This window comes from Arthrobacter sp. NPDC057013 (assembly GCF_042674585.1).
GTDB lineage: Bacteria > Actinomycetota > Actinomycetes > Actinomycetales > Micrococcaceae > Arthrobacter.
Window position 1 is genome coordinate 1 of record NZ_JBHUSE010000028.1, and the last position, 57,671, is coordinate 57,671.

Below are 57,671 nucleotides of genomic sequence, written 5' to 3' on the forward strand. Positions count from 1 at the left end.
CTTGGCCTTGATCCAGTCCGGTTTGCGTTCCACCGGGGTGGCCGCATTGCGCTGCTCGATCCGCAGCATTTTCCGGCCTTCTGGTGCCAGTGTCACAGGAGAGCTCCTTCGGGGGTTGCAACTAGGGCGTCTTCATTGTTGCGCAGTTCCTCGGTGATCCGCGAAACGAGATCGGCGGGGGACACGTCGCGGCCCGTTTCCTGGGCGATGGTGGTCACACCGGCATCGGTGATCCCGCAGGCGATGATCTGGGCGTAGGGCGCGAGGTCGTTGTTGCAGTTGATGGCGAAGCCGTGCATGGTCACGCCCTGGCTGACCCGGATGCCGATGGCGGCGATCTTGCGGGCCGGGCCCTTGGCGTCCTCGTCGATCCAGACACCTGCGCGCCCCTTGATCCGGACCGCGGTGATGCCGTAGTCCGCGAGCACCGCGATGATCACGGACTCCAGTCGCTCCACGTAATCGCGGATGCCGGCCTTGTTCTTCAGCTTGATAATCGGGTATCCAATGAGCTGGCCCGGCCCATGCCAGGTGAGCTTGCCGCCGCGGTCCACGGGAACCACGGGGGTGCCGTCGAAGGGCCGCTCGTGATCCTCGGTCAGCTTTCCGGCCGTATAGACAGCGGCATGTTCGAGGAGGAGTACGGTGCTGGGGGCCTTGCCGGCCAGGACATTTTCATGGATTTCGCGCTGGATGTCCCAGGCTTGGCTGTAATCAACGAAATCCGGGGCAAGACCGAGCTTTGTGAACTCAAGAGTCATGCATTCCAGCTTAGACCTCAGCCGGCGTCCTGCCCGGGAGTGTGCCCAAGCTCTCACCCCGTCCCTGGTCACATTCCGCCCCATTTCCGGTGCGCGGCCGAACGCCCGGTGCCGCCTGTGGATAACTTCTGCAGGAATTGCCGGTTTCCGGTACTCCTTAAGCCATGGACCAGCACAACTTGGAAACCCACAGCTTGGAAAACCACGGTCTGGAAAATCACGCTCTGGAAAATCACAGCGCGGCCATGCACGGTTCCGCAGGGGAGGCGCTTGGCGTGGCGGGTTACTCTGTGTGCCGCTGGCTGGGCCGTGGCGGAAGCGCCGAAGTGTGGCTGGTTTCGCAGGACTCCACCGGGGTGAAGCTTGCCCTGAAGTGCTTCGGCCCGCCTCCAGGCAGGGGTGAATCAGGCGGCGGTGGTCCCGGCAGCGGTGAATTGGGCAGTGATCGATTGAGCACTGGCCTCATCGCCCGGGAGGAGGACATCCGCCGGGAAGTTCTGGTCATGTCTGTCCTGGACCATGAACACCTTGTGAAGGCTTACGGCGTGGTCAGCCTGGATCAACGCGCCCGGACGGATGCGCTTGACCGGACTGATGTGCCTGGCCAGGCGGATGCACCCGGAAGCGGCAGTTTTGGTCTCCTCATGGACTACGCTGCCGGGGGCTCCCTTCAGCAGCTGGTTACGGCGAGGGGCACCCTGAGCGTCGGAGAGACGGTCACGGTCCTGACACCGATCGCACAGGTCCTGGGATATCTGCACGGCAAGGGCTTCACGCACTCTGACGTCGCACCAGGCAATGTACTCTTCACCGCCCATGGGAAGCCGCTGCTGGCCGACCTCGGTGTCGCCCGCATGGTAGGGGACGCATCCGGTGTTCCTGACCGGCACACCGACGGCTTTGCGGACCCGGCTCCGGTGGACGCGGTCCGTGCAGGGCTGCAGCCGGAACGCGATGTCTATGCTGCCGCCGCCCTGGGCTGGTACTGCCTCACCGGGCAGCCCCCACCGCCGTCAGCATCGAGGCCGCCGCTCTCCCTGCTTGTTCCTGATGTGCCGGCCGAGCTGGCGGCGGCGCTAGAGGCCGGGCTCAGCGACGACCGGCGGCAACGTCCGGCTGCCGCCGAGCTTGCCACGGCGATCTACCGCAGCGCGGCTGCATTTCCCGTGGACCTGTCGCGTTCGGTGCACGACACCGTTCTCCCCGAGCTGCTGACGCGCAGGCCCGTCCCGCCGCCAGGCGGGCGGCTGAGGAAGCGCCTGCTCGCGTGGGGAAGGCGGCTGAAGAGCACCGGCTGGGTAGTGGCGTTGGGCAGGTTGGCATCGCGTGAGGTTCCGCGTGCGGCGCTTGCGGCGCCGGCGACGCCGTTCCCGTCCGGGGCTGTCCGGAATGCCGGAGGCAGCCGTCGTGTCAGGCACGCGGCAGTCGGGCATGCCCCTGCCGGGGATACCGCGGCGGGGAGCGCGGTCAGGCGCCCGGCGCTTAGGCACCGGGCAGTCAGGCATGCCGCTGCCAGCGACACCCCGGCCGGGCGCACCGCCAGGCCCCCGGCGGTCAGGCACCGGCCAGTCAGGCATGCCGCTGCCGGGGACACCCCGGCCGGGCGCGCCACCAGGCTGCCCGCGGTCAGCCAGGCGCCCCGCCATTCCGCAGACAGCCGCCATTCCGCAGACAGCCGCCATCCCGCGGATCGCCGGCACTCCACAGACAGCCGAATCCCAAACACGCCGGCCGCGGCCGCGCGAACCCGAAGCAGACAACTCCCGGACGGTGCGGCAGGCGGAGCCTTGCCCACGCGGTCCGGCAGGGACGCTGTAACCGGCTGGGGCAGTAGCCGCCGCCTTGCAGTAACGGGCGGCGTGCTCATTGCAGCGGTACTTGCCGGCGCGGGCCTTTGGGGACTTCCCGGAGCGGTGCAGGAATCGGGCCAGGCGGCACAGGAGCCAGGCCAGACGGCTCAGGGCCAGACGTCGGCGGCGCGGGAGTCAGGCCAAGCGGCGCTCGAGGCAGTCCTTCCGGCGGCCAGCCCCAGGTCCCCGCAAAGGGCTGCAGCACAGGCGGCCACGCTGCCCGTTGATGTCCGGCGGCAGCTCGCGGCGAAGGATCCGGAGGAAGCCGTGCGCGGGCTGGCGCAGCTGCGTTCGCTGGCGCTGCGGGAGGGCAGGCTGGACTTGCTCGACGAGGTCAACGCTCCGAACACTCCTGCCCATGCCGCAGACCAGCGGATCCGGGCCGGGCTGGAGAAATCCGGGACACTGCTGGCGGGCTTCACCACGGGCCTCTCCCGTGTGCGCCGGCTCCCCGAAAGCACAGCGGCGAGGGCCGTGGTGGCCGTGACGTCGTCGACCCCGGCGTATGAGGAGCGCTCCGCGGGAGGCACCGTTGTGGCCACCGGAGCGCCACAGCAGGATGTCAGGCTGCGGCTTGTCCTGGTCCAGGCGGAGGGACGCTGGCGCATCGCCGATATTCTGCCGGCGTCCTGAACCACCCGCGGCACGAACCACCGGCGTCCTGAACCACGCGGCGGCACGAACCCACCGGCGTCCTGAACCACCTGGCGGCCTGAACTGCTCTCCGCACTTGACTATTGGCCGCCCGCCACCCATTTGGCGGCAAGCGCCACCGAGGGATGCCGCCAGGTGAACCCTCTTTCCCGGAGCAGCGTGGGCTCGATCCGCTGGCTCGCGAGGAGCAGTTCGTCGGCCAGCTTGCCCATCACGAGGCGCAGCGCAGGGGCCGGCGCACGCAGCAGGGCCGGGCGGTGAAGAGCCTTCGCCAGGCCGGCCACGAGGGTGTTCACGTCGGCAGTTTCCGGAGCGGCAACATTCACCGGGCCCGAGTCCGCCGAGGTGAGGAGGAACCCGAACGCTGATGTGAGGTCGGGGAGGGTGATCCATGGCCAGTACTGCCGGCCGTTGCCCAGCGGACCGCCAATCCCGGCCCGCAGCAGGGGCAGCAGGCGTCCCATGGCCCCGCCCGATCTGCTCAGCACCACTGCCGTCCGCGGGGTCACCACGCGGACGTCGGCGGGGGCCTCGCGGGCTGCCGCTTCCCACTCGACGCAGATGCGCGCCATGATGCCCTGCCCGGCGGGGGAGTTCTCCGTCAGCATGGTGTGCCCGGCGTCGCCGTAGTAGCCGGCGCCGGACTGGCTGATGAAGGTCCGGGGCGGGGAATCGAGGTGGCGCATCGCCGACGTAAGCGTCCGGGTGGGATCGAGGCGCGACCGGAACAGCTCATCGATCCGGTGCGGTGTCCAGGGCCTGGCCCCGATGTTGGCGCCGCAGAGGTTGATGACGGCGTCGGCGCCCTCAAGGCTGCCGGGGTCCAGGGTTCCGGTGGCAGGATGCCAAAGGATTTCCGACGGCGACGACGGCGGCCGCCTCACCAGCCGGACGACGTCGTGCCCGTCGGAGACGAGACGGGAGGAGAGTGCCGTTCCGATGAGCCCGGAGGCGCCGGCCATGACGATACGCATGATCCATCTCACCATGCCCGGCACGGCAGGGCACCTCCCCGACGGCTCATGACACGTTGACTATGATCGAACGATGACCTCTTCGAGTTACCTCCGGTTCCCTCATGTCCACGGCGATCTGGTCACGTTTGTGGCCGAGGACGACGTCTGGATCGCCCCCCTCAGCGGCGGCCGCGCCTGGCGTGTTTCCTCGCTCCAGCTGCCCGCCCGCAACCCGCGCTTTACGCCGGACGGAAAGAAGCTGGTCTGGACGGTCGTGCAGGGGACGGCTCCCGAGGTGGTCATCGCCGACGTCGACGGCGGGGGATACCGCCAGCTGACCTTCTTCGGCCACAGCACCACCCGGGTTAAGGGCTTCACCCCAGCGGGGGACATCGTGGTCACCAGCGCGTTCCGCCAGGCCGAAAGCCGCCACACCCACGCCTACCGTCTGTCCACCGAAGGCGGCTGGGCCGAGGAGCTCCCGCTGGGGCCGGTCGAGTCGGTGGCCTTCGGACCGGAACTCGGGGATGAAAAGCCGGTGGTGGTGGGCAGCGTGCTGTCCCGGGAACCGGCATGGTGGAAGCGCTACCGTGGCGGCACCGCCGGAAAGCTCTGGATCGACGGCGACGGGAACGGCGAGTTTGAACGGCTCGTGCCCGAACTGGACGGCAACCTCGCCGACCCCATGTGGGTGGACGGGCGCATCGCCTTCCTCTCGGACCACGAAGGGTACGGCAACCTGTACTCGGTCCTGCCCGGCGGCGGGGACCTGCGGCGCCACACCGACCATGAGGACTTCTACGTCCGCCACGCCTCCACGGATGGCAAGCGCGTGATCTTCGAATCGGCCGGTGAGCTCTGGCTCCTGCATGACCTCGGTTCCGAGGCTGTCCGGCTGGACGTCACGCTCGGGTCGGCGTCCCAGGGCCGCCGTCCCTCGCTCCTGAAGGTCTCCAAACACCTCGGTGACGTCCGGCCGGACGCCTCCGGGGAAGCAAGTGCCGTTGAGTCCCACGGAACCATCCACTGGCTGCGGCACAAGGACGGGCCGTCACGCGTTGTGGAAGCGACCGCCGGCGTCCGCGCCCGCCTGCCGCGTCCTCTTCCCGACGGCCGGATCGCCTACGTGGCAGATCACGACGGCGACGAGGCACTGTTCATCAGGGAAATCGCCCCGCAGATCCGGGCACACGGCGGCGCAGACGCAGCAACCAAGGCGGCAGCCACGACCAGGGCCACGCCGGACACGAAGTCTGCGGCAGGCCAGCAGGAAGCCGCGTCTCCGGAAGTTCCCTTGCCCAGTCCCGTTTCTGCGGCCGGCGTGGCGGGGCCCCGCGCCACGCACCCGGTGGCCGACGACGCCGCGGCCGACCTCGCCGCGGCCGAGTCAGCAGACGCGGCTGTGGCCAGCCAGACAACCGCAACGGCAGCGGCTGAATCAGGCCCGCTGAAAGTCCGGTTCCCCAAGCCTTCACGCGCCAGCGCCATCGAAGCCAGCCCGGACGGCCGCTGGATCGCCATTGGAACCGCCTTTGGCGACCTGTACATCGCGGATGCCCAGGACGGCACCCTGACGGCCGTCACCAGCATCGGCGAGGGCAGCATCGAGGACCTTGCCTGGTCGCCGGACTCCGCGTGGCTCGCCTGGTCTGAACCGGTGACATCCTTTGGCTCACGCAGCCGGCTGCGGCTGGTCCGCGCCGGTGTCCCGGAGAAGCGGGCCATCGTGGAGGTGACGGACGGGCGTTTCCGGGACGAATCGCCGTCGTTCTCTCCGGACGGCAAGTACCTTGCCTTCCTCTCCAACCGCAGTTTTGACCCGGTCTACGACGGCCACTCCTTTGACCTGTCCTTCCCCAGCCCCATCAAGCCCTACCTCGTGGCGCTCGCGGCGGACACGGCGTCGCCGTTCGGCCCCAGCGTGGCCCTGGCAGACGGTGCCGAGGCGCAGGGCAGCGCGGCGGAGGGCAAGGCAGCACCGTCTGACGCGGCAGCCGGGGGCAAAGCCGTACCGGCCGCCGTCCGGGTGGACGCCGAAGGCCTTGCCCACCGGGTCATCAGCGTCCCGGTTCCGCAGGGCAACTACTCTGACCTGACCGCCGCCGATGGTGCACTGCTGTGGCTCGACAGCGCCCTGGCCGGCGTCACCGGGGAGGGCCGGGCAAGCCTGGAGGACAAGAACGCCGCCCCGAGCCTGGTCCGCTTCGACCTGGCCAAGCGCAAGAGCACCACCCTCGTGGAGGCCCTGGACAGCTACCGCCTCTCCGGTGACGGCAAGAAGGTGGTCCTGGTCCACGACAAGCAGGTCAGGGTGGTGCCCTCCGACGCCAAGGCCGACGAGGACTCGGGTCAGCTGGTCAAGGTGGACCTCACCCGCATCCGCGTCCTGATGGACCCCCTGAGCGTGTGGGGCCAGGCGTTCGACGAGGCCTGGCGGCTGCAACGCGACTTCTTCTGGACCGAGGACATGGCCGGCCAGGACTGGGACTCCGTCCACGCCCGCTACCGTCCGCTCGTGCAGCGGCTCGGATCGCATGACGACCTCGTGGACCTGCTGTGGGAGCTGCATGGCGAACTGGGCACGTCGCACGCCTACGTGCGCCCGGCGGCGGCCGTTGAGAACGGAAACAACGGCCAGGGCAGGCTGGGTGCCGACCTCGCCTTCACCGGCGAGGGCTGGATGATCGAGCGCATCCTGGCCGGCGAATCGTCGGATCCGCTGGCCACTTCGCCGCTGACGCGGCCGGGCGCCGACGCCAAGGCCGGGGACGTCCTGCTGGCAATCGACGGCGTGCGCCTCACCGAGTCGCTGACCCCCGCCATGCAGCTGGTGGGCGCGGCCGGGCGCACCGTGGAACTGACCATCCGCAACGGCTCCGGCCATGGCGAATCGGCCGGCCTCCAGCGCCGGATCGCCGTCGTCCCGATCAGGGATGAGGAACGGCTCCGGTACCAGGACTGGGTGAACGCCAACCGCCGCACGGTCCGCGAGGCGTCGGACGGCAAGTTCGGCTACCTGCACATCCCGGACATGCTGGCCAACGGCTGGGCACAGCTCCACCGTGACCTGGACACCGAGACCGCCCTTGACGGCCTCATTGTGGACGTGCGCCGCAACCGCGGCGGACACACCTCCCAGCTCGTCGCTGAACTCATCGGGCGGAAGGTGACCGGCTGGAGCATGCCCCGCGGGGAAAAGCCGCGGACGTATCCGCACCACGCGCCGCGCGGGCCGGTCATCATCCTGGCCGACGAATTTGCCGGGTCCGACGGCGACATCATCACCCAGGTGTCCAAGCTGCGTGGTATTGGCCCGGTGATCGGCACCCGCACGTGGGGCGGCGTCGTCGGCATCGACAACCGCTTCACGCTGGCTGACGGAACAGGCGTGACCCAGCCGCGCTACGCCACGTGGTTCGGTGGCGGGGTGGGCTGGAGCGTCGAAAACCACGGCGTGGCTCCGGACATCGAGGTGACGTTCCCGCCGCACGCCTACGCCGCCCGCCGCGACCCGCAGCTGGAGTACGGCATAACGGCGCTGAAGGAGATGGTGCAGGAGCTACCCACGGACCGCCCCCCGGCCCGCGAAGGCTACCGCCGGCTGCGCCCGGAGCCGCTGCCGGCCCGCCGGCACAGCCAGGCGTAGCCCCTCGGGTAGTGGTAGCCCTAAAGCACTGAAGGCCCCGTTCCCCTGGATTTCTCCAGGGGAACAGGGCCTTCGGGCTTTAAGGGATCAGGAGGCCAGCGTGGCGTCCAGGGTGATCTCGATGCCGGTCAGGGCCTGGGATACCGGGCAGCCTTTCTTGGCGGATTCCGCGATGCGCTGGAAATCCTCCTCGGAGATGCCGGGGATGCGGGCGTTCAGGGTCAGGTGGCTGCCGGTGATGCCCGTGCCGGGCTGGAAGCCGACCTCTGCCTTGGTGTTGACCTCGTCCGGGGTGAAGCCGGCCTGGCTGAGCTCGTGGCTGAAGGCCATGGAGAAGCATGCGGAGTGTGCCGCGGCGATGAGCTCCTCGGGGCTGGTCTTGCCGCCTGCCGCTTCGGTGCGGGCCTTCCAGGTGACGTCGAACGTGCCGAGGCCCGAGCTGTCCAGGGTGGTGTTGCCTGAGCCTTCCGTCAGGCTGCCGGTCCATACAGTGTGCGCGTTGCGTGTTGTAGCCATGTCACTCCTCAACGTTGATTCGATCCGGGGATACGGCAGCAGCCGTTGCCCCGCCGCTACCAATCCTATGGATTCGGTTCCTCCGGCGCACGGGTTGTCCGCTGTCAGAGGATTATGACCGAACTGCGGGATTTGCGGCTCAGTTCGGGCTTGGTTCCCCGGTTAGTTCCACAGGGTGGCGATGGCAACGTTGATCAGTGCCAGGCCGCCAACGCCGTGTGCGAGGCCGGTTGAGACGGGCTGCCCGTTCTTGACCTTGCGCGCGCCAATCACGGCCAGTACTGCCACCACGATGGCGATGACGAACTTGATGCCCAGCTTGGCGTAGTTCGGGTGGGCGTCGGGCATAAGCGGAAGGAGGCCCATCATGGCGACGCCCGTGAGCAGTTGCAGGAAGGCTCCGTCGCGCTGGCGGGGGTGCACGGTGGGCTGCCTCATCGTGGCGATCCAGTAGCCCACGATCATGGCGGCTCCGACGACGTGCAGGAACACCAGAATGTTGAAGAGAATAGTCATGGCTCCAGCTTAGCCAGTCTGTTCTACGTCCTGTAGCAAAGCCGCGCCTGGTCCTGCGGCGGTTTAAACAACGACGGCGGTGGTTTACACAACGACGGCGGCACGGACTCCGGTGGCAATCCACGGTGCCCGCACCGCCGTCGTTATTGGCAGTTGGCTACACTCCCGGGTTTACAGTCCCAGGTCTGCTTCGAACGCGCCCTCTTCGAGGCGGGCCTTCAGCGTCTGCAGGAAGCGCCCAGCGTCCGCACCGTCCACCAGGCGGTGGTCGTAGGTGAGGGACAGGTACATCATGGAGCGGATGGCGATCGAGTCGTCACCGTTCTCGTCCTGGACCACCACGGGGCGCTTGACGATCGCACCGGTGCCCAGGATGCCGACCTGCGGCTGGTTGATGATCGGAGTGTCGAACAGCGCACCGACGGAACCGATGTTGGTGATGCTGAACGTACCGCCGGACAGCTCGTCCGGGCCGATCTTGCCGCTGCGGGTACGGCCTGCGACGTCGGCGATCTTGCCGGCGAGGCCGGCGAGGTTCAGGTTGCCGGCGTCGGAGATGACGGGAACCAGCAGGCCCTTGTCGGTGTCGACGGCGATCGCCAGGTGCTCGGCGTTGTGGTAGGTGATTTCCTGCTTGTCCTCGTCGTACGCAGCGTTGAGCTTGGGGTGCTGCTTGAGGGCCTCGGCCACGGCCTTGGCGATGAAGGGCAGGAAGGTGAGCTTGACGCCGTTCTGGGCCTGGAACGAGTTCTTGGCCTTGAGGCGCAGCTTGGCCACCTTGGTCATGTCCACTTCGTGCACCTGGGTCAGCTGGGTGGAGACATCCAGCGACTCACGCATGCGGCGGGCGATGACCTGGCGGATCCGCGGTGCCTTCTGCACGGTGCCGCGCAGCGAGGACGCCGCGGCCGCCGGAGCAGCGGATGCTCCGGCCGGGGCTGCCTGGGCTGCGGCTGCCGGAGCGGCCTTGGACTCAGCAGCGGCCAGCACATCCTGCTTGCGGATGCGGCCGCCGACGCCGGTGCCGGAGACGGAGGCGATGTCCACACCGTGCTGGTTGGCGAGCTTGCGCACCAGGGGAGTGACGTAGCCCGACTCGCCGCCAGCGGCCGGAGCGGGCGCTGCCTGGGGAGCGGGCGCTGCCTGGGGAGCGGGCGCTGCCTGTGGAGCCGCTGCTGCCTGGGGAGCGGGCGCTGCCTGGGGTGCGGGCGCTGCCTGGGGGGCAGGCGCGGGGGCTGCTTCCTGGGCGGGGGCGGGCTTCTCGGCTGCCGGTGCAGGCTGTTCCGCGGCCGGGGCGGCAGGGGCGGCAGCGGGAGCCGCAGCAGGGGCAGCGGCGCCGGAACCGATAACGGCGAGGACAGAGCCAACCTCTGCGGTCTCATCCTCGTTGACGCGGATTTCCTGCAGCGTGCCGGCTACCGGGGACGGGATTTCGGTGTCGACCTTGTCCGTGGAAACCTCGAGCAGCGGCTCGTCTACTTCCACGGTGTCGCCAACAGCCTTGAGCCAGCGGGTAACGGTGCCTTCGGTGACGCTCTCGCCCAGGGCCGGCAGTGTGACCTCGTGGCCTTCGCCGGAGGAAGCGGGTGCGGCCTCGGCTGCAGGGGCTGCTTCCTGGGCCGGAGCCGCTTCAGCAGGAGCGGCAGGTGCCTCTTCGGCGGGTGCTGCGGCAGGTGCCTCTTCGGCAGGAGCTGCCGCGGGTGCTTCGGCCGAGCCGCCGCCCGAGCCGTCACCAATGCGCACCAGCGGGGCGCCGACTTCAGCGGTCTCGTCTTCGGCGACGAGGATTTCCTCGATGACGCCAGCGATCGGAGAGGGGATTTCAGTGTCTACTTTGTCGGTGGAAACCTCGAGCAGCGGTTCGTCCACCTCTACCCGGTCACCTACCTGCTTGAGCCAGCGGGTGACAGTTCCTTCGGTGACGCTCTCACCGAGGGCGGGCAAGTTAACGGATTCAGACATGTCGTCCCCGTTCTCCTTATTTATCTAAAGTGCGGATGATTGCTGCATTATTCGGGCCTGGTGCACGCTGCTGTTCGAGCCGGGTGCACCAGGCCCTGTTGTCTTGCGGAACGACTTAGCCGTGAAGGGCTTTGCCGGCCAGGGCAAGGTTGGCCTCGCCGAGTGCCTCGTTCTGGGTCGGGTGGGCGTGCAGCAGCTGGGCCACATCCTCCGGGTAGGCTTCCCAGTTCACGATCAGCTGGGCTTCGCCGATCTGCTCGCCCATGCGGGAACCAAGCATGTGGACGCCCACCACCGGGCCGTCCTTCTGGCGGACCAGCTTCACGATGCCGCCGGTGCCGAGGATGGAGCTCTTGCCGTTGCCGGCCAGGTTGTACTCCTGGGTCTCGACCTGGTCGTCGCCGAACTTCTCCTTGGCTGCCTTTTCGGTGTAGCCGACAGTGGCGATTTCCGGCTCGGAGTAGGTGACCTTCGGGATGTTGACATCCTCGACGATGACAGGCTTCAGGCCGGCAATTTCCTCGGCCACGAAGATGCCCTGCTGGTAGCCGCGGTGGGCGAGCTGGACGCCGGGCACGATGTCGCCGACTGCGTAGATGTTGCCCACGCCGGTGTGCAGACGCTCGTTGGTGATGACGAAGCCGCGGTCGATGGTGACTCCGGCCTCTTCGTAGCCAAGGTTTGCGGTGACGGGACCGCGGCCCACGGCGACGAGGAGCAGGTCGGCTTCGAAAGTCTTGCCGTCAACAAGGGTGACCTTGACGCCGTCGTTGTTCTGTTCGACGCCCTGGAAGAAGACACCGGTGGAGAACTTGATGCCGCGCTTCTTGAAGGCACGCTCGAAGTTCTTGACGATCGCCGCGTCCTCGTTGGGAACCAGCGAGGGTAGGCCCTCAACGATGGTGACGTCGACGCCGAAGGACTTCCAGACCGAAGCGAACTCGACGCCGATTACGCCGCCGCCCAGGATGATGGCGCTCTTGGGGATGTAGTCCATGGTGAGTGCTTCGTCGGACGTGATGACCTTGCCGCCGATTTCGAGGCCCGGCAGCGTACGGGAGTAGGACCCCGTGGCGAGAACGATGTTCTTGCCCTTGTAGGCCGTGCCGTTCACGACGACGGTGTCGGTGCCCTGCAGCTTGCCTTCACCCTCGATGACGGTGATGCCCTTGGACTTGATCAGGCCCTGCAGGCCCTTGAACTTGCCGGCGATGATGCCGTCTTTGTAGGCGTTGACAGCGGTGATGTCGATGCTGTCCAGGGTGACGTTCACGCCGTACTTGGCGGAGTCGCGGGCGTGGTCAGCCAGTTCGGCCGAGTGGAGCAACGCCTTGGTGGGAATGCAGCCGTTGTGGAGGCAGGTTCCGCCGAGCTTGCCCTTCTCCACGAGGCCAACGGTGAAGCCAAGCTGAACGGCCCGGAGAGCGGCGGCGTACCCGCCGCTGCCACCACCGAGTACCAGGATGTCGAATTCTTGCGCAGTTGCCTGATCGGCCACTTAGACGCTCCCTCGCGTGAACGATGACACGAGAGTACGCATCATCTGGTCTTGGAAATTGCTCTGCCGTGATTATGCCAGCAGGCCTTTTCCCTTTCATTTGTGACTACCGTGGTTCACCTTAGCGAACCACTTATCCATGCTCCACCTTGCCGGTCCTTTTGTGGAGCGCTTGTGTCGAGTGTCACGCGGCTGTGTGGCGACCGGATCACTTCCTCACAGCCACGCTGCACAACGACTCCGCGGCACATGGACTCAGGCCAGGAGATCCTCGACGTAGGCCACCAGCGTCCGCACCGTGCAGCCGGTGCCCTGCTTGGGGGTGTAGCCGTAGGGTGCCCCGTTGTTGAAGGACGGTCCGGCAATGTCGATGTGCGCCCACGGGATGGTCTGGCCGGCCTTGTCCTTGCCCACGAACTCGCGCAGGAACACCGCCGCCGTCATCATGCCGCCGTGGCGCTCACCGATGTTGGCGATGTCCGCCACCTGGGAGTCGAGGCTGGGCCGCAGCTCTTCCGGCAGGGGCATCGGCCAGACGAGTTCGCCGGCACGGTCCGCGGCCGCCTTCAGCGGGCCGGTCACGCTGTCCGCGCCCATGATGCCGGCGGTGCGGTTGCCGAGGGCGATCAACTGCGCACCGGTCAGGGTCGCTACGTCGATGATGGCGTCCGGGTACTCCTGGCTGGCCGCGACGATGCCGTCGGCCATGACCAGCCGTCCCTCGGCGTCGGTGTTCAGGACCTCCACCGTCTTGCCGCCGAACATGGTCAGCACGTCGGCGGGGCGCGAGGCGGCGCCGGAGGGCATGTTCTCGGCGATGCACAGCCAGGCGGTTGCCTTGACGGGCAGTCCCAGGCCGGCGAGGGCCAGCACCGTATTAAGTACGACGGCGGCTCCCGCCATATCGCTCTTCATGTCGCCCATGCCGAGGGCCGGCTTAATGGAAATGCCGCCGGTGTCGAACGTGATGCCCTTGCCGACCAGGGCGATCTTCCGGGTGGCCTTGGCGGGGGAGTACTCAACCTTGACCAGGCGCGGCTGCCGGGCGGAGCCCTTGCCGACGCCCATGATGCCGCCGAAGCCCTCCTTCTCCAGTCGCTTTTCGTCCCACACCGTTACTTTGACGGGCAGCCCCTTGGCCAGTTCCTTGGCGGCGTCTGCGAACGACTCGGGGTAGAGGTGGCTCGGCGGCTGGTTGACGAGCGAGCGGGTGGCGTTGACGGCCCTGCCCAGCAGGCGCGCACGGTCGAGTGCGGCGTCCACGTCCTTGTCACCGGCCAGTTCAGTGAAGATCGCGACCTCGGCCACGGGGTCCTTGAGGCCGTCCTTGGAGGACCGGAATTCGGTGAAGGAGTACGCGCCCAGCGCGGCACCCTCGGCGATGGCGGCAACATCGGCGACCTTCGCCGTCGGGAACGCCAGGGTGACCGAGGACAGGCCCGCAAGCTGGCGGACGGCGGAGCCGGCAGCGCGGCGCAGCGCCTCCCCGGAAACCCTTGCTCCGGCGTCGACCTTGCCCATACCGGCCAGCACGAGGATTCCCGAGCCTGTTTCCGGGAGCCCGGGAAGGCGGACTGCCTGGTCAGGGGCGCCGGTGATGCCGAGCACCTTCAGGGAATCGGTCAGGGCCTCTACGGATTTTGCGGTCAGCGGGTTTTCCAGCAGGAAGGGGCCATCCGTGCCCTGTCCGACGCCGATGACCACCGCGTCGCTTGCCGCCTTCTTCAGGTCCCTTGCAATGGCACTAAGGTTGATTTCAGTATTCTTGACCACGAGGATCGGTCCTCAATTCTCTCTGTGATTGTTCGGGCAGGGAGCGCAGGCAATAGAGCCAATTCCGATCGTAGTCTCTCGCTCCCATACTGCGCGGGACGCCGGGGAGCCGGGCCGGTTGAGAGCCTCGCCACAACGCCCCGAGGAATGACGCCGCTGCTCCGGGCGTTATGAACATTAACCCCGACCACGAAAGGAACTCGCCGTGTTTGAAAGGATTTCCGGCTCGCTGCTGGACCCCGACGCGCTCTATGCCAAGAACATCGGGCTGTTCCATAACCCAGAGCTCCGCGGGCTGAACCTGGTGATGGGCTTTACCGGTTTCGCTGATGCCGGCCACGTGGTCCGGCAGATCACCGACGAGCTCCTGGACACGCTCGACTCCGAACGTGTGGCCGTGTTCGATGCCGACCAGCTGATGGACTACCGGTCCCGGCGTCCGCACGTGACCTTTGTTGAGGACCACCTGCAGGACTATCAGCCGCCCACACTGGCCCTGTATCGGCTGGTTGACGGGCTGGGCAAGCCCTTCCTTTTCCTCGCCGGCTTCGAGCCTGACCTGCAGTGGGAACGCTTTGCCCGCGCCGTGGTGCAGATCGTGGAAGCCCTGGACGTCAACCTGGTGACCTGGATCCACTCGATTCCCATGCCCGTGCCCCACACCCGTCCGGTCGGGGTGACCGTGCACGGCAACCGGCCCGAACTTATTGAGGGCATCTCCTCCTGGAAGCCCACCGTGGAAGTGCCGGCCGCCGTCGGACATGTCCTGGAGCTCCGCCTGACAGACGCCGGCCGCAATGTTGCCGGGTATGTGATCCACGTGCCTCACTACCTCGCCGAGGCGGAGTACCCCACGGCCGCTGTGGCCGGGCTGGAATACCTGGGGGCCGCCACTTCGCTGATGCTGCCTACCGACAGGCTGCGCGAGTCCGGCCGGGAAGTTGGCCGGCAGATTGCCGAGCAGATCGAGGCCTCCGAAGAAGTCCAGCAGGTGGTGGCCCGGCTCGAGGCCCGCTACGACGAAAAGGCCGAGGGTACGGTCCGGCGGTCCCTGCTCGCCAACGAGAATGATGAACTGCCCGACGGCGATGCCCTGGGCGCCGCTGTGGAGGCCTATCTGGCGCGGGAGAATCCCGCTCCGTAAGCCCCGTCACTGGGTGGCATAAGACTCATCACTTGGCGGCAAAAACCGGACAAAATAAATAGTATTTTTGTTCGGGCCGGGGATAATAAAAGGGTGACTGCACCCCGCGCCTGGCTCATCTGGTCCATTGGCATTTTCTCGTACCTCGTGGCGGTGACGCAGCGCACGTCGTTCGGTGTGGTCGGCCTGGAGGCCACCGAGAGGTTCCACGCCAGTGCCTCCGCAATCTCCTTCTTCACAGTGTTGCAGCTGCTGGTGTACGCCGGACTCCAGATTCCGGTGGGCGTCCTGGTGGACAGGCTCGGTTCCCGGGCCATGATCGCCGGTGGCGCCGTGCTGATGGGCCTGGGCCAGTTGCAGCTGGCCTTTGCCGACAGCGTCCCGGCCGGTGTGCTGGGCCGCGTGCTCGTGGGTGCCGGCGACGCCATGACCTTCATCTCCGTCATCCGACTGATTCCGCTGTGGTTCGCGCCGGCCCGGGTTCCGCTGCTGACCCAGCTGACCGGCATGTCCGGGCAGCTCGGCCAGTTGCTGAGCGTGGTGCCGTTCGCCTTCATCCTGCACACCGCGGGCTGGACCCCGGCGTTCCTTGCCCTGGCCGGATTCTCCGGAGTCGCCGTCGTGCTGGTGGTCCTGTTGCTGCAGGACGTGCCGCCCGGCACACCCAGGCAGGACGCGGCCAAGGGCCTGCGCGCCACCGGCGTTTCCCTGTCGCGCGCGTGGAAGCAACCGGGGACCCGGCTGGGCATGTGGAGCCACTTCACCATCCAGTTCAGCGGCACGGTGTTCGCGATGACCTGGGGCTACCCGTTCCTTATTTCGGCGCAGGGGCTCGATGCCGGCACCGTCGCCTCGCTCATGTCCCTCTACGTGGCCGGTGCCATCGGGGCAGGGCCGCTGATCGGGCGTTTCGTTGCCCGGCACCCCCTCCGGCGTTCCACCATGGTCCTCCTCCTTGTCGCTGCTACCGCGGCTGCGTGGGCGGCCGTGCTGCTGTATCCCGGCCGCTCACCGCTGTGGCTGCTGGCCATTCTCATCGTGGTGCTGGCCATCGGCGGCCCGGGATCCATGATCGGCTTCGACTTCGCGCGCACTTTCAACCCGGCGCACAGGATCGGGACCGCTACGGGCATCGTCAACGTGGGCGGCTTCTTCGCGGCGCTGATGGCCATCTACCTGATCGGCGCCGTGCTGGACATCCTCAACTCCACCGGCTTTTCCCGCGGGGAGCTCTACGGCCTGGAGCCGTTCCGTATCGCGCTCTGCGTGCACTTCCTGCTCCTCGGCGTGGGATCCGTGGCCATGCTGGTGGTCCGCCGCAAGGTCCGCCGTCAGATGGCTGCCCAGGGCGTCGTGGTGCCCCCGCTGCTGCAGGCAATGGCCCAGCAGCGCAGGGAACGGATTGCCCGCCGCAAGGCCCTGTCCCGTGACTAGGGGTTTTACCGCCGCTGGTGGCGCCGGCTGACGGCCCACTGCGCTGCCCGTCACGGCCACTCTTCCGCAGCAGGTGCCTTTGGCGGCCGGTTTTCCACATGGCACTGAATGGGTATGGCGGATGCCGGGACTGCCGCCGGAAGCTGTTTGCATGACAGCACCTGAGCATCTCACCATCAGCGGCCCCGAAGACATTCTTGGCTATATCCCGCACAGTCTGGGCTATTGGCCGTCGGACAGCCTCGTGGCCATGACCATGCAGGGCAAACGCCTCGGAGCGACGCTTCGCGTCGACCTCCCGGAGGGCGGCGGACGCCGCGGCCGGGAGGCGTTCGCCCGGACCGTCGCGGAGTACCTGCTGGCGGACAAGGAAGCCGACGGTACGCTGCTGGCCTTCTTTACCCACGACGGGCTTAGCCAAGACGGCGGGCAAGACGCCGGTCGGCGCGGGACAGCGGCGCCGACCTTTCGGCCCCTGCTCGCCGATCTGGAATGCGCCCTCGGGCTCGCCGGCATGCCGGTGCGCGATGCCTGGTGCGTCGGCGAAGAGTATTGGCGCAACGTGTACTGCACAGACAACAGTTGCTGCCCGCTGCCGGGCCGCCCTGTGGCCGAGATCCGGGACAGCCGGCTCAACGCCGAGATGGTGTACTTGGGCAGCAGCGTCGGTGCGCCGCCCGGGGCCCCGTCGCCCCGCAAGGCGGATACACCGGCACCCGACGATGCCGCCGTCATGGCAGCCGAACGCGACTGGGCCCGGGCATTGGCCGGCAAGCGGACTCTTCGGGCGCAGTTCGATGCCGTCCTCGCTGTCTGGGCGGCCGCCCTGGAGGCACTCCGGCCCGAAGCATCTTCGCCTGAACCCGCACCCGGCCGAGCCGTTGCCCTTGATTCCGGTCCGGCTGCAGCTGGCCCGGGTGGCAGGCTCGAACCGGAAATCGCCGGGTTCCTCCGCGCGTCGCTGCGTGTTCCGGCCTGGCGCGACGCGGTCCTGGTCATGGCCGCTGCCGGGCGCGATGCTGCTGCGACGGGTGCGGAGGCCTTCGGGATTTTCTCCGCTGATGATGGCCTGGCGGTGTCATGCCCATCGCCGCGGGAGGCGGGGCTCACCCCGGGCGGCCTGCCCAGCCCTGTGGCCGACGGCGGGGCGGCACCGTCGGCACCGGGAGCAGCACAGCTGTCCGGAACAGGAAAGAGCGCCGGCCGATACGAGCAGGTGGCGACCACAGGTTCTCCCGGCGACGTGGGCGCTCCCGACGGTGCCCCGGATGCCCTTCCCGGTTACGGCGAAGTCCTGTTGGGCCTGAGTCCACCGGTGCCGGACTGGGACACGCTGAGACGCCTGGAGCGCTTGATGCAGGATCTGTCGTCGTGCGGCGGGGGCGAGGCGCAGGCCGCGGCGCTAACAGCGGCCGGGTGGATCGAGTGGTGCAGGGGGAGGGGTTCCTTCGCGCACGCATCCCTGACCCGGGCTATGGAAGCCGCCCCGGGATACCGGCTGGCAGAGCTGTTGTCCGAGGTAGTCCGGCGCGGAACAATCTGCGGGTGGGCAGGGCGCCGCGAGGCCGCCTGGCAGAAATTCGGTTCGGACGCCGCGTAGATTGGCAGGCGGCCGGGCCACACACGCCCGGCCGCCGGGGCCAATTACAGGCCCGTCGGCCCCCGGCGCCGAAAATCGTGAGACAATAGAGGCCGAGACCCGGTTGGGTCCGTGAATCAATGCTTGCAGTGGATCCCAAACGGGAACATTGCGGCCATCCCGGCAGTTCTACTTAGTGGCCCTGTCGGTCGGTTGCATCTGATGTCAATCACGGACTTGACAGGGTCATAGTGGTGTTGCCCGAAGGTGACTCCACAGACCGCCGCTAGAAAGGTTTTCTGTGACCCCGTCTTCCGCGAAGAAGGAACCCGCCGCCCTGGCCGTTGACACTGCCGAGGAGAAGCCGGCGGCATCCAGCGCCAAGCGTCCCGCCACCCGTGCCGCTGGGAAGCCCGAGCCCAAGAAGCGCGGACCCAAGCCCGGAGCCAAGGCTGCAGCCGAAGCTGCCGGAAGCCGCTCAACCGATGACGATGCCGACGTGGAAGTCGAGGAGGACCTCGACGACGCGCAGCCGGACACCGCTGATCTGGTCGATGAACCCGACGAGGCCGGCAAGGAAGCCGCAGCGCCTACCGGTTCGGGATTCGTTTACTCTGACGCCGACGACGACGATGCACCTGTCCAGCAGGTCATGTCGGCCGGTGCCACCGCCGACCCCGTTAAGGACTACCTGAAGCAGATCGGTAAGGTGGCCCTCCTTAACGCCGAACAGGAAGTTGACCTCGCGCTCCGCATCGAGGCCGGCCTGTTCGCCGAAGAGAAGATCGCCGCCGACGACGGCTCCATGGACCCGAAGTACAAGCGTGAGCTTGAGTTCATCATCCATGACGGTAAGCGCGCCAAGAACCACCTGCTCGAGGCCAACCTCCGCCTTGTAGTCTCGCTGGCCAAGCGCTACACCGGCCGCGGCATGCTGTTCCTGGACCTCATCCAGGAAGGCAACCTCGGCCTCATCCGTGCCGTCGAGAAGTTCGACTACACCAAGGGCTTCAAGTTCTCCACCTACGCCACCTGGTGGATCCGTCAGGCCATCACCCGTGCCATGGCGGACCAGGCCCGCACCATCCGTATCCCGGTGCACATGGTGGAAGTCATCAATAAGCTGGCCCGTGTCCAGCGCCAGATGCTGCAGGACCTGGGCCGTGAACCCACTCCCGAGGAGCTGGCGCTCGAGCTGGACATGACCCCCGAGAAGGTCGTCGAAGTCCAGAAGTACGGCCGCGAGCCCATTTCGCTCCACACGCCGCTCGGCGAGGACGGCGACTCCGAGTTCGGTGACCTCATCGAGGACTCCGAAGCCGTCGTTCCGGCCGACGCCGTGAGCTTCACCCTGCTGCAGGAGCAGCTGCACTCCGTGCTGGACACCCTGTCCGAGCGCGAGGCCGGCGTCGTTGCCATGCGGTTCGGCCTCACGGATGGCCAGCCGAAGACTTTAGACGAAATCGGCAAGGTCTACGGGGTTACGCGTGAGCGCATCCGTCAGATCGAATCCAAGACCATGTCCAAGCTCCGCCACCCGTCCCGGTCGCAGGTGCTGCGGGACTACTTGGACTAGGAAACTCTGGACCGGTTCTTACTGGACCGGGAAACGCGAACAGGGCCAGGCCTTCCGCCGGAATTCGGCGGCAGGCCTGGCCTTTGTCGTGCCCGCGTCCTGCGTCGTTCGCATGCGCGGCCCGACACGCTGTGCCTATTCCTGCAGGCTTGCGCCGTCGGTTCGTTCTTCGGGCAGCAGTCCGCCAGCCTTGGTCAAGGTACCCAGTCCCCACCGTGAACAGTCCCCGCAGTGCCCAGTCCTTAAAGTGCCCAGTCCTTAAAGTGCACAGCCACAGGTCACTCGACTCTGGCTTCATGCCCGTGACACCGCCGGGGGTGCCGGTGGTGCGTTCGACGAGGGTGTCGGCCTTGATCTGCCCCAGGCTGCGCGGGTCCCCGGCGGCGTGGAGGGTGTCCGCTTGCCGGGGCAGGGCCGCATACACGGCGACGCCTTCGTGCGCGGGCAGCAGGGCGATGAGGTACGTGTCATGCAGTCCGGGGCGGGGCGCAGGCTCACGGACCGCTCGGACGCGGCATGGCTGGCGCGCTGGGTGACCGAACGCAAGTCCGGTCGGGTGGCGGCGGCCTTGACGGCGGCGATGACGCCACGGGTCCCGACGCCATAGAAAGTCCCCGTCACGGCAGCCAGCTCCTCGTCCACGGGCGCCCGGTCTTCCGCGGTGAGGCAGACGGTTTCCCTCACGACGTACATGGCGCGTTCTCCGTTCAACTGGCCGGTGTCCAGCGCCGTGAGGGTGTGGGGCATTTCGGTGACGAGGGCCTTGGACATGCCGAGCAGCCGGCCGCCGCGGTGCGGGGACTCGCCCCGGGCCAGCGCGATCTGCCCGGCCACCCCCCCCGGGGTGTTTTCTTTGGGGCGCTTCTTGCCCAGGTCCTCGGCAGCCAGCATCCGGGGACCGGCCTCTGCCAGTGCAGCTTGTTCCTGCCGCTGCCTGGCTTCGAACTCGACGGCAAGCCGGGCCTGTTGCCCGGCGGGCCCAGCATGTGAAGTTCTCGTAGGTGCGGAGCTGGTTGATCAGCCCGGCACTATCAGCGGTGAGGTCAGATGCCGGGAGAAACGAACCTGAGGTGGTTGCAGGGTCCTGCACAGAGTAACGGGAACGCCCTGAACTGACACCCGGTTGGGATCCTGGCAGGCGAGAAGCTGCCCAGGCTGCGGGGGCATTTTCGGGGCAGCGGAGCTGGACAGAGAAAAAGCCAGGACCCCCGCGGTGGGGATCCTGGCTTTGAGCTTTGTTCTCTAGTCGACCGGAACCGGTGCCTTTTCGTGCAGCCGGTCCGACTCATCATGCCAGTCGGAGCTGAGCGGCCTCAGGGTCGCTTCGACGGCGCGTGAATGGTGGGCGCAGAAGAGCAGCTCGCCCCCGGAGGACTCGAGTACAACCCGGACGTATGCCTGCGCTCCGCAACGGTCACACCGGTCAGCTGCGGTTAGTGTGCGGTCGGCAACTGCTGTTGTCATGTCGGCCTCCTTAGTAGATCTGTACATCTATATAACCAGCATTCGCAGCTATTCCATGGCAAGGATGGGTCACTTTCGCTGTCCGCGTATCACGTGTGCGTAACGAACGCCGGGAGCGGGAACCCGTGTCGGGAGTGGCAGTCAGGCATTTGGCGGCATCGGGACTAGGCTAGAGGGAGCTTTTTAACGCCGATCCGGCCTGTTCTTCAAAGGAGTTCACTACCTGTGGCACCGAGTTCTGATTACACCGCCCGCCACCTTTCGGTGCTGGAGGGGCTGGAGGCCGTGCGCAAACGCCCCGGCATGTACATCGGATCCACGGACTCCCGCGGCCTCATGCACTGCCTCTGGGAAATCATCGACAACTCCGTCGACGAGGCGCTGGCCGGCTTTGGCCACGACATCAAGATCATCCTGCACGCGGACAACTCCGTAGAAATTCACGACGACGGCCGCGGCATTCCCGTCGACGTCGAACCCAAGACCGGCCTCACCGGCGTCGAAGTGGTCTTCACCAAGCTGCACGCGGGCGGCAAGTTCGGCGGCGGCTCCTACACCGCCTCCGGCGGCCTGCACGGCGTCGGCGCCTCAGTGGTCAATGCGCTCTCCGCACGTCTCGACGCCGAGGTGGACCGGGGCGGCAAGACGTACAGGATGTCCTTCCGCCGGGGGGAGCCCGGCCGCTTCAACGATAACGGCCGGCCCAACCCGGCTGCCACCTTCGCGCCGTTCGTCGAAGACTCTGTCCTCGACGTCGTCGGCAAGGCCAAGCGCGGCGTCACCGGAACACGTATCCGCTACTGGGCTGACACCCAGATCTTCACCTCGGATGCCCGGTTCTCCTACGAGGAACTCGCCGCCCGGGCCCGGCAGACCTCCTTCCTGGTCCCCGGCCTGAAGATCACCGTCCGCGATGAGCGCAAGCTCCCCGGCACGCCCGGTGAGCTCGGGGCGCACGAGGAAGTGTTCCACCACGACGGCGGCATCTCCGAGTTCGTGGAATTTCTCGCCGCAGATTCCGGGGTGACGGACGTCTGGCGCCTGCACGGCGCCGGCAAGTTCAAGGAAACCGTGCCCGTGCTCGATGAGAAGGGCCACAGCAAGATCGCCGAAGTGGAGCGCGACTGCGAAGTGGACGTCGCCCTGCGCTGGGGGATCGGCTACGACACCACCGTCCGCAGCTTCGTGAACATCATCTCCACGCCGAAGGGCGGCACCCACCAGGCCGGCTTCGAGCAGGCCCTGGTCAAGACGTTCCGGAAGACCGTGGAAGCCAACGCGCGGAAACTCAAGGCCGGCAACGACAAGATCGAGAAAGACGACATCTTCGCCGGACTCACCGCCGTCCTGACCGTGCGCCTGGCCGAGCCGCAGTTCGAAGGCCAGACGAAGGAAATCCTCGGCACTTCGGCGGTGAAGGCCATCGTGGCACGGGTGGTGGAGAAGGAGATCGCAGCCAAGCTCAACTCCGCCAACCGCAACGACAAGGCCCAGTCGGCGCTGCTGCTGGAAAAAATCGTCAGCGAAATGAAGTCGCGCATCTCGGCGCGCGTCCACAAGGAGACGCAGCGGCGCAAGACCGCGCTCGAGACGTCGTCGATGCCCACCAAGCTCGCCGACTGCCGCACCGACGACGTCGCCCGTTCCGAACTGTTCATCGTGGAGGGCGACTCGGCCCTCGGCACGGCCAAGCTGGCCCGCTCCTCCGACTTTCAGGCACTGCTGCCCATCCGCGGCAAGATCCTCAACGTCCAGAAGGCCTCCGTGGGCGACATGCTCTCGAACGCCGAGTGCGCGGCCCTTATCCAGGTGGTCGGGGCCGGCTCCGGACGCAGCTTCGCGATTGACGCCGCCCGCTATGGGAAAGTCATCCTGATGACCGACGCCGACGTCGACGGCGCCCACATCCGCACGCTGCTGCTCACCCTGTTCTTCCGGTACATGCGGCCCATGGTGGAGGAAGGCCGCGTGTTCGCTGCCGTGCCGCCGCTGCACCGGGTGGAAGTCATCAACCCCGGCCAGAAGGCCAACGAGATGATCTACACCTATTCCGAGGCCGAGCTGCACGGACTGCTGGCGAAGCTCGCGGCCGAAGGCAGGAAGTACAAGGAACCCATCCAGCGCTACAAGGGCCTGGGTGAGATGGACGCCGAGCAGCTGGCTGAGACCACGATGGACCCGCGGCACCGCATGCTGCGCAAGGTCAATATCGAGAACGCGCAGCAGGCGGAAGCCACGTTCGACCTGCTGATGGGTTCGGATGTCGCGCCCCGCAAGGACTTCATCATCGCCGGTGCGTCGAGCCTGGACCGCGAACGCATCGACGCCTAGGGCAGCACCCAGGATCTGCTCAGCCCAGCAGGCCGGGCACGATCAACAGGGCGGTGGGCATGGCCAGCAACAGCGTGCACACGGCCAGGACGGCTGCCCTCAGGCCGCCGGCGAGCGGGGGCTTGGGTGAGAGCAGGCGGCTGACGCGTGACGCCGTCGTACTTGCCGGGCCGGCGCCGCCGGCACCATCCGGCAGCTGCAGGCCCGCACCGGTAAGGCCGGACCCGGCAAGGCCTACAGGTTCGACGGCGGCGGCCTCCTGGGGTGCCGCCGAGCCGCTCGCGACGATGGCTATGGCCTTGATTAGAGTCGCCTTGCTCTCGGTCCTGAGGGCGACGTCGTCCGCCAGCATTTCGATCAGGGAGTTCACGGCTTCCTGGGCCAGGCGTGTGGTGGGCAGCCATGGCAGGGCCTGGCGCCAGGCGGCAAAGGCCCACAGCAGCAGGTGGTGGCGCTGGGTCAGGTGTGCGTTTTCGTGAATCAGGACGGCGCGCAGTTCCGCGGGTTCGAGGGCGGCCATGAGCCCGTCGGAGAGGACCGTGACGGAGCGGGCGCCGCCAGGGAGGCAGTACGCCACCGGGGAATCGTGGTTGATGACCACGGTTCCGGGCCCGTCGTCCGACGGCGAGGCCAGGAGGGCCAGAAGTTCGCGGTGGCGCCTGCGCTGGCGCTCAATCCTGTAATAGGTCAGCAGCAGGGTGAAGACGAGGTGGGCGGACAGCAGCGCCGCGGCGGAGAGCGCGAAGAGATGCCAAAAGCCCAGCGCGGTGGTGGGCGCCGCAAAAAGCACCATGCCTGCCAGCGCGCGGAGGCCCGCAATCAGGTTGTCTCCCACGGGTTCGAGGCCGTAGACCAGCATGGCGCCGATCATGGACAGGCCACCGGCGAGGGCGATGGCCTGCCACAGCACCATGGCCGTGAACGGGTCGCGCGCCGGCCACTGGGCGCGCGAAAGGAGGATAGGTACCGGCCAGGCCAGTACTATCGCCAGGACCGCCAGGAAATATGAGGTCCAGAACATCAGGTGTTAGCTGTGGCCAAGCAGTTTGCGCAGTGTCTCGGCTTCACTTTCCGTCACCGAACCGATGAAGCGGGCCAGCACGGCCTCGCGGTCCGGAGCGGAACCCAGCACTTCGTGCATGAGTTCGGCGGTGTGGTCTTCGCGGCTGGATACAGCCTGGTAGCGGTGCGGCCGGGTGCCGCGTTCGCGTTCCACCAGGCCCTTCTTCTCCAGGCGCGAAAGGACCGTCAGGACGGTGGTCACCGCCAGGTCCTTGCCCTCGTGCCCCGCTGCTCCGCCATGCGCTGCCGTGCTCTGCGCAAGCAGGTCCCGCAGCGTGTTGGCGGTGGCTGCTTCGGGGCCCGCCCAGAGCAGGTCCATGACTGCGCGTTCCAGTTCCCCAAGACTTGCCATCTGTACATCCTTTTGACAACGCACTGCCAAGGGCCGGCTGCCCGGCCCGTGCCGTGATTCCAATACTGCAACTTCAAATCTATCGCGTTTGGCCGTTCGTTTCTACATGAGGTAGAACGTTCGGCGCGTCGCGGGCGATTGCGTTCCTCCGATGTGCATGCAACCGTGTTTACAGTGTTCGACCTGTGTTCTACACTCTGTAGAAGTTGAAGTTCTACGCTGCGTAGAAAAACAACGCTGGAGAGCTAGACCCAACCGTAAGTAGGGACCGCCTTGGACGCCTTGGAAATCGCACGCTGGCAATTCGGAATCACCACCGTCTACCACTTCATGATGGTGCCGCTGACAATCGGCCTGGGCCTGGTCGTCGCGGTGATGCAGACCATCTGGTACCGCACCGCGAATCCGGCGTACCTGAGGATGACCAAGTTCTGGGGCAAGCTCTTCCTCATCAACTTCATCATGGGCGTGGCCACGGGCATCGTCCAGGAGTTCCAGTTCGGCATGGCGTGGAGCGAATACAGCCGCTTCGTGGGTGACGTCTTCGGCGCACCGCTGGCCCTCGAGGCTCTGCTGGCGTTTTTCGTGGAGTCAACGTTCCTGGGCCTGTGGATCTTCGGCTGGAAGCAGCTGAAGAAAGGCGTTCACCTCGCGTGCCTGTGGATCGCCGTCATCGGCTCGTTCTTCTCCGCCTACTTCATCATCGTGGCCAACAGCTGGATGCAGCATCCCGTGGGCGTCACGATGATCGACGGCCGGCCCGTCATGACTGACGCCTGGGCCGTCTTCACCAACAACACCGCGCTCGTGGCCGTGCCGCACACCCTGTTCGGTGCCCTCGCCGTGGCCGGCGGGTTCCTGCTGGGCATCGCCTGGTACCACCTCTGGCGCAGGCGCCGCGACGGCATCGACACCCTTGGTGCTGACGGCAAGGTGGTTGCCGGGGAAGCCGGCATCCCGGGCCGTGACCGCACCGACTACTCAGTCTGGATCAAATCTCTGCGGATCGGCGCAGTCGTCGCCATGATCTCCTTCGCCGGAACCGCGATCACCGGTGACCTGCAGGGCAAGCTGATGTTCCAGCAGCAGCCCATGAAGATGGCCGCGGCCGAGGCCGCCTGCCACGACGGAACGGGCTTCTCCGTCCTGAGCGTGGGCAACGTCGGCTCACGCAATTGCGACGACATCAAGGCCGTGATCGAGGTGCCTGGCATCCTGTCCTTCCTTGCCAAGGGCGACTTCACCACCGAGGTGAAGGGCGTCAACAGCCTGATTGACCAGTACAAGGCGGACTACGGCACGCACGTCCCGGACAACCCCATTTACGGCGACCGTGCCGGGCAGGAGATCCAGTACGTGCCCGTCATGGAGGTCACCTACTGGGGCTTCCGCGCCATGATCGGATTCGGCGGCCTCGCCGCCCTCGCAGCCCTGGTGGCACTCTGGCTGACCCGTAAGGGCACCGTCCCCGAGTCGCGCTGGCTCATGCGGCTGGCCGTGTTCGGCATCCTGGCCCCCTTCGGTGCCAACGCCGCGGGCTGGATCTTCACGGAAATGGGCCGGCAGCCGTTTGTCGTGGCCCCCAACCCAGACCTCAACGGCATTGACCAGGTGTTCATGTTCACGGCCGCGGCCGTCTCTCCCGGGGTCTCCGCGGGTGAGATCCTGACCTCCCTGGTAGTCCTCACCCTGATCTACGCGGTGCTCCTGGTGGTTGAAGTGAAGCTCCTCGTGAAATACGTGCGCGGCGGCGTCGTCTCGGCCATGCCCGAACTGGCCCACGCACCCGTGGACGAGAACGAGGACGCCACACCCCGTGACGGCGGACCTGACAAGCCCGGAACCGCCGACGACGTCCTGGCCTTCGCCTACTAAGCCCGAGCCTATTAAGACCGAGGATACAAAGCATGGAACTGCTGCCAACCATCTGGTTCATTGCCATCGCGGTCCTGTGGACCGGCTACCTCTTCCTGGAGGGCTTCGACCTGGGCGTCGGGATGCTGATGAAGATCTTTGCCCGCAACAACACCGAGCGCCGCGTGCTGCTCAACACGATCGGGCCGGTCTGGGACGGAAACGAAGTCTGGCTCCTGACCGCCGCCGGCGCCACCTTCGCCGCCTTCCCGTTCTGGTACGCCTCCCTGTTCTCCGCCCTGTACCTGCCGCTGCTGCTGGTCCTGGTCGCGCTGATCTTCCGGGCGGTGGCATTCGAATACCGGGGCAAGGTGGACACCGACCGGTGGCGCAACACCTGGGACTGGGCGATCGCCGTCGGCTCCTTTCTTGCCGCCTTCGGCGTGGGTGCCGCGCTGGGTCTGACCACCACCGGTCTGCCGCTGGACGCCAACGGTGACCGTGACGGCGGCCCGTTCTCCTGGTTCAGCTGGTACGCCGTGCTGGGCGGCCTGGCGGTGGCTTGCTTCGCGCTGCTGCACGCCCTGGCGTTCCTGGCCCTGAAGACCGACGGCGACGTCCGGCACCGTGCGCGGCAGTGGTTCGTCCGGCTGCTTCCCGTGCTGCTCCTCCCGATGGCCGGCTGGGCCGTAGGCGTGCAGGTCCTCAGCGGGAAAGCCTGGACGCTTGCTGTCCTTGCGGTGGCAGTGGCCGCGGCTGTGGTGGCCTGGGCGCAGGCGCGGAAGGGGAACGAAGGCCGGGCCTTCCTGTCGACCGGTGTGTTCCTGCTGGGCGGCTCGGCCTCCATCTTTGGTGCGGTGTTCCCGGTGGTCCTGCCGTCCACCATCGACCCCGCGTTCAACCTCACCATCGCCAACGCGTCATCCTCGGACTACACCCTCGGCCTGATGAGCATCGTGGCGTGCGTCGGGCTGCCGCTGGTGATCGCCTACCAGGCCTGGACGTACTGGGTGTTCCGCCGCCGCGTCAGCGCCGCGCACATCCCGGAGGCACACAGCTTCCTGCCCGCGGTGGCTGCGAAAGCCCTGATCAGGAAAGACTGACCGCATTGAAACCCCAGTTCCCGTCCGGACCGTCCACCCGCCGCGCCCTTTACGGACTGGGCCTGCTGGCTGCGCTGAAGGCCCTGTCCCTGGTGCTCATGGGACAGGCCGTCGCGTCCGTCCTTGCCGGCCTCATGACGCAGGACCCCGCGTGGGCTGACCAGCTGGGCTGGGGTGCGGCCGGCGTGGTGCTGCGGTCGGTGACAGTCTGGGCCCAGGGCGTCGCCGCGAGGCGGGCCGCGCTGGGGGTCAAGGAGGAGCTGCGGGCGCAGCTCCTGGAGACCGCGCTGCGCAACGGCGTCCGTGCTGCAGGCCCTTCCGACGGCGGCCTGGCGGTGCTTGCGACGCGCGGCCTGGATGCCCTGGACAGCTACTACACGCAGTACCTGCCCGCGCTGGTGAACTGTGCGGCCATACCGCTGCTGCTTGGCGCCCGGATCCTGTTCGCCGACTGGGTCAGTGCCGTGGTGATCGTGCTGACGGTGCCGCTGGTCCCGTTGTTCATGGTGCTGATTGGCCGCTACACCGAGGACAAGGTACGGGATGCCCAGGCCGCACTGTCACGGCTCTCGGGGCACATGCTCGAACTTGCCAAGGGGCTTCCGGTGCTGGTGGGTCTCGGCCGCGCCGCCGCCCAGCGCCGCGCCCTGGAGGAGATGTCCGAGGACTACCGGTCCAGGACCATGGGCACCCTGCGGACGGCATTCCTGTCCGCGCTCGCACTGGAACTGATCGCCACCATCTCCGTTGCCGTGGTGGCAGTGTTCATCGGCGTCCGGCTCGTCCACGGCGACATGGCGCTGGAGGCAGGGCTGCTGGCGCTCATCCTCGCCCCCGACTGCTACCTTCCGCTGCGTGAGCTGGGAACCGCCCACCACGCGAGCGACGACGGCCGGGCAGCCCTTGCCGAAACGACGGCGGTGCTGGACGCACCGGAGCCGCGACGGCTTGGGCCGGGTCCGGCTTCGGTTGGCGGAAAGCCGGCGAGCTTTACTGTCCGCGACCTTACCGTGAGTTATCCGGGAAGACAGGGTCCCGCCGTCGGGCCTCTCAGCTTTTCGGCGCCGGCCGGACTGGTCACAGCGCTTGATGGTCCCAGCGGGGCGGGCAAGAGCACTGTGCTGGGAGTTCTCGCCGGCACGGTCGGAACCGGCGCCGGCACCGCTGTGTCCGGAACTCTTGAAGGATTCACGGCGGGCGGCGTGGCCTGGGTGCCGCAGCACCCCGTGATGGTGGCGGACACCGTGCGCGGGGAAGTGCTGCTGTATCTTACGGCGGGCAGATCACTGGCAGCAGCAACAGCAGCCGGCAGGGCAGCATCCGGGGCCAACGCAGCACAGGCCGGGGAAGTGCTGCGATGCCTCGCGGCCGTCGGCGCAGACCATCTGGCGGACAAGCACCCCGCCGAACTGAGCCCTGGCGAGCTGCGCCGCGTTGCCCTGGCCCGCGGCCTGGCCCGCATCGAGGCGGGCGCCACGGTATTGCTCCTGGACGAGCCCACTGCGCACCTCGACCGGGACTCGGCGAACCGGGTACACGACGCGATCCGTGCGCTGCGTGGCCGTGCCACCGTGATCCTCGTGGCACACGACCGCCAGACGAGGGAACTCGCCGACAGGATCGTGCGCCTGTCCGGCCGTGGAGCCGGGGCCGCTGGTGAAACTTCGGCCCCTGTTGAGTCAAGCACCGGAATTCCCGCCAGTGCCCACGCTTCGGCCAGCCCTGCCGTTCCCGGCACGACGGCTGGATTCACTGGCGCCGGGGCTCAGGTCAGCCCTGGGCGCACCGCCGGTATGCTCGCCCGGCTGCTGGCGCCCGTCCGCGGACGGTTCGCCGCCTCAGGCTTGGTCGGCGCGCTGGCGGCCCTTTTTGCCGTTGCGCTTTCCGGATTGTCCGGATGGCTCATCCTGCGCGCCAGCGAGCAGCCGCCCATCATGTACCTCCTGACGGCCATCGTCGGTGTCCGGTTCTTCGGCATCGGCCGCGCCGTTCTGCGCTACTGGGAAAGGCTCCTCCTGCACGAAGCTGTGTTTGCCTCGCTGACGAAGCTGCGCGGCGGCCTCTGGGCCTCCCTCAGCCAGCGGGCGCTGTCCCTGCGCCGGCTGCTGCAGGGCGGCAATGTGCTGGGTGCCGTCATTGAGGATGTCGACACCGTCCGGGACCTGCTCCCGCGGGTGGTGCTGCCGCCGGTTACCGCCGTGGCGGTGGCCGCGGCTGCTGCCGGTTCGGTGGCTTGGCTGCTTCCGGCGGCCCTGCCGGCAGTGCTCGCCGCAGCCCTGGTAAGCCTGCTGGCCGCGCCCGCCGCCGCCCTGCTCGCCGACCGGATGTCGGCACAGGCCGAGCAGCGGCTGCGCTCCGGGGTTCTCCGGCGGGTCGCCGCGGCCCTCGACGCCAGGGCGGAACTGCACGCGAACGGAGCCACGGAGCCGGTTCTGGACGGCATCCGTGCGCTGGACCGTGACGCCACCGCCGCGGCCCGGCGTTCGGCCTGGGCTGAAGGGCTCGGTCAGGCACTCAGCGTGGCCGCGTGCGGCGCCGCCGCCCTCTACAGTGCCGTGCTGGCGGCTCCACTGGTGCAGGCCGGGTCCCTGCCGGCGACCACCGTCGGCGTCCTGGTCCTTCTGCAGCTGGCGCTCGCCGAACCCTTTGGGGCCATGACGACGGCGGTCCGGCAGTTTCCGGCGCTGCGTGCCGTCCTGCGCCGGGTCGGTGAGTCCGGCGTGCTGCAGCGGGGCGAACCCGGCACCGGCAGGGATTCGGGGCAGCCTTCCCGGCCGCGTCCGCGGGAGTTCGGGCAGCAGGGCGTCGAGCTGGACGGGCTGTCGGCCGCGTGGCCAGGAGGCGGTGCCGTCTTCAGGGGCCTTTCTGCGGTGGCCGAGCCCGGGCGCTGGCTGGCGGTCACCGGACCGTCCGGTGCCGGCAAGTCCACGCTGCTGGCAGTAATGCTGGGCTTCCTTCCTGCCCGCGAAGGCCGCATCGCGGTGACGGGCACCGCGGCGTGGTGCCCGCAGGAGGCCCACCTCTTCGATTCGACGGTCCGCGGCAACCTGCTGCTCGGCAGCCCGCGGCAGGAGCCCGGCGCGGGGTCTTCAGCGGAGACCGAGCAGGTGATGCGGGAAGCGCTGGACGCGGTTGGCCTGGCGCCCCTGTTGGCACGGCTGGAAGACGGCCTGGATACCCGCATCGGACCCGGCGGGGCATTCCTCAGCGGTGGTGAGCGGCAGCGGCTCGCAGTCGCGCGCACGCTCATGACGCAGGCCGACGTGATCCTCCTGGACGAGCCCACGGCCCACCTCGACGCCGAATCCGGCCGTGCGCTGATCGCCGACCTGCGCGCCGGACTCGCGTCGCGCACCGTAGTGCTGGTGACCCACAACCCGGCCGACATCAGCCCCGACGATGCGCTCCTGGACCTTCGCCCCGAACACCGGCCCGCGGCGGCTGCCGTGATGGCGTCCGTCCGGCCGGGCTAGGCTCAGCCGGGCCAGCCCGCGGCCGGCTCAGCCGGGCCTATCCCACCAGGGCCCGCTTCTGGCGGCCGTTGACCACCGACGAGGCGCCGCAGTTCGAGCAGGTGATCCGGTAGGAGCGGGAGGTCGTGAAAACCGGAATGAAGAACAGCGTGAACTTGGTGGCACGCTCCTCAATGTGCTGATGGGCGAACACACGGCAATACCGGCAGGCGGCCGACCTGCCCGGCAGCAGCTTCTGAACCGTCTTGAATCCGAAGAGAATGAGCATCAGCTGCCTTTCTGGTCAGGCAACGCGCCCGGTCATGACCCAGCCTACGGCTTCCTGCCGCTCTTGCGGACGGCTAGCCTGTTCCCATGACGCACCATCACGCGGCGGCGGTGGACTTTCCGGACCTGCAGTGGCGGCCCGTATCGGAAGGGGACCTCGACTCCTGGGCCGCGCTGATCGCCCGGACCGCCGCCGCTGAGCAGCCGGTGTGGTTCGAGCGGCGTGCGGACCTGGAACAGATCATGGAGTCCAGGAACAACCCGGTGGGACCCAACACCGTGCTTGGCCTGGATGCCGGCGGTGTTCCCCGGGCGTACGCCCGTCTCACCAAGAACAGGGATGGGGCAAAGGCGCACGGATTCTGTGCCGTGGACCCGCAGTGGCAGCGCCGCGGAGTGGGCTCAGCCCTTCTGTCCTGGCTGGAGGCGCGGACCCGTCAGCGGTTCGCAGAGGATTCCGGTAGGGATTCAGGCCGCGAAAGCCAGGACCGTGCAGCGTCCGTACCGCGGCTGCGGATCTTCATCGAACAAAAGCAGCAGCACCAGTGCGCCCTGCTGGAGGCGTCCGGGTACGAGGTGGTCCGCTACTACAACGAGATGCACCGTCCCCTGTCGGCTCCGCTGCCCGAAGCACCCCTCGGCCACGGCCTGGAACTGCTGCCGATGGAACCAAAGCTGAGCGAAGCCGTGCGCCTGGCCCACAACCAGGTCTTCGCCGACCACTGGGGCAGCGAACCACGGGACGAGGAGGCCTGGGGGTTCGTGGTCAACGACCCCCTGGCCCGGCCGGATCTCAGCGCAGTGGTGCTCGCGAGCAGCACCGGTGAGGTGGTCGGCTACCAGCTGGCCAGCCACGATCCGGACACCGCCGTGACGCGCGGGTTCACCGAGGGCTACACGGACCTGCTGGGCGTCCGCCGGGAATTCCGCGGGCGCGGCATCGCCCAGGCGCTCCTGGCCGACGCCATGCGGCGATTCGCAGCCGCGGGCATGGACAAGGCGTCCCTGGATGTGGACTCCGAGAACCCCACCGGTGCCATGGCGCTGTACCGCAAGATGGGCTACGCCCCGGTCAGCACGAGCCTGGCCTGGGACAAGGTCCTCTGACCGGGACGGAGGTGAGACGTCAGCCGTCCACGTCCGCCAGGTGGTGGACGACGTCGTGCAGGAAATACTGCGCGAGCGTCAGGACGGTGAACTCCGAGCCGTTGCTGCGCAGCCCGGTCCGGCCCCACTGCGACTCCTGCACCCTGGCGAAGGAAGCTGCCACCTGCTCACCCTCCGTGGTGAGTTCGGCGCTCACCACCGCGGGGTCGGCGTTCGCGTAGTCGCTGTCCACCGCCGTCTGGTCCTGGTCCCAGTTCTCGAACTTCGCGTCGTCCTCGGTGAGCATCAGGTTCAGGCGCCGGTCGAAGAGGCTGAACACGTCCCGGACATGGCAGGCGTACTCCAGCGCGGACCAGGTGCTGCTGTCCGGCCGCTCGGTGGCGTCGGGCCGCCGGAGCACGGCCCGCCAGCGCGGCAGCATGTTTTCGACGCTGCCGGGAACCGTTGACGGCGTGACCGCAGACGCGTCGAAGCCGCACTGGGGGCAGGGGCGGGACAGGACCCAGGTCCAGTCCTTTTCATCCGGAACGATAGGCATGGCAGTAGTCTAGGCGGATTCCGGCCAGGCCATGCTCGGGCCGATCACGTCCACCGCCTGCGAGAGCGGGATTCCCGAGCCGTCGCGCCGGCCGTGCTCCTGGGGCAGCGAGCGGGCCACCCCTGCCGATGACGACGCCTTGGCCGGACCGTGGCCGGCCCATGCCAGCAGCAGCGTGTCCTCGCCCTTCAGGAACCGGTGCGCCCGGACCCCGGCGGTGGCCCGCCCCTTGGCCGGGTATTCGGCGAAGGCCGTCACCTTGGCTGCCCCGGGGGCGGTGCCCGGCAGGGCACCTTCCGTGCCGGAAATGGTAACGACGACGGCGGCCTCGTCGCCGGGGGCGACCGCGCCGAAGAACACCACCTGGTCGCCGGCGGCGAGTTTGATGCCCGCCATGCCACCGGCCGTCCGGCCCTGCGGACGGACGACGGCGGCGCTGAAGCGCAGCAGTTGTGCCTGCCGCGTCAGGAACACCAGGTCGGCGTCGTCGGACCCTGCCGGCGCCACGCCCACCACTGTGTCCTTGTCCTTCAGCGTGATCACTTCCCAGTCCTCGCGGTTCAGGGGATAGTCGGGCTGCACTCGTTTAACCACGCCCTGGGCCGTACCGATCGCGAGCACCTCGTCGAGCGGGGCGAACGCCACGAGGGACTCGCCCTTAACGAGCGTGATGAAGTCCGTGGCCGGAACGCCTCCGGCCAGGTTCGGCAGCCCGGAGACCGGCGGGAGGACGGGCATGTCCATCACCTGGATCCGGAGCATGCGCCCTTGGGAGGTGACGGCGGCAATCTCGCCCCGGGCCGACGTCTTGACCACCGAGCGGAATACGTCGTGCTTGGAGCGCGGTCCTGCCTCGGCCAGGCTGTCCTGGTTTGCGGTCCGGGCAATCTGCCCGGAGGCCGTGAGAATCGCCCAGCACGGGTCGTCCGCAATCTCCAGGGCCAGCGGAGCGGACTTGCCCTTGACGCCTGCCTTGCCCTCGACTCCGGCGGCGCTGGCCACCGTGGGGGCGACGGCCTCGGACTCCAGCAGTACCGTCCGCCGCGGTGTGCCGTACTTCTCCGCGATGTCGCCGAGTTCGCCGGACACCAGCTCCCGCAGCAGCTGATCGGATTCGAGGATGGCCTCCAGCTCGGCGATCTCCTTGCGAAGCTCGTCCTGCTCCTTCTCCAGCTCGATCCTGCTGTATTTGGTCAGCTGGCGGAGCCGGAGCTCAAGGATGTAGTTGGCCTGGATCTCCGAGAGGTCGTAGATGGACATCAGCCGCTCGCGGGCCGCGGAGGCCTCGTCGGAGGACCGGATGATCTGGATGACCTCGTCGATGTCCACGATGGCGATGAGCAGGCCCTCCACCAGGTGCAGGCGGTCCTTCTTCTTGCCAAGCCGGAACACCGTCCGGCGACGCACCACCGAAATGCGGTGGTCCACATACACGGTGAGCAGTTGCAGCAGGCCCAATGTCTGCGGCTGCCCCTCCACGAGGGTGACGTTGTTGATGCCGAAGGAATCCTCCATCGGCGAGTAGCGGTAGAGCTGCTGGAGCACGGCGTTCGGGTTGAAGCCGTTCTTCAGCTCGATGACCAGCCGCAGGCCGTGCTTGCGGTCGGTCAGGTCAACGACGTCGCTGATGCCCGCCAGCTTCTTGCTGTTGACGGCGTCCTTGATCTTTTCGATCACCTTTTCCGGGCCCACCATGTACGGCAGCTCGGTGACGACGAGGCCGGTCCGGCGGGCGGAGAGCTGCTCCACCTCCACCTTGGCGCGGGTCTTGAAGGAGCCGCGGCCCGTGGCGTAGGCGTCCCGGATGCCGTCCAGGCCCACGATGCGGCCGCCGGTGGGCAGGTCGGGGCCTGGGACAAAACGCATGATGTCTTCCAGCGTGGCGTCCGGGTTGGCGATGAGGTGCCGGGCGGCGGCGATGACTTCCACCAGGTTGTGCGGCGCCATGTTCGTGGCCATGCCGACCGCGATGCCGGTGGTGCCGTTGACCAGCAGGTTGGGGAAGGCCGCGGGGAGGACCTCCGGCTGGGTGAGCTGGTTGTCGTAGTTGGGGACGAAGTCCACCACGTTCTCGTCGAGGTGGTCCGTCATGCTGAGTGCAGCCGCCGCCAGGCGGGCCTCGGTGTACCGCGGCGCCGCCGGGCCGTCGTCGAGCGAACCGAAGTTGCCATGGCCGTCGATCAGGGGGAGCCGGAGCGAGAAGTCCTGGGCCATGCGCACCATGGCGTCGTAGATAGCGGTGTCGCCGTGCGGGTGGAGCTTGCCCATGACCTCTCCCACCACGCGGGCGCTCTTGACGTGGCCCCGGTCCGGACGGAGGCCCATGTCGCTCATCATGTAGAGGATGCGGCGCTGGACGGGCTTCAGGCCGTCGCGGGCGTCGGGCAGTGCCCGGGAGTAGATGACCGAGTACGCATACTCCAGGAAGGAGCCTTCCATTTCGGAAGTCACGTCGATGTCAACGATGTTTTCGGTGTAGTCCTGGACTGTTTCCCCTGCGGGGGTGCGTGTTTGGCGGCGTGCCATGGGGCTGGTGGATCCTTTTTGGGGTGCACTTCGGGAGGTTTAGCTAGGCTAAGCCTATGGTGGATCAGCCCGGGGACGGCGAATATCCGGAATATTGGGAGGCCGATGTCGTTCTGCGGGACGGCGGAACAGCGCATTTGCGCCCCATCCACCCCACCGACGCGGACGCCGTGCAGACCTTCCACACACGGCAATCGCAGGACTCCATCTACATGCGCTTCTTCGCCTTCAAAGAGCGGCTTTCCAGCCGCGAGCTCAAACGTTTTACCGAGGTGGACTACCGGGACCGGGTGGCCTTCGTGATCACCATCGGCGGGGACATCATCGGCATCGGCCGCTACGACCGGCTGGACGATCCCGCCGAGGCCGAGGTGGCCTTCAACATCGCCGACGCCCACCAGGGCCGGGGCATTGGCTCGATCCTGCTGGAGCACCTCGCCGCGGCGGCCCGGGAAAATGGGATCCGCAGGTTCAGCGCCGAGGTGCTGCCCGAGAACCGCAAGATGCTGATGGTCTTCTCCGATGCCGGGTACGACGTCAAACGCCATTTCGACGACGGCGTGGTGAGCCTTGAGTTCAACATCGACCCCACGGACAAATCGCGTGCGGTGATGGAAGCCCGGGAGCACCGCGCGGAGGCGAGGAGCGTGCAGGACCTGCTGGCGCCGTCGTCGGTGGCGGTGATCGGCGCGAGCCGGCGGTGGGGGACCGTGGGGTACCAGCTCTTGCAGCACATCATCGAAGGCGGCTTCACCGGTCCCGTCTACGCCATCAACCCCGAAGCCTTTGAGCTGGCCGGCATGCTGTCCTTCGGCAAGCTCTCCGAGGTGCCCGGGCCGGTGCAGCTGGCGATTGTCGCGGTGCCCTACGAGGAAGTTCCCAAGGTGGTGGATGAGTGCGCGGCCGCCGGCGTAAAGGGCGTCCTGGTGGCTTCGGCCGGATTCACCGAGGACGGTGAGCGGGGACTTGCCCGGCAGCGGGAGCTGGTGCGGCAGGCGCGGGCCAACGGGATGCGCGTCATCGGCCCGGCGTCCCTCGGCATCGTGAACACCAACCCTGCCGTGTCCCTGAACGCCTCCATGGCGCCCAGCCTGGCCCGCGGCGGCGGCCTGGGGCTGTTCAGCCAGTCCGCAGCCATCGGGGTGGCGCTGTATGCGGCGTCCAGCCGGCGCCGCGCCGGCATCTCCACCTTCCTGTCGGCCGGTAACCGGGCCGACGTGTCCGGCAACGACATGATGCAGTTCTGGGAGGACGACGCCGACACCACCGCCGTGGGCCTGTATCTGGAGTCGATCGGCAACCCCCGCAAATTCTCCCGCATCGCCCGCCGGCTCGCGCGGACCAAGCCGGTGATCGTGGCCAAGTCCACCTCCATGGGCCTGCAGCTGCCGCCCGGCCATGCCGTGCGCACCACACAGGCCCCCGCCGATGCGCTGGACTCGATGATGCGCCAGGCCGGCGTGATCCGGGTGGAGACCATCGAACAGCTCATGGACGTGGCGCAGATCGTCTCCGCGCAGCCGCTCCCCAAGGGGGCCGGGGTGGCAGTCTTCAGTAACTCCGGGGCGCTGGGGAAAGTGGTGGCGGACAGCGCCGTCTCCCATGGTCTGGGCGTTGAGGAGCTCGTGACGGAGCTGGACCTGGACGCCGGCTTGTCCCGTGCCCTGCCGGCGCTGCGGGACAGGCTCCGCGAGGTCCTGGCCAAGGAGGCAGTCCACGCGGCCGTGGTTGCTTTCCTTCCGGCCCGCGGGCTGACCGTGGAACAGATTGCGGGGGAGCTCGCAGAATCCTCGGCCGAGGCCGGAAAGCCGGTGGTGGCGGCCTTCACCGGCATCCTCGATCCGTCGGTCTACGTGGAAGGCATGGTGGGGGAGGGCCGGGACACGGCGCCCGTGCCCTGCTACTCGAACCCGGGGACGGCCGTGGCCGCCCTGTCCGCCGTGGTGCGGTACGCCGAGTGGGCGGAACGGGACCAAGGCCTCTTCGTGGATCCCGACGGGTGCGACCCCGACGCCGCACACGCGGACCTCGAAAACCTGCTGGCCGACGTCCGCGGCGAGCAGCTCAAGCAGCTTAGGCCTGAAGAAGCAGCGCGGTTGCTGGCGCACTACGGAATCAGGGTCATGCCCTCCGAAGGCTTCGATACGGAGGACCAAGCCGTGGCGGCGGCCGGCAGGCTGGGCTGGCCGGTGGCGCTGAAGACCACAGATCCCACACTGCGCCACCGGCTGGACCTGGGCGGGGTGCGGCTGGACATCCAGGACGCGGATTCCCTCCGGCTGAACATCCTCCAGATGCGGCGGGCGCTGGAGCCCTACGGCCCGGCGTCCCTGGAGGTCCAGACCATGGCCCCGGTGGGCCAGGCCTGCACCCTGCGCGCCATCGAGGACCCCCTGCTGGGACCCGTTGTGTCCTTCGGACTGGCCGGCGACGCGGTCAACCTGCTGGACGACTGGGCGCACCGGGCGCCGCCGCTCTCCGGCGCGGACCTCCGCGACCTCATCCGCAGCCCGCGCGCGTCCCGGAAGCTGTTCGGCTACCAGGGACTGCCCGCCGTCGATGTTTCTGCCCTCGAGGAAGTGGCCGCGCGGCTGGCACGGCTCAAGGACGCGCACCCGGAGATCGCGCTGGTCGAGTTCAACCCGGTCCTGGCAACGCCCCAGGGGGCGTTCATCCTGGCCGCCGACGTGCGGATCGGGAACGCGGCCCAGCGCACCGACAGCGCCCGCCGGGCCATGCGGAGCTAGGCTCCGGGTGCTGCCGCAGGGCAGGCGATCCCGGCCCATTGGTTAGCGTGTGCCACACCGATCTGTGAAAATGGGGAAATGAGCTCCCAGCCTCCCACCTCGAAGCCTCAAGCGCCCGACCACAGCCCGCAGGCTTTCCACCACAGCCCGCACAACCACAGCGTGCAGGGCCAGAGCCTCGAAGGCGCCCTGCAGCAGGCCGGCTTTTACCCTCTGCTGGTGGCCGACGTGGTGGACGACGCCCTGGACGGCCGGGACTGCCTCGCACACCTGGTCCACCTCGAGACGCACTTCGACCGCGCCGAGGTCCGCCGGCACATCACCGTCCTGGTCCTCACCGAGGACATGCTGGTGATCACGCACGTGGACGACCAGCAGCTCGACGAGGCCGGCGAGCAGATCGTGGCGCAGATTTCCACCGAATCCGTTCCCGTCGCGCAGATCCGTTCGGTGGTCCTGAGCTACATGTACGCCCAGCCGCAGAACTACAAGCCTTCGGACCCGGTCCGCGAGGTCACCCTCTCCATTGCCTGGTCCGGCGGCCAGCGCCTGGACATGGGACCGGCGAGCTGCGGCGACCCGCAGTGCGAGGCCGACCACGGCTACAGCGGCACCATCGCCCAGGAGGACATCGTCCTGCGGATCAGCGCCGAAGCGGATGGCCTGCAGGCGGTCCAGGATGCCAAGCTTTTTGCCCGTGCCCTGCGCGCGGTAAACACCGGATCGCCCACGCCGGTACGGCATGCGCCGTCGGCCACCCACCCGCGTCCCCGCATGGGCGTTTTTGCCAACCGGCTCAGCCGCGGGCACAAGCGCTGAGATGCAGGAACAGCCAAACGATTCTTTAGACTCCGCAAGAACTGCAACGGAACCCGGGCCCGCCGCGCCGGCCTACGGCCGCCGCTCCGTGGCCGAGGTGCTGGGCAGCGCGGCCGCCAGCCTCGGCGTGCCGGGCTTCGAGAACGTCCTGGGCCTCCCACAGACCAAGCGCGTGTGCGTGGTCCTGGCCGACGGGCTGGGACGCGGGCTGCTCAAGCAGAAAACGGCTCACACACCCTTCCTCCGCGGCGTCCTGCAGCAGGGGCAGGGGGCCGTGCCCGTGTGGCTCGATTCCGCGTTTCCGTCGACTACCGCAGCCTCCCTCGCCAGCCTGGGCACGGGACTCGCTCCCGGCCAGCACGGACTGGTGGGATATGACGTCCTGGATCCGGACCAGGACAAGGTGGTCAACATGCTGGGCAACTGGGATGCCGCCGTTGACCCGCAGAAGTGGCAGCCGTTCCCCACGGTCTTCGAACGTGCCTCCGAACACGTGGCGGTCACCACCGTCAGCCTGCCGCAGTTCGGCGGCTCGCCCATGACGCAGGCGGCGCTGCGCGGCGGCACCTTCGTCTCCGGCACCACCTCCCATGCCCGCACCGCGGCGGCGGCCGAGGCCATGGCGAACGCGGATTCCGGCCTCATGTACTTCTACGTGAACGACCTGGACAAGGCCGGCCACCGGTACGGCGCGCAGTCACCCGAGTGGGAGCACCAGCTCGAGGAACTGGACGCGACCGTCAAGCGCCTGGACGCATCCCTCCCGGCCGGTACTACGGTGCTGGTCACCGCCGACCACGGAATGCTGGACGTCCCGGAGTCCCAGCGACTCGACTACGCCGCCGACGCCGCCCTGGTGGACGGCGTCCGGCACACGGCCGGCGAACCGCGCATGGTGCACCTGTACCTGGAGGACGACGCCGGCGTTGTCGCGCGGGAGCGGTTGCTGGCGGCGTGGCGCGCCCGCTTCGGCGGGCGGATCTGGGCGTTCACCCGGGAGGAAGCCGTGGCTGCCGGGCTCTTCGGTAGGGTCCGCCCCGAGGTCATGGGACGGGTGGGAGACGTGATGGTGGCAGCCAGGGATGCTGTGGCGTTCTACGACACGCGCCGGGTGCGCCCTACGGCGATGGAGGTCGTGGGCCAGCATGGCTCCCTGACCAAGACCGAACGCGAAGTCCCGCTGCTCAGTTTTCAGGCGTCCGGCAGGACAACATCCGGCAAGGCAGGCGGGCGGCGGGGCACCCGTGGCTGAGCTGGTCTTTTTCTCCGGAACCATGGACTCCGGCAAATCCACCCTTGCCCTGCAGATGGACTACAACCACCGTGCCCGCGGCCGCGGCGGGGTGCGTTTCAGCCGCAACGACCGCGCCGGCGAATCCCGGATCTCCAGCCGCCTGGGACTGCAGGCCGAGGCCGTGGAAGTGGTCGACACCACGGACTTCTGGGACGAAGTGGTGCTCCGCCGCACCCAGGGGATCCGGGTGGACTACCTCATCTGCGACGAGGCACAGTTCTATTCGGCCGCGCAGGTGGAGCAGCTGGCACGCGTGGTGGACGAGATCGAGGTGGACGTCTTTGCCTTCGGCATCACCGCGGACTTCCGGACCCGCCTCTTTCCCGGATCGCAGCGCCTGATTGAACTCGCTGACCGCGTGCAGGTCCTGCAGGTTGAAGCTCTGTGCTGGTGCGGCCGGCGCGCCACCCACAACGCCAGGACGGTCGACGGCGTGATGGTCACCGAAGGTGCCCAGGTGGTGGTCGGCGATGTGGACATGGCCGTTGATCCTGCGGCCGGCGCTCAGGACAGCGATGCAGACTATGTGCCGGTGGTGGGCTACGAAACGCTGTGCCGGCGGCACTTCATGCGCCGGGTCACCGCCCATGGCGCCAGCATCATCGCCCAGCAGGACGAGCTGCTCCCGTTCGAGGTGGACGCCTGCCTGTGGCACGGTGCTGGTAAAAAGCGTAGCTAGTTCTCAGTCGCCGCGTGTGCCGAAGACGATCTCGTCCCAGCTGGGAACACTTGAACGCTTCGGCCGGGACGGCTGGCGCTCCGGTTCGTCCCGGTCCTGATCGGCGCGGGGTGCCCCGTGCCCCGGCTGCGGCCGGGTTCCGTCCAGACGGCTTCCTTCCAAGCGGTTCCCCTCCAGCCGGCGGCGGGCATTGCCGCGGCCCAGGAGTTCGTCCAGGCCCGGGTTGGCAGGGCGGCCGGTAACCGGGCCGGGAGGAGGCGGCGCCGGTGAGTCGGACTCCCCGGGCTTGGCCGGAGCAGGGTTGCTGGAAGCGACGGTGCGGCCGGGCACGATGGTGATTTCGCGCGTGTTGGTACTGACGCCGTCGTGAAGCTTCAGCGACTCGTCGTCGGCATCCTCGTGCCGGGGTACCAGGTTGAGGCGGGAGACCATCGAGGGGCGGCCGTCACGCCGCCGGGCCAGAGTGAACTCGGCCGCCGGAGCCTCGGCGCCGTCGTCGTCGTCGTTCTCCTCGGGCTCCGGCTCCTGGTCCGCACTGTCATGTATCGGATCATCAGGGTGCCCGGAATCATCTGCCGGCCAGGAACCATCGGCCGGCGATTCCGGCTCCATGCCGGCAGGTGGTTCCTCTGCCCGCGGGTGGGCGGCCGGCACTCCGTTTGCGAGCAGCATCGCCAGGGCGTCGTCGCTGTCCTCATCGACGCCAAGCCGCTGGCCGCGCCGCGAACGCAGCATGTCCAACAGCCCGTCCGGGTCCTTCTGCTGGTCTGGGCTCGCACCAGTAGCGGCGCCCACGCCGCTGCGGGCCGCTGCCTCCGCGTCGGTCTCGAAGTCGAAAGGCCTGTCGGACACGGCGGACAGCCGGCGGGCAGGAACAGGCCCGTCCAGCGGCTCCAGCTCACTCAGCTGCTGGGCCCAGCGGTTCGCGTTTTGCAGGGACTTGCGGGTGGGGTTGAACGTCCACATCGCGGGCGGTTCTTCACCGATGCTCGCGTGGCCACCGGCTGCGGTTTCAAACTTGGCCACCACCGTCCAGGTGCCGTCCGGGCGGCGCCACGAGTCCCACTCCAGCGTCGTGGACAGGATGCCGTGGGCGGTGAGCCGGTGGGCCACCATGTCACCGAGGGTGGCGGGGTTGTCGCCGAAGGCCGACCGGTAGACGTCGGCCCCCGGTGCGGGGGAGGCGACCTCCACCTTCTGGGCCTGCTGTGCAATGTACGCGCGTTCGGCCAGGACCGGCCCTTCGTACCGCTCCACCTTTTCCTGCGGCATGCCGCAGGCGGCGGCAACCTCGGCAGCGGTGGAGCCGCTGCGGATCTTTGCCTGGATGTCGCGGGGAGACATGGGAACGGGAGGACCCGCGGACGGGCGCGCGGAAGGCCGGCTGGCGGCCAGCCTGAGCGCCTCATTGATCGGCAGCCGGAACATCGCGCCGGCGGTACCGCTTAACAGGAGATGCTCCCCGTCGTCGTGGACGCCTACAAGCCGTAGATCCTGCATACAATCCTCCACCCTGGCATTACTATCATTCGAAACTCTGCCACCCCGCACTCTCTTTTCCCGTTAGGGCAGAGGGCGCGCCGCGATATTCCGGGAGTTTCGGGCTCCTGGACGAGGCAGGGGAGTGGCGTTGGTCCGGGCTCTGGCTTTTCCGCGCAGCCTGGAGAAAAATGTGCGCGTACCGGGCACAAACCAGGTTCATCCGGCGTTGTCCCGGATGAATCATTCGAGCGATTCAACGGAGTGTGAGCAGCAGGCCATGGCGACTGATTATGATGCGCCGCGGAAGTCCGAAGAGGACCTCAGCGAGGACTCGATTGAAGAGCTGAAGACCCGCCGTGCCGAGAAACCGACGGCAGTGGTGGAGGAAGACGAGTCCGATCTCGCCGAAGGCTACGAGCTGCCTGGAGCCGACCTGTCAGGTGAGGAGCTGCTGGTCCGCGTCCTGCCCGCCCAGGCCGACGAGTTCACGTGTGCCTCGTGCTTCCTGGTCCGGCACCGCTCCCAGATCGCCCTGGAAAAGAACGGGCTGCTGTACTGCCGCGACTGTGAAGGCTAGGCGCGGCTATTAAGGCTAGGCGCCGTTGAGCGCAGCGACGAGTTCCTCCGGACGGCGCGTGGAGGTCAGCCAGTAGGGCGTCGGGTCCGACGGGTCGGCGATCTCGATCCTGACCACCGGGTCGATCCACCCGCGGATGCACAGGTAGGCCAGGCCGTTCAGTCGAGTCCCGCGCTCCGCCGTCGCTTCCTTGCCGCGGTACGCCGCAGCCCCGCCGACCAGACCGCGTTCGATGCTGGCCCGGCCCACCTGCAGGGTCCGCGTGGTCACCGTCACCGACGGCGTGGACAGGACCAGCAGCACTGCCTCAATGGCGAACAGCACAGCTGCTGCCGTGAAGCCCGCCGCCAGGCTGATGGGGGCGAAGACCAGGATGCCTGCCGATGCGATCCCGACCGCGACCACCCAGATCCACGCGCCAGGCCACAGCTTTTCGGAGAAAACAACGGTTTCGTCCGGTGAGGACGGGGTGCGGGCAGGGACGGCGGCGCTTGATTCGGGCATGCCCACCAGCTTAGTGGCCAGCAGGAGGCCGTACTGCAATAGGAGGAGCCAGAGCGCGGACGATAGAGTGTGGGACTGTGACTGACGAATCTACGGCCATGACATCCCTCGCCCAGCAGACCCCCGCGACTGCCACTGCCCAGCCGCCCAGGGCGGAGTTCGGAGCACCCACCGTACAGGTGCAGCTGAAAATGCTCGACGACGGCCTGGAAGCGCCGTCGTACGCCCACCCCGGTGACGCCGGAGCGGACCTGCGGGCCCGCGAGGACGTGGTGCTGGAGCCGGGCGAGCGCCGGCTCGTCCCCACCGGTGTAGCCATCGCCCTGCCGGACGGTTTTGTAGCCCTCATCCACCCCCGTTCGGGCCTCGCCACCAAGCACGGGCTCACTGTGGTGAACGCCCCCGGAACCGTCGACGCCGGATACCGCGGGGAGATCGCGGTGACGCTGCTCAACACCGACCGCGAGCAGGCCATTGAACTGCGGCGCGGCGATAGAATTGCACAGATGGTGATCCAGCGCGTGGAGCACGCGCAGTTCGTCGCCGTGGGGGAGCTTAACGACTCTGTCCGCGGTGCCGGCGGGTTCGGCTCCACGGGCGGGTTTGCCGTACCGGGCACGTAACGGCACACCACCGGCTGGGCCGCACACCCGCATTTTCGGGGCGCGCGACACGATCACAACTAAGGAGACAACGCATGGTTTTTGGGCGGGGCAAGAAAGCCAAGAGGCAGGAATCGGCAGAACTGGAGGACGTCCAGGCGGACGCCACCCCGGATCCGGCCGAGAATGCTGCGGACGACCGCAGGGCCAACGGTCCCTTCGACGTCTCCGAGATAAGCAGCCGCGACGGCTACGTGGACCTCGGCGCCCTGCTCATCGCCCCGCGCGAAGGACTTCAGCTGCGGCTTGAAGTCGAGGAAGCAACCCAGCGCGTTGTCGCCGTGACCATGGACCTTGAGGGGTCAAGCCTCCAGCTGCAGGCGTTCGCCGCACCCCGCTCCGAAGGGCTCTGGGACGAGATCCGTGAGCAGATCGGCCAGTCTGTCGGCGGCCAGGGCGGCCAGGTCGAGGAAATCCCGGGGGACTACGGCGTCGAACTCGTGGCCAAGCTCCCGGCCGGCGCCCCGGACGGCAGCCAGGGTTACCGCGTCGCCCGCTTTGTCGGCGTCGACGGCCCCCGCTGGTTCCTCCGCGGCGTTTTCGGCGGCGAGGCCGCGCTGGACCGTGAAGCGGCCGCCGGCCTCGAGGACCTGTTCCGGAAGATCGTGGTCATCCGGGGCGAGAACCCCATGCCGCCGAGGGACCTGCTGCAGCTGCGCCTGCCCAAGGACGCTGCCGGACCCGTGCCTCCCGCAGCGCCGGACCTCCAGCAGCCCGAGCGCGGGCCGGAGATCACCCAGATTGGTTGATGCAGGCGGCCCGCAGGACCAGGCGGTACCCATCCGCGGGCTGCCGGAGCGCGGGCGCGCCCTGTGCCACGGATTCATCGAATCGGTGACCTACGCGCCCGCCTCAGAGGTGGCAGCCTTCGCGGCCATCGTCTCGGACCATGACACCCTTCCCGCGGAGCGGCGCGGGCGGCTGCGTGTCATCTGGCTGGGCCGCCGCCGCATTCCGGGAATCGACGCCGGGACGGAACTCAGGCTCGAAGGCATGCTGACCGTAAAGGAAGGCATGCCCACCATGTTCAACCCCCGCTACGAGATACTGTCCCGCCAGGAGAACCAATGACTTTGCCTGAGAACCCTGATTCGGGACCGGGCCGCGAAGAACCCAAGCCCGCACCGGAAACCCCGGGTTTTGCAGGGCTGGCCGAGGACTACGCGTCCAAGGCAGGACTGCACCGCACGCACGACGGCCGCATCGACGTCCTGAAGAGCGCCGGCGGCTACCAGGGAATCGCCGAGAGCATCCTGCCCGGCCTCGTCTTCCTGATCGCCTTCACCGCCACCACCGCGCTCACGCCGTCGCTGATAGCCGCGCTGGGTACCGCAGCCGTCTTCACCGTGGTCCGGCTCGTGCAGCGCCGCCCGCTGACCCAGGCGCTGGCCGGCGTCGTCGGTGTGGGCATCTCAGCCTGGCTCGCCAACACCACCGGCAAAGCCGAGGACTTCTACCTCCCGGGATTCCTGACCAATTCGGCCTACATCGTGGCCATGGTCATCTCCATCGCCGTCCGCTGGCCGATCGCCGGCCTGCTGTTCGGATTCATCCGGAACGAAGGCCTGGACTGGCGCAAGGACCCGGCCCGGGTCCGCGCCTACCGGCTGGGCACGTGGATCATCGTCGGCGTTCTGGCGCTGCGCCTGCTGGTTCAGGTTCCCCTGTACCTGATGGGTCCGGACGGGCTGGCGGCGTTGGCCACCACCAGGCTCATCATGGGTGCACCGCTGTACATCCTCGGCGTGTGGATCGCCTGGCTCGTCACGCGGCCAGCGGCAACGCCCGACGGTCAGCCGTCGAAGCCGTCGTCATCCAGCTGATCTGTCCGGGCCACCTGATCTGTCCGGCCCGGTTGGTCTGCGGTTGCCGGCGCCCCGACCGTGGCCGCTCCGCCCTGCGCCGGGCTGCCGGGCTCCTGCTGTCCGCCGGACGCCTGCCCTTCACCTGACTCCTGCTGTCCGCCGGACGCCTGCGCTTCACCTGACGCCTGCCCTTCACCTGAACTGGGTGACAGCAGCTCGCGCAGCTGGTCTTCGGCCGCGATGGTGGTGACGAAGAACAATTCGTCGCCGCCATCGATGACGTCGTCCCGGCTGGGCGTGATCGGTGCCTGGTCCCGCAGAATGGCCACCAGCGTGGAGTCGTCCGGCCAGTCGATGGCACCCACCGTGAGCCCGATGGCGTGGGAGTCATGCGGCACCGTGAACTCGACGATGGAGGACACACCTGTCTGCAGGGTCAGCAGCCGGACCAGGTCGCCGATCTCCACGGCTTCCTCCACCAGCGCAGTCATGAGCTGCGGTGTGTTCACCGCAACGTCCACGCCCCAGGAGTCGTTGAACATCCAGTCGTTTTTCGGGTTGTTAACGCGCCCCACAGTGCGCCCAATGCCGAACTCGGTCTTGGCCAGCAGGGAGACGACGAGGTTCACCTTGTCGTCTCCGGTGGCGGAAACCACCACGTCGGCGTCCTCGAGCTTGGCGTCCTGCAGGGTGCTCAGCTCGCACGCGTCGCCCACCAGCCAGTGCGCCCCGCGCAGGCCGCTGCGCCCGATCACTTCGGGCTTGAGGTCAATGAGCAGGATCTCGTGCTTGTGCGACAGCAGCTCGCGGGCAATCGAGGAGCCGACGCTTCCGGCCCCGACGATGACGACTTTCACTTAGGACTCCTTGGCGGGTGCTTTGGCGAGGATGTGGGCGACTTCGGACGTGCGGTCCACCCGCAGCATGGCATGCACAGTGTCGCCGTCCTGGTAGGAGGTGCCCGCGGCAGGCAGCATCCCCTCGCCGAACCGGGTCAGGTAGGCGACCCGGACGTCGGCCACCTTTTCGATGGAGGAGACCGGATGGCCCACCCATTCGGGATGCAAATCCAGTTCGGCCAGCACGAGGCGGCCGGACGGGTCGCGGAAGTCCCCGGCGAGGTGCTGTTCGGGAAGGATGCGGCGCAGGACCTGGTCGGCGCTCCAGCGCACCGCGGCCACCGTGGGGATGCCCAGGCGCTGGTAGATCTCGGCGCGGCCGGGGTCGTAGATGCGGGCCACCACGTGCGGCACATGGAATGTCTCGCGTGCCACCCTGGTGGCCAGGATGTTGGAGTTGTCGCCGCTGGACACGGCCGCGAAGGCATAGGCGTCCGCAACGCCGGCCTGCTTCAGGGTGTCGCGGTCAAAGCCGACGCCGGTGACTTTCCGGCCGGTGAAGCCCGAGCGGAGGCGGCGGAAGGCGCGGTCATCCTGGTCGATGATGGCCACCGAATGGCCGGCATCCTCGAGCGTGTGCGCCAAGGTGGCCCCAACGCGTCCACAACCCATGATCACGAAGTGCGCCACGCGTTCTCTCCTCAACTGTTCGCCGACTGCTCCGTAAGACTCTACCGCCGGAAACCTGCCATGACATCGCGTGCGAATCAGACTAACTTTGTGTGGTGCTGACAATTCTGAATGCCGTGAAGCGCGTGCTGGTGGGAAGGCCCTTCCGGAACGACAGGATGGCCCACACCCTCCTGCCGAAGAGGATCGCGCTCCCCATCTTCGCCTCGGATGCATTGTCATCCGTTGCCTACGCCCCCGATGAGATTCTCCTCACGCTGGCCCTGGCCGGCGTGAGCGCGGTGACCATTTCCCCGCTCGTCGGCCTCGCCGTCATGGTGGTCCTGCTCACTGTGGTGGCGTCCTACCGGCAGAACGTCCATGCTTACCCGTCCGGCGGCGGTGACTACGAGATTGCGAACGAGAACCTGGGAAAGTACGCGGGACTGACGGTTGCGTCCGCCCTGCTGGTGGACTACGTCCTGACCGTCGCCGTGTCCATGTCCTCGGCGGCCACCTACCTCACTACTGCCATCCCGTCCCTGCATGGACAGCAGGCACTCATCGCCACGATTGGCGTGGTGATCCTGGCGCTGGTCAACCTGCGCGGCATCAAGGAGGCCGGCAGCGTCTTCGCGGTGCCGACGTACATCTTCATGGCCTCCATCCTGGGCATGACCGTCGTCGGGATCTTCCAGGCCGTGACCGGCCAGCTGGGCCAGGCGCCGTCGGCGGCGTTCACGATCGTCCCCTCACCCGACTTCGACCAGGGACTCGTAGGCCTTGCCGGCGCGTTCCTGCTGCTGCGCGCCTTTTCCTCCGGCGCCGCGGCACTGACAGGTGTGGAGGCCATCAGCAACGGCGTGCCGAACTTCCAAAAGCCCAAGAGCAAAAACGCGGCCACCACCCTTCTGCTGCTCGGCATCATCGCCTCGGCCATGCTGGCAGGGATCATCTACCTGGCCAACGCCACCAAGGTGCACATCGTGCTGGACCCGGCCACCGAGTTCCTGCTCAACGGCCGGCCCCTTCCGGAGGGGTACATCCAGAACCCGGCGATCAGCCAGATTGCGCAGACCATCTTCGGCTCCGGCTCTATTCCGTTCTACATCGTGGTCGCGGCCACCGGCGTCATCCTGGTGTTCGCCTCCAACACCGCCTTCAACGGCTTCCCGGTGCTGGGCTCCATCCTGGCCCAGGACGGCTACCTGCCCCGGCAGCTGCGCACCCGCGGCGACAGGCTCGCCTTCAGCAACGGCGTGCTTGCCCTGGCCGCCGGCGCGCTGGTGCTCATCCTGTCGTTCAACGCGGATGTGACCAAGCTCATCCAGCTGTATATCGTCGGTGTTTTCATCTCCTTTACGGCCAGCCAGCTGGGCATGGTCCGGCACTGGGGCCGGGAGCTGAAACTGGCCAAGGACAAGGCCGTCAAACGCCGGATGCTCAAGTCGCGAACCATCAACATGATCGGCTTCGGCATGACCGCCCTGGTGCTGGCGATCGTGCTCATCACCAAGTTCGAGCAGGGCGCCTGGATTGCCCTGCTCGCCATGTTCGTCCTGTTCCTCATCATGTGGAGCATCCGCGCCCACTACGACAACGTGGCCAAGGAGTTGGCGGTGGACGAGGACTCCTCGCCGCGCGCCCTGCCCACCCGCGTGCACGCTGTGCTGCTGGTGTCGCATGTCCGCAAGCCCGTGCTCCGGGCGCTGGCCTATGCACGGGCGTCCCGGCCGTCGCGGCTGGACGCAATCACCGTGGACATCAACCCCGAGGAGACAGCCCACACCCTCGCCGACTGGGAGAAACTGGAGATCCCGGTTCCGCTGACCATCCTCGCCAGCCCCTACCGCGAGACGGTCACGCCGATCATGGACTACATCAAGAACATGCGCCGGGACTCGCCCCGGGACCTGATCGTGGTCTACATCCCCGAGTACGTGGTGGGTAAATGGTGGGAGCAGCTGGTGCATAACCAGACAGCCCTCCGCATCAAGACCCGGCTCCACTTTGAGCCGGGCGTCATGGTTGCCAGCGTCCCCTGGCAGCTCAAATCATCCGAAGAAGCCAAGAGACTGCAGGACATTCAATGAGCCCGGACACCCAGACCACCTCCACCGGACTCGAACTGGTGGTCGACGTCGGCCCCGTGGCCCACGGCGGACACTGCGTGGCCCGGCACGAGGGCCGCGTGGTCTTCGTCCGCCACGGCATCCCGGGGGAGCGGGTGCGGGTCCGGCTCACCGACGCCGAGGAGAAGGCCAAGTTCTGGCGCGCGGACGTTGTTGAAGTCCTGGATGCCTCGCCGGACCGGGTGCCGCACTTCTGGCGGACCGCCGACTCCGCCGGCTCCTGGGCCCACGGTCGCCCGCCGGTCGGCGGCGCCGAACTCGGCCACGTGTCCCTGCAACGCCAGCGGAGCCTCAAATCGGAGGTGCTGGCCGAGCAGCTCCGGCGGCTGGCCGCCGTCGAACTTTCCCCGGACGTGGAAGCGGTCGGAGCAGCAAGTTCCGGGATAACGGACGACGGCGGGGCCGGACTTGGGTGGCGCACCCGCGCCAGCTTTGGCGTCACCAAGAATGGCCGGCTGGGCATGCACGCCCACCGCTCCGACCAGGTGATCCCTGTGCAGGAGATGCCGCTGGCCGTCGACGGAATCAATGCCCTGCGGCTTTGGGATGTAGACCTTCAGGGCATCGAGCGGGTGGAGGTGGCCGCACCCGCCAACGGCTCGCGGCCGCTCGTGCTGCTCGCCCCGGCCCCCGGGACGCGCGCCAAACGGCTGAACTCCATCCTGTCCCAGCTTCCCGTGGACGTGTCCGTGGCCAGCTACGACCCCCTCAAGAACGAAACCCTGCAGCTCCGCGGCCGGACCTGGGTGCAGGAATCTGCGGCCGGCCACGACTACCGGGTCACGGGCGCCGGGTTCTGGCAGATCCACCGGGACGCACCGGAAACCCTTGTGGGCGCGGTCACCGGATTCCTCCACGACGGCGGTTTCCTGGAACCCGGCGCCGCGGTGGCGGACCTGTACGCCGGTGCGGGCCTGTTCACGGCCCCGCTGGCCGACGCGGTGGGGGAGACCGGGTCTGTGCTCTCGGTGGAGGGCGCCCCCGGCACCAGCCGGGACGCCCGGAAAAACCTGCACGGTGCACCGCAGGTGGAGATCGTGCAGGGCAAGGTGGAACGGGTGCTCCGCCAGCGGCCCCGCCAGTTCGACGCCCTCATTCTCGACCCGCCGCGGGCCGGTGCCGGCAAGACCGTGGTCAGCCAGCTGATCGACTCAAAGCCCCGCGCCATTGCCTACGTTTCCTGCGACCCGTCGTCGTTCGCACGCGACATTGGTTACTTCCAGCAGGGCGGCTGGGAGCTGGCCGGTCTGCGGGCGTTCGACCTGTACCCGCACACCCACCACCTGGAGACTGTGGCACTGCTGACTCCCCGCGGCTGATGCCACTACTATGGGGCTCGTAGTCCCATGTCGCGCCCGTGTTCCCGGCTGACCACGCAGTTTGTTACTGCCTGCACTAATTAGGCTGCCCTAACTAGCAAGCGGTCAACCGCGCGACAAAGATGAAACTGTTGCGAGAGGAGTCCTGCGATGAGCACTGTGGACAGCTTCGGTTCAAAAGGCAAACTTAATGTTGCCGGAACCGAATACGAAATTTTCCGGTTGAACTCCGTTGAAGGTTCAGACAACCTTCCGTTCAGCCTTAAGGTACTGCTTGAAAACCTGTTGAGGACCGAGGACGGCGCGAACATCACTGCCGATCACGTCCGCGCCCTGGCAGGATGGGACCCGAATGCCCAGCCCGACACCGAAATCCAGTTCACGCCCGCCCGCGTGATCATGCAGGACTTCACTGGTGTCCCCTGTGTGGTGGACCTTGCCACCATGCGTGAGGCTGTCAAGGAGCTCGGCGGTGATCCGAAGAGGGTGAACCCGCTGGCTCCGGCCGAGATGGTCATTGACCACTCCGTCCAGATCGACGTTTTCGGCAACTCCGGCGCACTGGAGCGCAACATGGAGATCGAATACCAGCGCAATGGTGAGCGCTACCAGTTCCTGCGCTGGGGCCAGACCGCGTTCGACGACTTCAAGGTCGTCCCGCCGGGAACCGGTATCGTGCACCAGGTCAACATCGAATACCTGGCCCGCACCATCATGACCCGCGAAGTGGATGGTGCGCTGCGTGCCTACCCCGACACCTGCGTCGGCACCGACTCGCACACCACCATGGTCAACGGCCTGGGCGTGCTCGGCTGGGGCGTCGGCGGCATCGAAGCCGAGGCTGCCATGCTGGGCCAGCCGGTTTCCATGCTGATCCCGCGCGTTGTGGGCTTCAAGCTCAGCGGCAGCATCCCTGCCGGCGCCACCGCCACCGACGTGGTCCTCACCATCACCGAGATGCTCCGCAAGCACGGCGTTGTTGGCAAGTTCGTGGAGTTCTACGGCGAAGGCGTTGCCGCGGTGCCGCTGGCCAACCGCGCCACCATCGGCAACATGAGCCCGGAGTTCGGCTCCACGGCTGCCATGTTCCCGATCGACGACGTCACGCTCGACTACCTGCGCCTCACCGGCCGCTCCGAGGAAAACGTTGCCCTCGTGGAGGCCTACGCCAAGGAACAGGGCCTGTGGCACGATCCTTCCCGCGAGCTGCGCTTCTCCGAGTACCTCGAGCTGGACCTCTCCACCGTGGTTCCGTCGATCGCCGGCCCGAAGCGTCCGCAGGACCGCATCGAGCTGACCGAGGCCAAGGACGAATTCCGCCACGACCTCAAGAACTACGTCACCCACGACGCCGACGCCGGCACGCTGGATGAGTCGCTGGAGGAAAGCTTCCCGGCTTCCGACCCGCCCTCGTTCACCACCGGCGGCACGCACGTGACCGACACCGACCGTGTTCCGCCGAAGTACTCCGCCGCGCACGGCGCCGAGGGCCGCCTTTCCAGCCCCGTCGCCGTGAAGATGGAGGACGGCCGCGAGTTCGACCTGGACCACGGAGCGGTGACCATCGCGTCGATCACCTCGTGCACCAACACGTCCAACCCCTCGGTCATGCTTGCCGCCGCGGTGCTGGCACGCAACGCCGTGAACAAGGGCCTCACCGCCAAGCCATGGGTCAAGACCTCCGTCGCCCCCGGCTCCAAGGTGGTCACCGACTACTACGAGAAGTCGGGCCTCACCCCGTACCTGGAGAAGCTGGGCTTCTACATTGTGGGCTACGGCTGCGCCACCTGCATCGGCAACTCCGGTCCGCTGGAAGCCGAGATCTCCGAGGCCATCCAGGCCAACGACCTCGCCGTCAGCGCCGTGCTCTCGGGCAACCGCAACTTCGAAGGCCGCATCAACCCGGACGTCAAGATGAACTACCTGGCCTCCCCGCCGCTGGTCATCGCCTACGCCCTGGCCGGTTCCATGGACTTCGACTTCGACACCGACGCCCTGGGCAAGGACGAAGCAGGCAACGACGTCTTCCTCAAGGACATCTGGCCCAACCCGGTCGAGGTCCAGGAAGTCATCGACTCCTCCATCGACAAGGAGATGTTCGCCAAGGGCTATGAGGGCGTCTTCGAGGGCGACGACCGCTGGAAGGCACTCGACACCCCGGCCGGCGACACCTTCGCCTGGGATGAAAAGTCCACGTACGTCCGGAAGCCCCCGTACTTCGAGGGCATGAAGGCCCAGCCGGAGCCCGTCCAGGACATCACGGGGGCCCGCGTGCTGCTCAAGCTCGGCGACTCCGTCACCACGGACCACATCTCCCCGGCCGGTTCGTTCAAGTCCGACACCCCCGCCGGCCAGTACCTCCTGGCCAACGGCGTGGAGCGCAAGGACTTCAACTCCTACGGCTCACGCCGTGGCAACCACGAGGTCATGATCCGCGGCACGTTCGCGAACATCCGCATCAAGAACCAGCTCCTGGACGGCGTGGAGGGCGGCTTCACCCGCGACTTCACCCAGGCTGACGGCCCGCAGGCTTACGTCTACGACGCCGCCCAGAACTACCAGGCAGCCGGCACCCCGCTGGTGGTCCTGGCGGGCAAGGAGTACGGCTCCGGTTCGTCCCGTGACTGGGCCGCCAAGGGCACCGCACTGCTGGGTGTCAAGGCCGTCCTCGCCGAGAGCTACGAGCGCATCCACCGCTCCAACCTCATCGGCATGGGCGTCCTTCCGCTGCAGTTCCCGGCCGGCGAATCCGCTGCCACGCTGGGACTGACGGGCACGGAAACCTTCGCCGTTGAGGGCGTCACTGCCCTGAACGAAGGCACCACGCCCAAAACCCTCAAGGTCACGGCCACCGCCGAGGACGGCTCTTCCAAGTCCTTCGACGCAGTGCTCCGCATCGACACCCCGGGTGAAGCGGACTACTACCGCAACGGCGGCATCCTGCAGTACGTGCTGCGCCAGATCTCCGCTAACTAGCGGGATTCAGCCGGGCCAGGCCCGGTAAGCAGCGATGAGGCCCCGGCCGGTCAGCAGACCGGCCGGGGCTTCTGCGTTGCGGGCAGTACTGCCCCACGCACTTGCACTGCCTCGCGCGTTTGCGCGGAGGCGTTAGAGTTAATAGGCATGTCTACCAGCCGAAGGAGGGGCCGTTGGGAATCTTGGAGACCATCCGGAATCCGCAGGACCTGAGCAAGTTGTCCGCGGCGCAGCTGGATCAGCTGGCCGCCGAGATCAGGGAATTCCTGATCGGCAACGTCTCCCAGACGGGAGGGCATCTGGGTCCCAACCTCGGCGTCGTCGAACTGACCATGGCGGTGCACCGGATCTTCGATTCGCCCCGGGACAGCATCGTCTTTGATACCGGCCACCAGTCGTACGTGCACAAGCTCCTCACCGGACGGCACGACTTCAGCACGCTCCGCCAGCAGGGTGGCTTGTCCGGCTACCCGGACCGGGCCGAGTCCGAGCACGACATCGTCGAAAGCTCCCACGCCTCCTCCTCGCTGTCCTGGGCCGACGGCATTTCCCGCGCCCGCCAGCTGACCGGCGACGGCGACCGGTACGTTGTCGCCGTCGTCGGGGACGGCGCGCTTACCGGCGGCATGGCCTGGGAAGCCATCAACAACATCGCGGCGGACAAGAAGCGCCGCGTCGTGATCGTCGTGAACGACAACGGCCGCTCCTACGCGCCCACGGTGGGCGGCTTCGCCGACTACCTGGCGTCGCTGCGCCCCACCATCGATTCCCTCCGCGCCGCCCCCGCCTACGAGGGCGCCCTGGACTGGTGGAAGAAGAAGCTCCAGAACGGCGGCCCCGCGGGCCAGTTCACCTACAAGAGCCTGCACGCCATGAAAAAGGGCATCAAGGACTGGTGGGCCCCGCAGGGCATGTTCGAGGACCTCGGCATGAAGTACATCGGCCCGGTGGACGGCCACAACCTCCAGGCCATGGAACACGCCCTCTCCACTGCCAGGAATTACGCCGGCCCGGTCATCGTGCACGCCATGACCGAAAAGGGCCACGGGTACGCACCCGCCCGTGCCCATGAAGCGGACCAGTTCCACGCCGTCGGAATCATCGACCCCGAGACGGGGGAGCCCGCAGAAGCCGGCGGCGCGAAGTCCTGGACGTCGGTCTTCGCCGATGAAATCGCGGACATCGCCGACGAGCGCAAGGACATCGTCGGCATCACCGGCGCCATGCTCATCCCCGTGGGGCTGCACAAGTTCGCGGCACGTCACCCGGAACGCGTGTTCGACGTCGGCATTGCCGAACAGCACGCCCTCACCTCCGCCGCCGGCATGGCTTTCGGCGGGCTGCACCCGGTGGTGGCCGTCTACGCCACCTTCCTCAACCGTGCCTTCGACCAGCTCCTGATGGACGTCGCCCTGCACAAGGCCGGTGTAACGGTCGTCCTGGACCGCGCCGGCGTCACCGGCCCCGACGGCGCCAGCCACCACGGGATGTGGGACATGGCCATGGTCCAGATCGTTCCCGGGCTGCACCTGGCCGCACCGCGCGACGCCACACGGCTGCGCGAGGAGCTCCGCGAAGCCGTCGCCATCGAGGACGCCCCCACTGTCATCCGCTATTCCAAGGGAACCGTCGGCGCCGAGGTCGAGGCCATCGAACGGCTCGACGACGGCGTGGACGTGCTGTCCCGCCGCCCCGCCGGCTCCACCGAAAACGACGTCCTGATCGTCAGCGTTGGCGCCATGTCCGAGCTGGCGCTGAACGTCGCCAACCGGCTCGGTGCCCAGGGCATCAGCTCCACGGTCGTCGACCCGCGCTGGGTGCTCCCGGTCCGGAAGTCGATCATCGCCCTGGCCGCCAGGCACCGGCTCGTCATCTGCATCGAGGACGGCGTCCGGGCGGGGGGAGTCGGATCGCGGATCCGCCAGGAGATGCGCGCCGCCGGTGTGGACACCGCCCTGAACGAGGTGGGACTGCCGGTCGAATTCCTGGACCACGGAACGCGGAGCCAGGTGCTGGAACGGGTGGGCCTCACCGCCCAGCAGATCACCCACGACGTCGTTGCCCAGGTTCTCGGGACCAAGGTCCCGTTCGCGCGTCCGCTGCCCGGCCAGGAACACCCCACCACGGGAAGCCTGCCCAAACTGTGAGGGAGCCCGATTCCCTGCAGCCAGGCGAACTGGTGGTGTCCCGGAACCGCAAGTGGGACGGCACGGCCCATTGGGTGGTGCCCGGCCGCTACCTCGGCGAGGATCAGCACGGCTGGTGGATCTTCCAGCCGGCCAACGAATTCTGCTCCCGCCCCGGCGCCGCCTTTTACACCGCCTCCGACGCCGTGCTCCTCGTACCGCGGACCGGGGAGTTTGTGGTCACCTTCTACGACGACACGTACCCGGGCGACTTCCGCGTCTATGTCGACCTGGCCACCGGCCACGAGTGGCGCCGGATCAAGCCCGGCCTAACGGAATTCCATGTCATCGACATGGACCTGGACGTCATCCGCTCGGTGAACCGCGGCGTGTTCGTCGACGACGAGGACGAATTCGCCGAGCACCGGCTCCGCATGGAGTACCCTGAGACGCTGGCGCGTGCCATGCAGGCCGAGTGCGACTCACTGTTCCTGGCCGTCAAGGGCCAGGATGCGCCTTTTGACGGCACCGATACCACCTGGTTTACGAGAGGACGGGCATGAGCGGAATTATCCGGGTCTACAAGCGCGATGACGAGGGGACCCTGCTCTTCCGGGAAGCCTGGTACGACGAGGACTACAGCCAGTTCGTCATGAACCACGGCGCCGTGGGCCACCAGAGCAAGACCCAGGAGACCGACGTTCCGGACGCCGATGCCGCCGAACGCCTGATGGATGCCTTCGAGATGGCCTGCACGGAAGACGGCTACGCCGAGATTCCGGACGAGGAACAGTATTGGGTGGTGGCCCAGTACGCACTGAAGACCAGGGAAGGCACCAGCCGCGACCGCTACCTCGAGGAAAAAGCCAAGGACGCGCTGTCCGGCCACCTGGCCTGGCGCGGCCTGGGCATTGTGGACCGCTCCGAATTCGGTGACGCCAAGCTGAATATCTTCTGCCTTTGCCCGGACGTGAACAAGGCCGTGAACGCGATCAAGGTCTGCATCCGCGGCGAGGACCTCGACTTCACCAAGCTGAGCATCGGCGCCGCCCCCTACGGCGACCTCTCGGCCCTGAAGGTCAAGCATTCGCCCAAGCAG

At 67.6% G+C, this 57,671-nt stretch carries 44 protein-coding genes (1 of these 44 running past the window's edge); 26 read left to right on the forward strand and 18 right to left on the reverse strand.

From position 1 onward, the window contains the following. Positions 1–92: 92 nt before the first annotated feature. Entirely contained in the window at positions 93–761 is a 669-nt protein-coding gene (lipB, locus tag ACFTSA_RS22755) for a lipoyl(octanoyl) transferase LipB (RefSeq protein ID WP_377954251.1), read from the reverse strand. Between the two features lie 449 nt (positions 762–1,210). Between lipB and ACFTSA_RS22760 the strand changes: the two genes are divergently transcribed. Then, positions 1,211–3,244: a protein kinase gene (locus ACFTSA_RS22760; protein WP_377954253.1), complete on the forward strand. Its 2,034-nt coding sequence runs from the start codon at positions 1,211–1,213 to the stop codon at positions 3,242–3,244. 101 nt (positions 3,245–3,345) lie between these two features. Here the strand turns inward: ACFTSA_RS22760 and ACFTSA_RS22765 are convergent, their stop codons facing one another. Further along, positions 3,346–4,239 (reverse strand): TIGR01777 family oxidoreductase, encoded by an 894-nt coding sequence (locus ACFTSA_RS22765; RefSeq protein WP_377954254.1) that lies wholly within the window; start codon positions 4,237–4,239, stop codon positions 3,346–3,348. Positions 4,240–4,312: 73 nt separating this feature from the next. On the opposite strand from ACFTSA_RS22765, the gene ACFTSA_RS22770 reads away from it, so the two are divergent. Further along, positions 4,313–7,867: a S41 family peptidase gene (locus ACFTSA_RS22770; RefSeq protein ID WP_377954256.1), complete on the forward strand. Its 3,555-nt coding sequence runs from the start codon at positions 4,313–4,315 to the stop codon at positions 7,865–7,867. An 87-nt stretch (positions 7,868–7,954) separates the two neighbouring features. Here ACFTSA_RS22770 and ACFTSA_RS22775 read toward each other — a convergent pair whose 3' ends face one another. From ACFTSA_RS22775 to ACFTSA_RS22795, 5 genes are all read right to left on the reverse strand, one after another. Then, a complete protein-coding gene (locus ACFTSA_RS22775) occupies positions 7,955–8,383 on the reverse strand; it encodes an OsmC family protein (RefSeq protein ID WP_111903455.1) in 429 nt (142 codons plus the stop codon). Between the two features lie 162 nt (positions 8,384–8,545). Continuing rightward, positions 8,546–8,899, reverse strand: a complete 354-nt coding sequence (locus ACFTSA_RS22780) for a hypothetical protein (protein WP_377954257.1) — start codon at positions 8,897–8,899, stop codon at positions 8,546–8,548. 171 nt (positions 8,900–9,070) lie between these two features. Beyond that, on the reverse strand, positions 9,071–10,861 hold the full coding sequence (gene sucB / locus ACFTSA_RS22785) for a 2-oxoglutarate dehydrogenase, E2 component, dihydrolipoamide succinyltransferase (protein ID WP_377954259.1): 1,791 nt from the start codon (positions 10,859–10,861) through the stop codon (positions 9,071–9,073). 115 nt (positions 10,862–10,976) lie between these two features. Continuing rightward, entirely contained in the window at positions 10,977–12,359 is a 1,383-nt protein-coding gene (gene lpdA, locus ACFTSA_RS22790) for a dihydrolipoyl dehydrogenase (protein WP_377954261.1), read from the reverse strand. 255 nt (positions 12,360–12,614) lie between these two features. Further along, positions 12,615–14,132, reverse strand: coding sequence for a leucyl aminopeptidase (locus tag ACFTSA_RS22795; RefSeq protein WP_377954262.1), 1,518 nt, complete (start codon positions 14,130–14,132; stop codon positions 12,615–12,617). A 205-nt stretch (positions 14,133–14,337) separates the two neighbouring features. Between ACFTSA_RS22795 and ACFTSA_RS22800 the strand changes: the two genes are divergently transcribed. The 4 genes from ACFTSA_RS22800 to ACFTSA_RS22815 all read left to right on the forward strand — a co-directional run bounded on the left by ACFTSA_RS22800 (position 14,338) and on the right by ACFTSA_RS22815 (position 19,865). After that, entirely contained in the window at positions 14,338–15,276 is a 939-nt protein-coding gene (locus tag ACFTSA_RS22800; RefSeq protein ID WP_190603358.1) for a proteasome assembly chaperone family protein, read from the forward strand. 93 nt (positions 15,277–15,369) lie between these two features. Next, positions 15,370–16,710 (forward strand): nitrate/nitrite transporter, encoded by a 1,341-nt coding sequence (locus ACFTSA_RS22805; RefSeq protein ID WP_377954264.1) that lies wholly within the window; start codon positions 15,370–15,372, stop codon positions 16,708–16,710. 151 nt (positions 16,711–16,861) lie between these two features. Further along, entirely contained in the window at positions 16,862–18,310 is a 1,449-nt protein-coding gene (locus ACFTSA_RS22810; protein WP_377954266.1) for a DUF4192 family protein, read from the forward strand. A gap of 280 nt (positions 18,311–18,590) precedes the next feature. Beyond that, a complete protein-coding gene (locus ACFTSA_RS22815; protein WP_331574803.1) occupies positions 18,591–19,865 on the forward strand; it encodes an RNA polymerase sigma factor in 1,275 nt (424 codons plus the stop codon). 294 nt (positions 19,866–20,159) lie between these two features. Here ACFTSA_RS22815 and ACFTSA_RS22820 read toward each other — a convergent pair whose 3' ends face one another. Together ACFTSA_RS22820 and ACFTSA_RS22825 are read right to left on the reverse strand one after the other, a co-directional pair. Then, positions 20,160–20,756, reverse strand: coding sequence for a hypothetical protein (locus tag ACFTSA_RS22820; protein ID WP_377954268.1), 597 nt, complete (start codon positions 20,754–20,756; stop codon positions 20,160–20,162). Between the two features lie 351 nt (positions 20,757–21,107). After that, positions 21,108–21,329, reverse strand: coding sequence for a hypothetical protein (locus tag ACFTSA_RS22825; protein WP_377954270.1), 222 nt, complete (start codon positions 21,327–21,329; stop codon positions 21,108–21,110). A 225-nt stretch (positions 21,330–21,554) separates the two neighbouring features. Here ACFTSA_RS22825 and ACFTSA_RS22830 point away from each other — a divergent pair, with 225 nt between their 5' ends. Continuing rightward, positions 21,555–23,660, forward strand: a complete 2,106-nt coding sequence (locus ACFTSA_RS22830; protein WP_377954271.1) for a type IIA DNA topoisomerase subunit B — start codon at positions 21,555–21,557, stop codon at positions 23,658–23,660. A 19-nt stretch (positions 23,661–23,679) separates the two neighbouring features. On the opposite strand, the gene ACFTSA_RS22835 is transcribed toward ACFTSA_RS22830, so the two are convergent. Both ACFTSA_RS22835 and ACFTSA_RS22840 read right to left on the reverse strand, forming a co-directional pair. Further along, complete coding sequence (locus tag ACFTSA_RS22835; protein ID WP_377954272.1) at positions 23,680–24,681, reverse strand: M56 family metallopeptidase; 1,002 nt, start codon at positions 24,679–24,681, stop codon at positions 23,680–23,682. 6 nt (positions 24,682–24,687) lie between these two features. Further along, positions 24,688–25,074 carry a BlaI/MecI/CopY family transcriptional regulator gene (locus ACFTSA_RS22840; protein ID WP_377954273.1) on the reverse strand — a complete coding sequence of 129 codons (387 nt, stop codon included), beginning with the start codon at positions 25,072–25,074 and terminating at the stop codon, positions 24,688–24,690. A 273-nt stretch (positions 25,075–25,347) separates the two neighbouring features. On the opposite strand from ACFTSA_RS22840, the gene ACFTSA_RS22845 reads away from it, so the two are divergent. Genes ACFTSA_RS22845 through cydD form a run of 3 tightly spaced genes read left to right on the forward strand, consistent with a single transcriptional unit; the run spans position 25,348 to position 31,504 of the window. Further along, on the forward strand, positions 25,348–26,949 hold the full coding sequence (locus ACFTSA_RS22845; RefSeq protein WP_377954275.1) for a cytochrome ubiquinol oxidase subunit I: 1,602 nt from the start codon (positions 25,348–25,350) through the stop codon (positions 26,947–26,949). Between the two features lie 32 nt (positions 26,950–26,981). Then, positions 26,982–28,031, forward strand: coding sequence for a cytochrome d ubiquinol oxidase subunit II (gene cydB, locus ACFTSA_RS22850; protein WP_377954277.1), 1,050 nt, complete (start codon positions 26,982–26,984; stop codon positions 28,029–28,031). 5 nt (positions 28,032–28,036) lie between these two features. Further along, a complete protein-coding gene (gene cydD, locus ACFTSA_RS22855) occupies positions 28,037–31,504 on the forward strand; it encodes a thiol reductant ABC exporter subunit CydD (protein ID WP_377954278.1) in 3,468 nt (1,155 codons plus the stop codon). Positions 31,505–31,541: 37 nt separating this feature from the next. On the opposite strand, the gene ACFTSA_RS22860 is transcribed toward cydD, so the two are convergent. Further along, on the reverse strand, positions 31,542–31,772 hold the full coding sequence (locus ACFTSA_RS22860) for a zinc-ribbon domain-containing protein (protein WP_377954280.1): 231 nt from the start codon (positions 31,770–31,772) through the stop codon (positions 31,542–31,544). A gap of 86 nt (positions 31,773–31,858) precedes the next feature. Between ACFTSA_RS22860 and ACFTSA_RS22865 the strand changes: the two genes are divergently transcribed. Beyond that, positions 31,859–32,878 carry a GNAT family N-acetyltransferase gene (locus tag ACFTSA_RS22865; RefSeq protein WP_377954282.1) on the forward strand — a complete coding sequence of 340 codons (1,020 nt, stop codon included), beginning with the start codon at positions 31,859–31,861 and terminating at the stop codon, positions 32,876–32,878. Positions 32,879–32,897: 19 nt separating this feature from the next. On the opposite strand, the gene ACFTSA_RS22870 is transcribed toward ACFTSA_RS22865, so the two are convergent. After that, positions 32,898–33,416 carry a DinB family protein gene (locus ACFTSA_RS22870; RefSeq protein WP_377954284.1) on the reverse strand — a complete coding sequence of 173 codons (519 nt, stop codon included), beginning with the start codon at positions 33,414–33,416 and terminating at the stop codon, positions 32,898–32,900. 9 nt (positions 33,417–33,425) lie between these two features. Beyond that, entirely contained in the window at positions 33,426–35,942 is a 2,517-nt protein-coding gene (locus ACFTSA_RS22875; RefSeq protein ID WP_377954285.1) for a DNA topoisomerase (ATP-hydrolyzing) subunit A, read from the reverse strand. Between the two features lie 56 nt (positions 35,943–35,998). On the opposite strand from ACFTSA_RS22875, the gene ACFTSA_RS22880 reads away from it, so the two are divergent. The 4 genes from ACFTSA_RS22880 (at position 35,999) to ACFTSA_RS22895 (ending at position 41,481) form a co-directional block, all read left to right on the forward strand. Continuing rightward, positions 35,999–38,689, forward strand: a complete 2,691-nt coding sequence (locus ACFTSA_RS22880; RefSeq protein WP_377954286.1) for a GNAT family N-acetyltransferase — start codon at positions 35,999–36,001, stop codon at positions 38,687–38,689. Positions 38,690–38,767: 78 nt separating this feature from the next. Beyond that, positions 38,768–39,508, forward strand: a complete 741-nt coding sequence (locus tag ACFTSA_RS22885; protein WP_377954287.1) for a DUF5998 family protein — start codon at positions 38,768–38,770, stop codon at positions 39,506–39,508. Position 39,509: 1 nt separating this feature from the next. Then, positions 39,510–40,760, forward strand: coding sequence for an alkaline phosphatase family protein (locus tag ACFTSA_RS22890; RefSeq protein WP_377954288.1), 1,251 nt, complete (start codon positions 39,510–39,512; stop codon positions 40,758–40,760). Continuing rightward, positions 40,753–41,481 carry a thymidine kinase gene (locus ACFTSA_RS22895; RefSeq protein ID WP_377954289.1) on the forward strand — a complete coding sequence of 243 codons (729 nt, stop codon included), beginning with the start codon at positions 40,753–40,755 and terminating at the stop codon, positions 41,479–41,481. Before ACFTSA_RS22890 ends, ACFTSA_RS22895 begins: the two co-directional genes overlap by 8 nt. Before the next feature lie 3 nt (positions 41,482–41,484). Here ACFTSA_RS22895 and sepH read toward each other — a convergent pair whose 3' ends face one another. Beyond that, positions 41,485–42,981: a septation protein SepH gene (sepH, locus tag ACFTSA_RS22900; protein ID WP_377954291.1), complete on the reverse strand. Its 1,497-nt coding sequence runs from the start codon at positions 42,979–42,981 to the stop codon at positions 41,485–41,487. 259 nt (positions 42,982–43,240) lie between these two features. On the opposite strand from sepH, the gene ACFTSA_RS22905 reads away from it, so the two are divergent. Beyond that, on the forward strand, positions 43,241–43,540 hold the full coding sequence (locus tag ACFTSA_RS22905; protein ID WP_377954292.1) for a DUF4193 domain-containing protein: 300 nt from the start codon (positions 43,241–43,243) through the stop codon (positions 43,538–43,540). A gap of 15 nt (positions 43,541–43,555) precedes the next feature. On the opposite strand, the gene ACFTSA_RS22910 is transcribed toward ACFTSA_RS22905, so the two are convergent. Then, complete coding sequence (locus ACFTSA_RS22910) at positions 43,556–44,044, reverse strand: DUF3093 domain-containing protein (protein ID WP_377954293.1); 489 nt, start codon at positions 44,042–44,044, stop codon at positions 43,556–43,558. Positions 44,045–44,121: 77 nt separating this feature from the next. On the opposite strand from ACFTSA_RS22910, the gene dut reads away from it, so the two are divergent. From dut to ACFTSA_RS22930, 4 genes are all read left to right on the forward strand, one after another. Continuing rightward, positions 44,122–44,667 carry a dUTP diphosphatase gene (dut, locus tag ACFTSA_RS22915; protein WP_377954295.1) on the forward strand — a complete coding sequence of 182 codons (546 nt, stop codon included), beginning with the start codon at positions 44,122–44,124 and terminating at the stop codon, positions 44,665–44,667. A gap of 74 nt (positions 44,668–44,741) precedes the next feature. After that, positions 44,742–45,455 (forward strand): DUF3710 domain-containing protein, encoded by a 714-nt coding sequence (locus tag ACFTSA_RS22920; RefSeq protein ID WP_377954296.1) that lies wholly within the window; start codon positions 44,742–44,744, stop codon positions 45,453–45,455. Beyond that, positions 45,448–45,777 carry a hypothetical protein gene (locus tag ACFTSA_RS22925; protein WP_377954297.1) on the forward strand — a complete coding sequence of 110 codons (330 nt, stop codon included), beginning with the start codon at positions 45,448–45,450 and terminating at the stop codon, positions 45,775–45,777. The genes ACFTSA_RS22920 and ACFTSA_RS22925 overlap by 8 nt, the downstream gene beginning before the upstream one ends. Next, positions 45,774–46,529, forward strand: a complete 756-nt coding sequence (locus tag ACFTSA_RS22930; protein WP_377954298.1) for a DUF3159 domain-containing protein — start codon at positions 45,774–45,776, stop codon at positions 46,527–46,529. The genes ACFTSA_RS22925 and ACFTSA_RS22930 overlap by 4 nt, the downstream gene beginning before the upstream one ends. Here ACFTSA_RS22930 and ACFTSA_RS22935 read toward each other — a convergent pair. Both ACFTSA_RS22935 and ACFTSA_RS22940 read right to left on the reverse strand, forming a co-directional pair. Continuing rightward, positions 46,499–47,368 carry a potassium channel family protein gene (locus tag ACFTSA_RS22935; protein ID WP_377954299.1) on the reverse strand — a complete coding sequence of 290 codons (870 nt, stop codon included), beginning with the start codon at positions 47,366–47,368 and terminating at the stop codon, positions 46,499–46,501. The two genes, ACFTSA_RS22930 and ACFTSA_RS22935, sit on opposite strands and share 31 nt — an antisense overlap. Beyond that, positions 47,369–48,040 (reverse strand): TrkA family potassium uptake protein, encoded by a 672-nt coding sequence (locus ACFTSA_RS22940; RefSeq protein WP_354261616.1) that lies wholly within the window; start codon positions 48,038–48,040, stop codon positions 47,369–47,371. Between the two features lie 95 nt (positions 48,041–48,135). On the opposite strand from ACFTSA_RS22940, the gene ACFTSA_RS22945 reads away from it, so the two are divergent. The 6 genes from ACFTSA_RS22945 to ACFTSA_RS22970 all read left to right on the forward strand — a co-directional run. Next, the gene (locus tag ACFTSA_RS22945) at positions 48,136–50,112 is read left to right on the forward strand and encodes an APC family permease (RefSeq protein ID WP_377954300.1); all 1,977 of its coding nucleotides are present in this window, start codon (positions 48,136–48,138) and stop codon (positions 50,110–50,112) included. Beyond that, positions 50,109–51,470, forward strand: coding sequence for a class I SAM-dependent RNA methyltransferase (locus ACFTSA_RS22950; RefSeq protein WP_377954301.1), 1,362 nt, complete (start codon positions 50,109–50,111; stop codon positions 51,468–51,470). Before ACFTSA_RS22945 ends, ACFTSA_RS22950 begins: the two co-directional genes overlap by 4 nt. Before the next feature lie 150 nt (positions 51,471–51,620). After that, complete coding sequence (locus ACFTSA_RS22955; protein WP_377954302.1) at positions 51,621–54,446, forward strand: aconitate hydratase; 2,826 nt, start codon at positions 51,621–51,623, stop codon at positions 54,444–54,446. Between the two features lie 173 nt (positions 54,447–54,619). Further along, the gene (gene dxs / locus ACFTSA_RS22960; protein WP_377954303.1) at positions 54,620–56,593 is read left to right on the forward strand and encodes a 1-deoxy-D-xylulose-5-phosphate synthase; all 1,974 of its coding nucleotides are present in this window, start codon (positions 54,620–54,622) and stop codon (positions 56,591–56,593) included. Further along, the gene (locus ACFTSA_RS22965) at positions 56,590–57,135 is read left to right on the forward strand and encodes a DUF402 domain-containing protein (RefSeq protein ID WP_377954304.1); all 546 of its coding nucleotides are present in this window, start codon (positions 56,590–56,592) and stop codon (positions 57,133–57,135) included. Before dxs ends, ACFTSA_RS22965 begins: the two co-directional genes overlap by 4 nt. Continuing rightward, positions 57,132–57,671 carry the 5' portion of a hypothetical protein gene (locus ACFTSA_RS22970; RefSeq protein WP_377954305.1) on the forward strand. 21 nt of this gene lie beyond the right edge of the window, so 540 of the gene's 561 nt are visible here — the first part of the coding sequence; the start codon lies at positions 57,132–57,134; the stop codon falls past the right edge of the window. Before ACFTSA_RS22965 ends, ACFTSA_RS22970 begins: the two co-directional genes overlap by 4 nt.

What these genes read in the sequence shown, in the direction of transcription:
- ACFTSA_RS22880 (WP_377954286.1), top strand. Translation starts at nt 35,999, where the DNA reads ATGGTGGATCAGCCCGGGGACGGCGAATATCCGGAATATTGGGAGGCC.
- ACFTSA_RS22820 (WP_377954268.1), bottom strand. Translation starts at nt 20,756, where the DNA reads ATGCTGGCTGCCGAGGACCTGGGCAAGAAGCGCCCCAAAGAAAACACC.
- lipB (WP_377954251.1), bottom strand. Translation starts at nt 761, where the DNA reads ATGACTCTTGAGTTCACAAAGCTCGGTCTTGCCCCGGATTTCGTTGAT.
- ACFTSA_RS22920 (WP_377954296.1), top strand. Translation starts at nt 44,742, where the DNA reads ATGGTTTTTGGGCGGGGCAAGAAAGCCAAGAGGCAGGAATCGGCAGAA.
- ACFTSA_RS22870 (WP_377954284.1), bottom strand. Translation starts at nt 33,416, where the DNA reads ATGCCTATCGTTCCGGATGAAAAGGACTGGACCTGGGTCCTGTCCCGC.
- ACFTSA_RS22890 (WP_377954288.1), top strand. Translation starts at nt 39,510, where the DNA reads ATGCAGGAACAGCCAAACGATTCTTTAGACTCCGCAAGAACTGCAACG.
- ACFTSA_RS22840 (WP_377954273.1), bottom strand. Translation starts at nt 25,074, where the DNA reads ATGGCAAGTCTTGGGGAACTGGAACGCGCAGTCATGGACCTGCTCTGG.
- sepH (WP_377954291.1), bottom strand. Translation starts at nt 42,981, where the DNA reads ATGCAGGATCTACGGCTTGTAGGCGTCCACGACGACGGGGAGCATCTC.
- ACFTSA_RS22860 (WP_377954280.1), bottom strand. Translation starts at nt 31,772, where the DNA reads ATGCTCATTCTCTTCGGATTCAAGACGGTTCAGAAGCTGCTGCCGGGC.
- ACFTSA_RS22780 (WP_377954257.1), bottom strand. Translation starts at nt 8,899, where the DNA reads ATGACTATTCTCTTCAACATTCTGGTGTTCCTGCACGTCGTCGGAGCC.
- ACFTSA_RS22810 (WP_377954266.1), top strand. Translation starts at nt 16,862, where the DNA reads ATGACAGCACCTGAGCATCTCACCATCAGCGGCCCCGAAGACATTCTT.
- ACFTSA_RS22865 (WP_377954282.1), top strand. Translation starts at nt 31,859, where the DNA reads ATGACGCACCATCACGCGGCGGCGGTGGACTTTCCGGACCTGCAGTGG.
- cydB (WP_377954277.1), top strand. Translation starts at nt 26,982, where the DNA reads ATGGAACTGCTGCCAACCATCTGGTTCATTGCCATCGCGGTCCTGTGG.
- ACFTSA_RS22875 (WP_377954285.1), bottom strand. Translation starts at nt 35,942, where the DNA reads ATGGCACGCCGCCAAACACGCACCCCCGCAGGGGAAACAGTCCAGGAC.
- ACFTSA_RS22910 (WP_377954293.1), bottom strand. Translation starts at nt 44,044, where the DNA reads ATGCCCGAATCAAGCGCCGCCGTCCCTGCCCGCACCCCGTCCTCACCG.
- ACFTSA_RS22775 (WP_111903455.1), bottom strand. Translation starts at nt 8,383, where the DNA reads ATGGCTACAACACGCAACGCGCACACTGTATGGACCGGCAGCCTGACG.
- ACFTSA_RS22950 (WP_377954301.1), top strand. Translation starts at nt 50,109, where the DNA reads ATGAGCCCGGACACCCAGACCACCTCCACCGGACTCGAACTGGTGGTC.
- ACFTSA_RS22765 (WP_377954254.1), bottom strand. Translation starts at nt 4,239, where the DNA reads ATGCGTATCGTCATGGCCGGCGCCTCCGGGCTCATCGGAACGGCACTC.
- ACFTSA_RS22770 (WP_377954256.1), top strand. Translation starts at nt 4,313, where the DNA reads ATGACCTCTTCGAGTTACCTCCGGTTCCCTCATGTCCACGGCGATCTG.
- ACFTSA_RS22905 (WP_377954292.1), top strand. Translation starts at nt 43,241, where the DNA reads ATGGCGACTGATTATGATGCGCCGCGGAAGTCCGAAGAGGACCTCAGC.
- sucB (WP_377954259.1), bottom strand. Translation starts at nt 10,861, where the DNA reads ATGTCTGAATCCGTTAACTTGCCCGCCCTCGGTGAGAGCGTCACCGAA.
- ACFTSA_RS22930 (WP_377954298.1), top strand. Translation starts at nt 45,774, where the DNA reads ATGACTTTGCCTGAGAACCCTGATTCGGGACCGGGCCGCGAAGAACCC.
- ACFTSA_RS22885 (WP_377954287.1), top strand. Translation starts at nt 38,768, where the DNA reads ATGAGCTCCCAGCCTCCCACCTCGAAGCCTCAAGCGCCCGACCACAGC.
- ACFTSA_RS22825 (WP_377954270.1), bottom strand. Translation starts at nt 21,329, where the DNA reads ATGACAACAGCAGTTGCCGACCGCACACTAACCGCAGCTGACCGGTGT.
- ACFTSA_RS22835 (WP_377954272.1), bottom strand. Translation starts at nt 24,681, where the DNA reads ATGTTCTGGACCTCATATTTCCTGGCGGTCCTGGCGATAGTACTGGCC.
- ACFTSA_RS22955 (WP_377954302.1), top strand. Translation starts at nt 51,621, where the DNA reads ATGAGCACTGTGGACAGCTTCGGTTCAAAAGGCAAACTTAATGTTGCC.